Annotated in this window: 53 protein-coding genes, 1 tRNA gene, 3 rRNA genes and 2 riboswitches (2 of these 59 only partly in view); of the genes, 40 read left to right on the top strand and 17 right to left on the bottom strand. The window is 38.4% G+C overall.

Annotated elements, in window-relative coordinates:
• The 11 genes from NST66_RS00890 to NST66_RS00940 all read left to right on the top strand — a co-directional run.
• Positions 1-635: the 3' portion of a C40 family peptidase gene (locus NST66_RS00890; RefSeq protein ID WP_098627526.1), read on the top strand. Its footprint begins 379 nt before the window's first position; the window shows 635 of its 1,014 coding nt (coding positions 380-1,014); the start codon falls outside the window, past its left edge; its stop codon occupies positions 633-635.
• A gap of 373 nt (positions 636-1,008) precedes the next feature.
• Positions 1,009-2,560 (top strand): 16S ribosomal RNA (locus tag NST66_RS00895).
• A gap of 225 nt (positions 2,561-2,785) precedes the next feature.
• Positions 2,786-5,721 (top strand): 23S ribosomal RNA (locus tag NST66_RS00900).
• Between the two features lie 63 nt (positions 5,722-5,784).
• Positions 5,785-5,900 (top strand): 5S ribosomal RNA (rrf, locus tag NST66_RS00905).
• Together the 16S, 23S and 5S rRNA genes with 1 tRNA gene alongside form the textbook arrangement of a ribosomal RNA operon.
• Positions 5,901-5,911: 11 nt before the next feature.
• Positions 5,912-5,988 (top strand) — tRNA-Met (locus NST66_RS00910).
• Positions 5,989-6,126: 138 nt separating this feature from the next.
• A complete protein-coding gene (locus NST66_RS00915; protein ID WP_028412728.1) occupies positions 6,127-6,732 on the top strand; it encodes a hypothetical protein in 606 nt (201 codons plus the stop codon).
• 584 nt (positions 6,733-7,316) lie between these two features.
• Positions 7,317-7,814: a GNAT family N-acetyltransferase gene (locus NST66_RS00920; protein ID WP_098626180.1), complete on the top strand. Its 498-nt coding sequence runs from the start codon at positions 7,317-7,319 to the stop codon at positions 7,812-7,814.
• 248 nt (positions 7,815-8,062) lie between these two features.
• On the top strand, positions 8,063-9,835 hold the full coding sequence (locus NST66_RS00925) for an extracellular catalytic domain type 1 short-chain-length polyhydroxyalkanoate depolymerase (RefSeq protein WP_098113527.1): 1,773 nt from the start codon (positions 8,063-8,065) through the stop codon (positions 9,833-9,835).
• A 280-nt stretch (positions 9,836-10,115) separates the two neighbouring features.
• On the top strand, positions 10,116-11,387 hold the full coding sequence (locus NST66_RS00930) for a 3D domain-containing protein (protein ID WP_340843024.1): 1,272 nt from the start codon (positions 10,116-10,118) through the stop codon (positions 11,385-11,387).
• Positions 11,388-11,595: 208 nt separating this feature from the next.
• Positions 11,596-12,357, top strand: a complete 762-nt coding sequence (locus tag NST66_RS00935) for a M15 family metallopeptidase (protein WP_028414360.1) — start codon at positions 11,596-11,598, stop codon at positions 12,355-12,357.
• Positions 12,358-12,586: 229 nt separating this feature from the next.
• Positions 12,587-12,709 carry a YjcZ family sporulation protein gene (locus NST66_RS00940; RefSeq protein ID WP_074682883.1) on the top strand — a complete coding sequence of 41 codons (123 nt, stop codon included), beginning with the start codon at positions 12,587-12,589 and terminating at the stop codon, positions 12,707-12,709.
• Between the two features lie 53 nt (positions 12,710-12,762).
• Here NST66_RS00940 and NST66_RS00945 read toward each other — a convergent pair whose 3' ends face one another.
• Both NST66_RS00945 and NST66_RS00950 read right to left on the bottom strand, forming a co-directional pair.
• Positions 12,763-13,299 carry an SH3 domain-containing protein gene (locus NST66_RS00945; protein ID WP_033580693.1) on the bottom strand — a complete coding sequence of 179 codons (537 nt, stop codon included), beginning with the start codon at positions 13,297-13,299 and terminating at the stop codon, positions 12,763-12,765.
• Positions 13,300-13,460: 161 nt separating this feature from the next.
• Positions 13,461-13,634: a hypothetical protein gene (locus NST66_RS00950; protein ID WP_340843025.1), complete on the bottom strand. Its 174-nt coding sequence runs from the start codon at positions 13,632-13,634 to the stop codon at positions 13,461-13,463.
• Positions 13,635-13,781: 147 nt separating this feature from the next.
• On the opposite strand from NST66_RS00950, the gene NST66_RS00955 reads away from it, so the two are divergent.
• From NST66_RS00955 to NST66_RS00970, 4 genes are all read left to right on the top strand, one after another.
• Positions 13,782-14,612, top strand: coding sequence for a GNAT family N-acetyltransferase (locus tag NST66_RS00955; protein WP_034268110.1), 831 nt, complete (start codon positions 13,782-13,784; stop codon positions 14,610-14,612).
• A gap of 477 nt (positions 14,613-15,089) precedes the next feature.
• On the top strand, positions 15,090-16,541 hold the full coding sequence (cls, locus tag NST66_RS00960; RefSeq protein ID WP_028414357.1) for a cardiolipin synthase: 1,452 nt from the start codon (positions 15,090-15,092) through the stop codon (positions 16,539-16,541).
• Positions 16,542-16,715: 174 nt separating this feature from the next.
• Positions 16,716-17,207 (top strand): general stress protein, encoded by a 492-nt coding sequence (locus NST66_RS00965; RefSeq protein WP_182029530.1) that lies wholly within the window; start codon positions 16,716-16,718, stop codon positions 17,205-17,207.
• Between the two features lie 75 nt (positions 17,208-17,282).
• Positions 17,283-17,510 (top strand): hypothetical protein, encoded by a 228-nt coding sequence (locus NST66_RS00970; RefSeq protein ID WP_028414355.1) that lies wholly within the window; start codon positions 17,283-17,285, stop codon positions 17,508-17,510.
• 232 nt (positions 17,511-17,742) lie between these two features.
• Here NST66_RS00970 and NST66_RS00975 read toward each other — a convergent pair whose 3' ends face one another.
• Complete coding sequence (locus NST66_RS00975; protein WP_016762907.1) at positions 17,743-17,952, bottom strand: alpha/beta-type small acid-soluble spore protein; 210 nt, start codon at positions 17,950-17,952, stop codon at positions 17,743-17,745.
• Between the two features lie 270 nt (positions 17,953-18,222).
• Here NST66_RS00975 and NST66_RS00980 point away from each other — a divergent pair, with 270 nt between their 5' ends.
• Positions 18,223-19,557: a prolyl oligopeptidase family serine peptidase gene (locus tag NST66_RS00980; protein ID WP_182029528.1), complete on the top strand. Its 1,335-nt coding sequence runs from the start codon at positions 18,223-18,225 to the stop codon at positions 19,555-19,557.
• A gap of 137 nt (positions 19,558-19,694) precedes the next feature.
• Positions 19,695-20,693 (top strand): LacI family DNA-binding transcriptional regulator, encoded by a 999-nt coding sequence (locus NST66_RS00985; protein ID WP_028414353.1) that lies wholly within the window; start codon positions 19,695-19,697, stop codon positions 20,691-20,693.
• Between the two features lie 61 nt (positions 20,694-20,754).
• Here the strand turns inward: NST66_RS00985 and NST66_RS00990 are convergent, their stop codons facing one another.
• On the bottom strand, positions 20,755-22,035 hold the full coding sequence (locus NST66_RS00990) for an MFS transporter (RefSeq protein ID WP_033580688.1): 1,281 nt from the start codon (positions 22,033-22,035) through the stop codon (positions 20,755-20,757).
• A 425-nt stretch (positions 22,036-22,460) separates the two neighbouring features.
• Between NST66_RS00990 and iolG the strand changes: the two genes are divergently transcribed.
• From iolG to NST66_RS01025, 7 genes are all read left to right on the top strand, one after another.
• Positions 22,461-23,483, top strand: a complete 1,023-nt coding sequence (gene iolG / locus NST66_RS00995) for an inositol 2-dehydrogenase (RefSeq protein WP_155008643.1) — start codon at positions 22,461-22,463, stop codon at positions 23,481-23,483.
• Positions 23,484-23,562: 79 nt separating this feature from the next.
• On the top strand, positions 23,563-24,570 hold the full coding sequence (gene iolC / locus NST66_RS01000) for a 5-dehydro-2-deoxygluconokinase (RefSeq protein WP_028414350.1): 1,008 nt from the start codon (positions 23,563-23,565) through the stop codon (positions 24,568-24,570).
• A gap of 73 nt (positions 24,571-24,643) precedes the next feature.
• Entirely contained in the window at positions 24,644-26,101 is a 1,458-nt protein-coding gene (locus tag NST66_RS01005; RefSeq protein WP_028414349.1) for a CoA-acylating methylmalonate-semialdehyde dehydrogenase, read from the top strand.
• A gap of 112 nt (positions 26,102-26,213) precedes the next feature.
• Positions 26,214-28,148: a 3D-(3,5/4)-trihydroxycyclohexane-1,2-dione acylhydrolase (decyclizing) gene (iolD, locus tag NST66_RS01010; protein WP_155008644.1), complete on the top strand. Its 1,935-nt coding sequence runs from the start codon at positions 26,214-26,216 to the stop codon at positions 28,146-28,148.
• Between the two features lie 84 nt (positions 28,149-28,232).
• A complete protein-coding gene (iolE, locus tag NST66_RS01015; protein WP_028414347.1) occupies positions 28,233-29,129 on the top strand; it encodes a myo-inosose-2 dehydratase in 897 nt (298 codons plus the stop codon).
• Between the two features lie 60 nt (positions 29,130-29,189).
• Positions 29,190-30,215 (top strand): LacI family DNA-binding transcriptional regulator, encoded by a 1,026-nt coding sequence (locus tag NST66_RS01020; protein WP_033580685.1) that lies wholly within the window; start codon positions 29,190-29,192, stop codon positions 30,213-30,215.
• 134 nt (positions 30,216-30,349) lie between these two features.
• Positions 30,350-31,138: a 5-deoxy-glucuronate isomerase gene (locus NST66_RS01025; protein ID WP_034268093.1), complete on the top strand. Its 789-nt coding sequence runs from the start codon at positions 30,350-30,352 to the stop codon at positions 31,136-31,138.
• A gap of 244 nt (positions 31,139-31,382) precedes the next feature.
• Here the strand turns inward: NST66_RS01025 and NST66_RS01030 are convergent, their stop codons facing one another.
• The 3 genes from NST66_RS01030 to NST66_RS01040 form a co-directional block, all read right to left on the bottom strand.
• Positions 31,383-31,601 carry a hypothetical protein gene (locus tag NST66_RS01030; RefSeq protein WP_311265351.1) on the bottom strand — a complete coding sequence of 73 codons (219 nt, stop codon included), beginning with the start codon at positions 31,599-31,601 and terminating at the stop codon, positions 31,383-31,385.
• 349 nt (positions 31,602-31,950) lie between these two features.
• The gene (locus tag NST66_RS01035) at positions 31,951-32,817 is read right to left on the bottom strand and encodes a YitT family protein (protein ID WP_028414344.1); all 867 of its coding nucleotides are present in this window, start codon (positions 32,815-32,817) and stop codon (positions 31,951-31,953) included.
• A 383-nt stretch (positions 32,818-33,200) separates the two neighbouring features.
• Complete coding sequence (locus tag NST66_RS01040; RefSeq protein WP_221818394.1) at positions 33,201-33,611, bottom strand: Lrp/AsnC family transcriptional regulator; 411 nt, start codon at positions 33,609-33,611, stop codon at positions 33,201-33,203.
• 195 nt (positions 33,612-33,806) lie between these two features.
• A riboswitch (PreQ1 riboswitch) is annotated at positions 33,807-33,851 on the top strand.
• Between the two features lie 9 nt (positions 33,852-33,860).
• On the opposite strand from NST66_RS01040, the gene NST66_RS01045 reads away from it, so the two are divergent.
• The 4 genes from NST66_RS01045 to NST66_RS01060 all read left to right on the top strand — a co-directional run bounded on the left by NST66_RS01045 (position 33,861) and on the right by NST66_RS01060 (position 35,924).
• A complete protein-coding gene (locus tag NST66_RS01045; RefSeq protein ID WP_028414342.1) occupies positions 33,861-34,349 on the top strand; it encodes a QueT transporter family protein in 489 nt (162 codons plus the stop codon).
• 435 nt (positions 34,350-34,784) lie between these two features.
• Positions 34,785-35,234 carry a hypothetical protein gene (locus NST66_RS01050; RefSeq protein ID WP_028414341.1) on the top strand — a complete coding sequence of 150 codons (450 nt, stop codon included), beginning with the start codon at positions 34,785-34,787 and terminating at the stop codon, positions 35,232-35,234.
• 69 nt (positions 35,235-35,303) lie between these two features.
• On the top strand, positions 35,304-35,549 hold the full coding sequence (locus NST66_RS01055) for a hypothetical protein (protein ID WP_028414340.1): 246 nt from the start codon (positions 35,304-35,306) through the stop codon (positions 35,547-35,549).
• Positions 35,550-35,576: 27 nt separating this feature from the next.
• Positions 35,577-35,924 (top strand): hypothetical protein, encoded by a 348-nt coding sequence (locus NST66_RS01060; protein ID WP_328157918.1) that lies wholly within the window; start codon positions 35,577-35,579, stop codon positions 35,922-35,924.
• Between the two features lie 56 nt (positions 35,925-35,980).
• Here the strand turns inward: NST66_RS01060 and NST66_RS01065 are convergent, their stop codons facing one another.
• Complete coding sequence (locus NST66_RS01065; protein ID WP_328157920.1) at positions 35,981-36,514, bottom strand: MFS transporter; 534 nt, start codon at positions 36,512-36,514, stop codon at positions 35,981-35,983.
• 276 nt (positions 36,515-36,790) lie between these two features.
• On the opposite strand from NST66_RS01065, the gene rluF reads away from it, so the two are divergent.
• Positions 36,791-37,507, top strand: a complete 717-nt coding sequence (gene rluF, locus NST66_RS01070) for a 23S rRNA pseudouridine(2604) synthase RluF (RefSeq protein WP_328157922.1) — start codon at positions 36,791-36,793, stop codon at positions 37,505-37,507.
• A gap of 37 nt (positions 37,508-37,544) precedes the next feature.
• Here rluF and NST66_RS01075 read toward each other — a convergent pair whose 3' ends face one another.
• Complete coding sequence (locus tag NST66_RS01075) at positions 37,545-38,498, bottom strand: TRM11 family SAM-dependent methyltransferase (protein ID WP_033580681.1); 954 nt, start codon at positions 38,496-38,498, stop codon at positions 37,545-37,547.
• 260 nt (positions 38,499-38,758) lie between these two features.
• Here NST66_RS01075 and NST66_RS01080 point away from each other — a divergent pair, with 260 nt between their 5' ends.
• The 5 genes from NST66_RS01080 to NST66_RS01100 all read left to right on the top strand — a co-directional run bounded on the left by NST66_RS01080 (position 38,759) and on the right by NST66_RS01100 (position 43,314).
• The gene (locus NST66_RS01080) at positions 38,759-38,917 is read left to right on the top strand and encodes a hypothetical protein (protein WP_165635927.1); all 159 of its coding nucleotides are present in this window, start codon (positions 38,759-38,761) and stop codon (positions 38,915-38,917) included.
• Positions 38,918-39,084: 167 nt separating this feature from the next.
• Positions 39,085-39,474 (top strand): tautomerase family protein, encoded by a 390-nt coding sequence (locus NST66_RS01085; RefSeq protein ID WP_340843026.1) that lies wholly within the window; start codon positions 39,085-39,087, stop codon positions 39,472-39,474.
• A gap of 359 nt (positions 39,475-39,833) precedes the next feature.
• A complete protein-coding gene (gene ftsZ, locus NST66_RS01090) occupies positions 39,834-40,838 on the top strand; it encodes a cell division protein FtsZ (protein ID WP_014461739.1) in 1,005 nt (334 codons plus the stop codon).
• Between the two features lie 2 nt (positions 40,839-40,840).
• Positions 40,841-41,031, top strand: a riboswitch (cobalamin riboswitch).
• A 144-nt stretch (positions 41,032-41,175) separates the two neighbouring features.
• Positions 41,176-42,717 carry a nickel ABC transporter substrate-binding protein gene (gene nikA, locus NST66_RS01095; RefSeq protein WP_340843027.1) on the top strand — a complete coding sequence of 514 codons (1,542 nt, stop codon included), beginning with the start codon at positions 41,176-41,178 and terminating at the stop codon, positions 42,715-42,717.
• Positions 42,718-42,786: 69 nt separating this feature from the next.
• Complete coding sequence (locus NST66_RS01100; protein ID WP_051137139.1) at positions 42,787-43,314, top strand: GNAT family N-acetyltransferase; 528 nt, start codon at positions 42,787-42,789, stop codon at positions 43,312-43,314.
• A gap of 574 nt (positions 43,315-43,888) precedes the next feature.
• On the opposite strand, the gene NST66_RS01105 is transcribed toward NST66_RS01100, so the two are convergent.
• The gene (locus tag NST66_RS01105; protein WP_028414332.1) at positions 43,889-44,332 is read right to left on the bottom strand and encodes a YfmQ family protein; all 444 of its coding nucleotides are present in this window, start codon (positions 44,330-44,332) and stop codon (positions 43,889-43,891) included.
• Positions 44,333-44,519: 187 nt separating this feature from the next.
• Here NST66_RS01105 and NST66_RS01110 point away from each other — a divergent pair, with 187 nt between their 5' ends.
• Positions 44,520-44,657, top strand: coding sequence for a lmo0937 family membrane protein (locus NST66_RS01110; RefSeq protein ID WP_013055244.1), 138 nt, complete (start codon positions 44,520-44,522; stop codon positions 44,655-44,657).
• A gap of 32 nt (positions 44,658-44,689) precedes the next feature.
• On the opposite strand, the gene NST66_RS01115 is transcribed toward NST66_RS01110, so the two are convergent.
• Positions 44,690-45,460 (bottom strand): TatD family hydrolase, encoded by a 771-nt coding sequence (locus NST66_RS01115; RefSeq protein WP_028414331.1) that lies wholly within the window; start codon positions 45,458-45,460, stop codon positions 44,690-44,692.
• Positions 45,461-45,522: 62 nt separating this feature from the next.
• Positions 45,523-46,443, bottom strand: a complete 921-nt coding sequence (rarD, locus tag NST66_RS01120; protein WP_310877484.1) for an EamA family transporter RarD — start codon at positions 46,441-46,443, stop codon at positions 45,523-45,525.
• A gap of 335 nt (positions 46,444-46,778) precedes the next feature.
• Here rarD and NST66_RS01125 point away from each other — a divergent pair, with 335 nt between their 5' ends.
• Entirely contained in the window at positions 46,779-47,174 is a 396-nt protein-coding gene (locus tag NST66_RS01125) for an SET domain-containing protein (protein WP_028414329.1), read from the top strand.
• Between the two features lie 35 nt (positions 47,175-47,209).
• Here the strand turns inward: NST66_RS01125 and NST66_RS01130 are convergent, their stop codons facing one another.
• Positions 47,210-48,352, bottom strand: coding sequence for an AI-2E family transporter (locus tag NST66_RS01130; RefSeq protein ID WP_013081622.1), 1,143 nt, complete (start codon positions 48,350-48,352; stop codon positions 47,210-47,212).
• Positions 48,353-48,479: 127 nt separating this feature from the next.
• Between NST66_RS01130 and NST66_RS01135 the strand changes: the two genes are divergently transcribed.
• The gene (locus tag NST66_RS01135) at positions 48,480-48,749 is read left to right on the top strand and encodes a hypothetical protein (protein WP_028414328.1); all 270 of its coding nucleotides are present in this window, start codon (positions 48,480-48,482) and stop codon (positions 48,747-48,749) included.
• Between the two features lie 340 nt (positions 48,750-49,089).
• On the opposite strand, the gene NST66_RS01140 is transcribed toward NST66_RS01135, so the two are convergent.
• Entirely contained in the window at positions 49,090-49,620 is a 531-nt protein-coding gene (locus NST66_RS01140) for an IseA DL-endopeptidase inhibitor family protein (RefSeq protein WP_340843028.1), read from the bottom strand.
• Between the two features lie 414 nt (positions 49,621-50,034).
• Here NST66_RS01140 and NST66_RS01145 point away from each other — a divergent pair, with 414 nt between their 5' ends.
• Positions 50,035-51,027, top strand: coding sequence for a zinc-binding dehydrogenase (locus tag NST66_RS01145; protein ID WP_033580674.1), 993 nt, complete (start codon positions 50,035-50,037; stop codon positions 51,025-51,027).
• Positions 51,028-51,124: 97 nt separating this feature from the next.
• On the opposite strand, the gene NST66_RS01150 is transcribed toward NST66_RS01145, so the two are convergent.
• Both NST66_RS01150 and NST66_RS01155 read right to left on the bottom strand, forming a co-directional pair.
• Positions 51,125-52,705: a lactate permease LctP family transporter gene (locus NST66_RS01150; protein WP_033580673.1), complete on the bottom strand. Its 1,581-nt coding sequence runs from the start codon at positions 52,703-52,705 to the stop codon at positions 51,125-51,127.
• Positions 52,706-52,767: 62 nt separating this feature from the next.
• A complete protein-coding gene (locus tag NST66_RS01155) occupies positions 52,768-53,724 on the bottom strand; it encodes an L-lactate dehydrogenase (protein WP_340843029.1) in 957 nt (318 codons plus the stop codon).
• 332 nt (positions 53,725-54,056) lie between these two features.
• Between NST66_RS01155 and NST66_RS01160 the strand changes: the two genes are divergently transcribed.
• Entirely contained in the window at positions 54,057-54,932 is an 876-nt protein-coding gene (locus NST66_RS01160; protein WP_028414323.1) for a cation diffusion facilitator family transporter, read from the top strand.
• A 141-nt stretch (positions 54,933-55,073) separates the two neighbouring features.
• Positions 55,074-57,092: a methyl-accepting chemotaxis protein gene (locus NST66_RS01165; protein WP_311265347.1), complete on the top strand. Its 2,019-nt coding sequence runs from the start codon at positions 55,074-55,076 to the stop codon at positions 57,090-57,092.
• 37 nt (positions 57,093-57,129) lie between these two features.
• Here the strand turns inward: NST66_RS01165 and NST66_RS01170 are convergent, their stop codons facing one another.
• Positions 57,130-57,671: the 3' portion of an RluA family pseudouridine synthase gene (locus NST66_RS01170; protein WP_034268071.1), read on the bottom strand. It continues 370 nt past the right edge of the window; the window shows 542 of its 912 coding nt (coding positions 371-912); its start codon lies beyond the right edge, outside the window; its stop codon occupies positions 57,130-57,132.

Genomic DNA, 57,671 nt, shown 5'->3' on the forward strand with positions numbered 1-57,671 from the left:
CTACTAAACAATTAACCTATAGCAAAAGGTACGAACAGTATGCAAAGAAGCCTTTTGTAATGGTGACGGCTCCGACTACTTATTTATATCATTCGCCTTCTTTGAAAAAGAAAGGTATTGAAGTTAGCTATAATACGCGCTTACCTCTTTTGGTAAAATCAAAGAGTGCATATAAAGTATTAAAACCAAATGGAAAGACAGCATGGGTTTCTGCAAAAGCAGGAAAAATCTACGCTTCTCAAAAAGATATTCCTGTACCAACTGGCACGGAGCTTGTTGAAAGCGGAAAGGCATTTTTAAATCTTCCATATTTATGGGCTGGCATGAGTGGTTTTGGATTTGACTGCTCTGGATTTACGTTTACGATGTACCAGTCCCATGGTATTACAATTCCACGTGACTCAGGCCCACAGTCTAGAGCAGGGAAACCAGTAGAGATGAACAATCTTCAACCCGGAGACTTATTATTCTTTGCCTATAACCAAGGGAAAGGAAGCGTCCACCATGTAGCAATGTATGCGGGAGATGGTATGATGATTCATTCGCCGAACTCCGAGCGGACAGTAGAGATGATTCCTTTGAACACGAAGGGGTATATTGAAGAGTATGCAGGTGCACGTCGTTATTTACCTTAATTAGTAAGATAAGAAAGAAGCTCTTTTTGTGAAGGGCTTCTTTTTTAATATAGGTATAAATAAAAATTAGAAAATTTAGATTATTTACGTTTAACTACTTCTCAGTAGGGGAAGAAGTAAAGTAAGAAAAAAACATTTTTCTTCTCGAAACATATTGACTTTATGTGCAGGGCGTTATATTATTATAAAGCGTCGTTGAGACATAACAGTAACAACGAAGCTGAAAAAAGAATTTTAAAAAGTTGTTGACATTACGTCGGTAACTTGATAAAATAATAAAGTCGCTTAAGAGCGGCGGTTGAACTTTGAAAACTGAACAAAGCGACAAACGTCAACGTTAATTTTTATTTTTTAAATGAGCAAGTCAAACATTTCTTCGGAGAGTTTGATCCTGGCTCAGGATGAACGCTGGCGGCGTGCCTAATACATGCAAGTCGAGCGAACTGATTAGAAGCTTGCTTCTATGACGTTAGCGGCGGACGGGTGAGTAACACGTGGGCAACCTGCCTGTAAGACTGGGATAACTTCGGGAAACCGAAGCTAATACCGGATAGGATCTTCTCCTTCATGGGAGATGATTGAAAGATGGTTTCGGCTATCACTTACAGATGGGCCCGCGGTGCATTAGCTAGTTGGTGAGGTAACGGCTCACCAAGGCAACGATGCATAGCCGACCTGAGAGGGTGATCGGCCACACTGGGACTGAGACACGGCCCAGACTCCTACGGGAGGCAGCAGTAGGGAATCTTCCGCAATGGACGAAAGTCTGACGGAGCAACGCCGCGTGAGTGATGAAGGCTTTCGGGTCGTAAAACTCTGTTGTTAGGGAAGAACAAGTACGAGAGTAACTGCTCGTACCTTGACGGTACCTAACCAGAAAGCCACGGCTAACTACGTGCCAGCAGCCGCGGTAATACGTAGGTGGCAAGCGTTATCCGGAATTATTGGGCGTAAAGCGCGCGCAGGCGGTTTCTTAAGTCTGATGTGAAAGCCCACGGCTCAACCGTGGAGGGTCATTGGAAACTGGGGAACTTGAGTGCAGAAGAGAAAAGCGGAATTCCACGTGTAGCGGTGAAATGCGTAGAGATGTGGAGGAACACCAGTGGCGAAGGCGGCTTTTTGGTCTGTAACTGACGCTGAGGCGCGAAAGCGTGGGGAGCAAACAGGATTAGATACCCTGGTAGTCCACGCCGTAAACGATGAGTGCTAAGTGTTAGAGGGTTTCCGCCCTTTAGTGCTGCAGCTAACGCATTAAGCACTCCGCCTGGGGAGTACGGTCGCAAGACTGAAACTCAAAGGAATTGACGGGGGCCCGCACAAGCGGTGGAGCATGTGGTTTAATTCGAAGCAACGCGAAGAACCTTACCAGGTCTTGACATCCTCTGACAACTCTAGAGATAGAGCGTTCCCCTTCGGGGGACAGAGTGACAGGTGGTGCATGGTTGTCGTCAGCTCGTGTCGTGAGATGTTGGGTTAAGTCCCGCAACGAGCGCAACCCTTGATCTTAGTTGCCAGCATTTAGTTGGGCACTCTAAGGTGACTGCCGGTGACAAACCGGAGGAAGGTGGGGATGACGTCAAATCATCATGCCCCTTATGACCTGGGCTACACACGTGCTACAATGGATGGTACAAAGGGCTGCAAGACCGCGAGGTCAAGCCAATCCCATAAAACCATTCTCAGTTCGGATTGTAGGCTGCAACTCGCCTACATGAAGCTGGAATCGCTAGTAATCGCGGATCAGCATGCCGCGGTGAATACGTTCCCGGGCCTTGTACACACCGCCCGTCACACCACGAGAGTTTGTAACACCCGAAGTCGGTGGAGTAACCGTAAGGAGCTAGCCGCCTAAGGTGGGACAGATGATTGGGGTGAAGTCGTAACAAGGTAGCCGTATCGGAAGGTGCGGCTGGATCACCTCCTTTCTAAGGATTTTTACATGACGTACGTTTTGACACTTTGTTCAGTTTTGAGAGTTCAATCTCTCAATTATAGAAAGCACACTACTTTCTTCTTATTAGATAAGAAGAATTTTGGTTGCGATTGTTCTTTGAAAACTAGATAACAGTAATTGCTGAGGAAAAGTGAAACTTTTCTTTAATCAAACCAATAAATAACACAACTTTATGTTGTACCATTTATTCGCTAATGGTTAAGTTAGAAAGGGCGCACGGTGAATGCCTTGGCACTAGGAGCCGATGAAGGACGGGACTAACACCGATATGCTTCGGGGAGCTGTAAGTGAGCTTTGATCCGGAGATTTCCGAATGGGGAAACCCACTGTTCGTAATGGAACAGTATCTTTATCTGAATACATAGGATATTGAAGGCAGACCCGGGGAACTGAAACATCTAAGTACCCGGAGGAAGAGAAAGCAAATGCGATTTCCTGAGTAGCGGCGAGCGAAACGGAATTAGCCCAAACCAAGAGGCTTGCCTCTTGGGGTTGTAGGACACTCTATACGGAGTTACAAAGGAACGAAGTAAATGAAGCGACCTGGAAAGGTCCGTCGAAGAAGGTAACAACCCTGTAGTTGAAACTTCGTTCCCTCTTGAGTGGATCCTGAGTACGGCGGAACACGTGAAATTCCGTCGGAAGCTGGGAGGACCATCTCCCAAGGCTAAATACTACCTAGTGACCGATAGTGAACCAGTACCGTGAGGGAAAGGTGAAAAGCACCCCGGAAGGGGAGTGAAAGAGATCCTGAAACCGTGTGCCTACAAGTAGTCAGAGCCCGTTAACGGGTGATGGCGTGCCTTTTGTAGAATGAACCGGCGAGTTACGATCCCATGCAAGGTTAAGCTGATAAGGCGGAGCCGTAGCGAAAGCGAGTCTGAATAGGGCGTTTAGTATGTGGTTGTAGACCCGAAACCAGGTGATCTACCCATGTCCAGGGTGAAGTTCAGGTAACACTGAATGGAGGCCCGAACCCACGCACGTTGAAAAGTGCGGGGATGAGGTGTGGGTAGCGGAGAAATTCCAATCGAACCTGGAGATAGCTGGTTCTCTCCGAAATAGCTTTAGGGCTAGCCTCATGTTGTAAGAGTCTTGGAGGTAGAGCACTGATTGGACTAGGGGCCCCCAACGGGTTACCGAATTCAGTCAAACTCCGAATGCCAAAGACTTATCCATGGGAGTCAGACTGCGAGTGATAAGATCCGTAGTCAAAAGGGAAACAGCCCAGACCACCAGCTAAGGTCCCCAAGTATACGTTAAGTGGAAAAGGATGTGGAGTTGCTTAGACAACCAGGATGTTGGCTTAGAAGCAGCCACCATTTAAAGAGTGCGTAATAGCTCACTGGTCGAGTGACTCTGCGCCGAAAATGTACCGGGGCTAAACGTATCACCGAAGCTGTGGATTGACATCTTTGATGTCAGTGGTAGGAGAGCGTTCTAAGTGCAGCGAAGTCAGACCGTAAGGACTGGTGGAGCGCTTAGAAGTGAGAATGCCGGTATGAGTAGCGAAAGACAAGTGAGAATCTTGTCCACCGAATGCCTAAGGTTTCCTGAGGAAGGCTCGTCCGCTCAGGGTTAGTCGGGACCTAAGCCGAGGCTGAAAAGCGTAGGCGATGGCCAACAGGTTGATATTCCTGTACCACCTCCCCGCCGTTTGAGTAATGGGGGGACGCAGTAGGATAGGGTAAGCGCGCTGCTGGATATGCGCGTTCAAGCAGTTAGGCTGATGAGTAGGCAAATCCGCTCATCATAAAGGCTGAGCTGTGATGACGAGGGAATTATAGTACCGAAGTTCCTGATTCCACACTGCCAAGAAAAGCCTCTAGCGAGGCGGGAGGTGCCCGTACCGCAAACCGACACAGGTAGGCGAGGAGAGAATCCTAAGGTGATCGAGAGAACTCTCGTTAAGGAACTCGGCAAAATGACCCCGTAACTTCGGGAGAAGGGGTGCTCTGGTAGGGTGTATAGCCCGAGAGAGCCGCAGTGAATAGGCCCAGGCGACTGTTTAGCAAAAACACAGGTCTCTGCGAAGCCGCAAGGCGAAGTATAGGGGCTGACGCCTGCCCGGTGCTGGAAGGTTAAGAGGAGGGGTTATCCTTTGGGAGAAGCTCTGAATCGAAGCCCCAGTAAACGGCGGCCGTAACTATAACGGTCCTAAGGTAGCGAAATTCCTTGTCGGGTAAGTTCCGACCCGCACGAAAGGCGTAACGATCTGGGCACTGTCTCAACGAGAGACTCGGTGAAATTATAGTACCTGTGAAGATGCAGGTTACCCGCGACAGGACGGAAAGACCCCGTGGAGCTTTACTGTAGCCTGATATTGAATTTTGGTACAGCTTGTACAGGATAGGTAGGAGCCTGAGAAGCCGGAGCGCTAGCTTCGGTGGAGGCGTCGGTGGGATACTACCCTGGCTGTATTGAAATTCTAACCCGCGGCCCTGATCGGGCCGGGAGACAGTGTCAGGTGGGCAGTTTGACTGGGGCGGTCGCCTCCTAAAATGTAACGGAGGCGCCCAAAGGTTCCCTCAGAATGGTTGGAAATCATTCGTAGAGTGTAAAGGCACAAGGGAGCTTGACTGCGAGACCTACAAGTCGAGCAGGGACGAAAGTCGGGCTTAGTGATCCGGTGGTTCCGCATGGAAGGGCCATCGCTCAACGGATAAAAGCTACCCCGGGGATAACAGGCTTATCTCCCCCAAGAGTCCACATCGACGGGGAGGTTTGGCACCTCGATGTCGGCTCATCGCATCCTGGGGCTGTAGTCGGTCCCAAGGGTTGGGCTGTTCGCCCATTAAAGCGGTACGCGAGCTGGGTTCAGAACGTCGTGAGACAGTTCGGTCCCTATCCGTCGTGGGCGTAGGAAATTTGAGAGGAGCTGTCCTTAGTACGAGAGGACCGGGATGGACACACCGCTGGTGTACCAGTTGTCTTGCCAAAGGCATCGCTGGGTAGCTATGTGTGGACGGGATAAGTGCTGAAAGCATCTAAGCATGAAGCCCCCCTCAAGATGAGATTTCCCATAGCGCAAGCTAGTAAGATCCCTGAAAGATGATCAGGTTGATAGGTCAGAGGTGGAAGCGTGGCGACATGTGTAGCTGACTGATACTAATCGATCGAGGACTTAACCAAACTTTTAAAAGCGTAAGCTTTACTCAGCAAACTGTTACCTAGTTTTGAGAGAGCAATCTCTTGTCTGGTGGCGATAGCGAAGAGGTCACACCCGTTCCCATACCGAACACGGAAGTTAAGCTCTTTAGCGCCAATGGTAGTTGGGACTTTGTCCCTGTGAGAGTAGGACGTTGCCAGGCATTTTTATTATCGCGGGGTGGAGCAGTTCGGTAGCTCGTCGGGCTCATAACCCGAAGGTCGCAGGTTCAAATCCTGTCCCCGCAACCAAATTATCTTTTATACATACTTGAATATATTATTACTATCCTTAGGCATAGCCTAAGGATTTTTTGTTTGGCTATATTTATAAACACTTGTTTAGGTTATGATATAAGATAGTGATGCAGATTAATCAGGAGGTTTTTTATGTTACAAAGTAATATTCAAACTTATATTGAAAAAGAAATGAACGTTCAAGGTCAATCTTTATCTCTATATCAAGAAGAAAAGGAATATGCGTTGCAAAAAGAGTTGGTGCCGCAAAACCTGATGATAGAAGAAAAAGAGGCATCTTCACGTTTTAAAGATTCTTATATCGAAAGAGTAGATAAAGAAACGGACGAGCTGATCGCAGAAGAATCTCCTCTTTCGTTTTTAGATACTCCTCTTTCTTACTTGAAAGAACACAGAAGTGAATTTCTATATGTAGAATCAAAATGGTTTGAATTTATTAAGCTTGATGGATGTTCTTTTGAAGTGGATGATGTGTTTGGCACATATAAAGTATTAACGGGGTTACATATGCAAAAAAAATTCGGTTCTGTACTAAAACAATTTTTTGCTAAAGAGCTTAATGAAAGCCCAACAAGCGTCCAGCTTTTATTTAATGATAAAGATGGATTATGGGATGTGAATATTGAGTTAGATGCTATAAAAGAGTTTGATGAAAAAATGTCAATAGGTGAAGCTCTTGTTCTTACATATCGCTTTTTCTTTCATCTAGTGGAGTATGTAGAGAACGAAAAAGCTTAAAAATGATGATTACTTTTACTATAAAGATGCTGGGACAAAAGCAGTTTAGTTAACGTTGAACACGAACTATCTATCAAAAATAGATAGTTCGTGTTTTTTAATGGTCATGGTGAACGTAGGTTTCAGTAGGAGGTGCTTCTAGCTGTTGGTTGGAGGGCAAGGCTCCATCGCCCGCTCGCGGAAAGCGAAGCCTTGCACGTAAAGCAACAGCGGCGGAACAAGCATCCCAGATTATTTATCCGGGTTGTTCGTCTTTAGATTGCATTCATTTCGTTATGGCCCAATCTCTTTTTTGATAGGTGATACATAATGAATGTTAAGTGAAGCTGGAAATATATTTACATCTCTATGTTTTTATGGAATGATAAAGAGTATCTTTACATATATGACTGATATGGGTGAAGAACAACTATCAGGAATCTTTCTAGTTTTTTGAGAAAGCAGCCTGCATATTAGCTGTTAATAGGACTCCGAGCAAGAAAGCTTCCGTAGGATGAAGTATAATATATACATACAGGAACTATTTTTAACTCTATAAAAAATGTCTGCTGACGTATGGGATTATAAATAAAGAGGGGATGTTCATGTTATTAAGAAAAATAAAGTCTGAAGAATTGGCAGAAGTCTATCAAATGGGATATGCGGCATGGCCTAAAGGCAGGACGTACAAAGAGTATGTTAGAGATAATCAAAAAGAAGAAACATATGGAATTCGGTATGTATATGTAAATGAAGAGAATCAAATTATTGGTTCATTTATTTTGCTTCTTTTACAAACTCCTCGATTAAAGTTTGCTTTGCATGGTATTGGGTCCGTTGTTGTTCATCAGCTTTATCAACGAATGGGGTATGGCCGAGATATGCTTGAAGACTTTTTTAAAAAGATGAAGATAGAGAAGCGCAGCGCTATTTTTATGCTTTATAGCGATATTCTTCCTGAATATTATCATCAGTTTGGGTTTAAGGAGCTCCCTTCTCATTTACAGCGTTATCCTCAATCCATTGCTATGGTAAATTGCAGCGAGTCACAATATGAATACTTAAGTAAGCAATCCATAGAAGACATACCGGGCTATTTTTAAAAGGTATGTCTTTTTTATAGTATTTATCGACACAATCGTTTACAATTTTATGTAAGCGTTTTCTTTATTTGGAGATGAATGATTTTATTTGTCCTCATAACTGTAGGCAAATCGTGCAGTCAATATAAATTTTATTACATAAAACCTTGCTATCATCTTACTAGTAACTCTTATTCATTTCCATACCATACCGATATGTACGTTTGCTGCTAAGTATAACCATATCAATATAAGGAGGAAGCAGGAAGATGAAACGATTATTTATAGCAGGGATGATTTTTATGCTTTTTTTATCTTTAGGTGCTGTATCTTCTTCAGCCGCAGGAAGTTTTACCTCTAAAACATATAACGGAAGAACATACAAACTGTACGTACCTAGCAGTTATCAGGGAGGTGCTGCCTTACCTCTAGTAGTTATGCTACATGGCTGTACTCAAGACCCTGATCAATTTGCAGCAGGAACACAAATGAATGCACTGGCAGAAACAGAGAAGTTCTTTGTCCTCTATCCAGAACAGCCCTCTTCTGCTAATTCAAATAAGTGTTGGAACTGGTTTGATACTGCTCATCAATCAAGGGGAAGCGGTGAACCAGCGTTAATTGCTGGAATGGTTAATCAAATAAAAAGCAGTTATTCAATAGATGCCGACCAAGTCTTTGTTGGAGGGCTATCTGCTGGTGCAGCTATGAGTGTTATTATGGGAGCTACTTATCCAGACATATTTGCGGCTATCAGCGTTGGGGCGGGCTTAGAATATAAAGCAGCCACTAGTGTAACAGGTGCTTATACAGCAATGAGCAGTGGAGGTCCTAATCCTATCCAACAAGGAGATTTAGCCTATTCAGCCATGGGAGAGCATAAGCGAGTGGTTCCGGTTATTTTGTTTCATGGGACAGCTGACTACACTGTTGCGCCTATAAATGCGCATCAAATACTATCGCAATGGGCTCAAACAAATGATAGAGCGTCTGATGGACTGGATAATAACAATATTGATGATACGGCAGATCAAACTTTACCAGGTACAGTATCTGGTGGAAGAAGCTATACGCAATATATTTACAAAGATACAGCAGGAAAAACAGTAATGGAAAAGTACATGATAGAAGGAATGGGGCATGCTTGGTCAGGGGGAAGTACATCCGGTTCTTATACAGATCCTAAAGGGCCAAATGCAACTAAATTAAGTTGGAACTTTTTTAAAAATCATCCGAAGAATGGTGACGCTCCTAATCCAGGAGATATATCCCCGCCGGTTACAGCTGCTTCACCAGCGGGAGGAACGTATGGAAGTTCTGTTTCTGTCACATTATCACCCAATGAACCTGCCACCACTTACTATACATTAGATGGAAGTACACCAACTGTTAATTCTCTAAAGTATTCTGAGCCTATTAGCATCAACTCTAGCAAAACAATAAAATTTTTTAGTGTAGACGCTGCGGGTAATCAAGAGGGAGTAAAGACGGAAGTTTATCAAATTTCTGGAACTTCAGAGAAATCCTCAGTATTTTCTTCGCTTGCTGCTGAAGATGGATTTATCGGAAATTTATCAGCTGACGGTATGAGTAGTTCTATTCATAAAATTGGGGATAAGGGAATGTACAATACCGACACATACCGAACCATTTTATCTTTTGATACAAGCTCTTTACCTGATGATGCAAGTATTACGGATGTATCTTTGAAAATTTATCGCAAATCTTCAACTGGTAATATTTCATCTTTGAAAGGCGATATTAAAAGCGGTGTATTTGGAACTAGCAGTGCTTTAGAACAAATAGATTACCAGGCCTCACCATCTATTTCAGCGGCCTTCCAAATGTCAGTGCCTTCACTCGATAATGGATATACAACTATTCAACTTCCTTCCTCACTTTTGGGATATATGAATAGGAACGGCAAAACTCAGTTTCGCTTGTCAAGCTCAGGTTCAGCGGACTTTTTAAGTGACGTAGTTGAAATTTATGGGGGCGACAATCCTGCATATGCTCCAACTTTAACTGTTTCATATAAGTAAAAAAACCTTCTAAAAGCAGTTAGCTTTTAGAAGGTTTTTTTTTGCTGATAAGTTACTTTTATCACCGAATACAACTCCAACTTTTTATAGAGTTTTCTTCAAATTTTGACATGATTTTGATGAAATTTAATCATTATTCAAAAATGAATTGTCAGAAATATTACAAGAAAATGTTTAAAATTAATTAAATCCGTAATAAAAGTAAAATATTCCTGTAATGGAAGTGAAATGAACAGGTGGTATCATTCAGTCATTGAGTAAATAAGGAGGTATTCGGAAAATGAAGAAATTTGTATTTACTCTAGGGACAACGGCAATTCTTTCAGCAGGATTTGTAGGTGCAGCATCTGCCTCTACAAGCGGAACGTATGAAGTACAAAAAGGTGACACTTTATGGAAAATCGCTCAAAATCATAATGTGAGCGTAGACGAGCTAAAAGATGCTAATAACTTAACATCAACACTAATTTATCCAAATCAGACACTAAACTTATCTAGCATAAAAGAAATCGTACATACTGTAAAACGTGGTGACACTTTGTGGTCAATCGGTCAACATTATGGCGTAACAGTAGAAGAAATTAAAGAATGGAACGGTTTAACATCAGACTTAGTTTTCCCTGGAGAACAATTTAAAATTAAAGCGGCACAAGCAGCTCAATCTCAAACAGCTAGTGCGCCAGTAGCAAAGGCAGCTCCACAAGTGCAGCAGTCTCAAACGGCACAAGCTCAGCAAGAACAAGCAGCCCAAGAACAAACACAAAAAGAACAAGAGCAAGCTCAAGTAGCAGCACAAGAGCAAGCACAAAAAGAACAAGAGCAAGCTCAAGCAGCAGCACAAGAGCAAGCACAAAAAGAACAAGAGCAAGCTCAAGTAGCAGCACAAGAGCAAGCACAAAAAGAACAGGAGCAAGCTCAAGTAGCAGCACAAGAGCAAGCACAAAAAGAACAAGAGCAAGCACAAGAACAAGCACAAAAAGAACAAGAGCAAGCTCAAGTAGCAGCACAAGAACAAGCACAAAAAGAACAAGAGCAAGCTCAAGCAGCAGCACAAGCACAGGCAGCCCAAGAACAAGCACAAAAAGAACAAGAGCAAGCTCAAGCAGCAGCACAAGCACAGGCAGCCCAAGAGCAGGCACAAAAAGAACAAGAGCAAGCTCAAGCAGCAGCCCAAGAGCAGGCACAAAAAGAACAAGCAGCTCAACAGCAACAACAACAAGCTCAGCAACAACAGCAACAGCAGTCTCAACAGCAAGCTAGCGGCAAGTCTATGACTGTTGAAGCAACAGCTTATACAGCTAACTGTGCTGGATGCAGTGGTACGACAGCTACTGGAGTAAATTTAAAATCAAATCCAAATCAACGAGTAATTGCGGTTGATCCTAGCGTTATTCCATTAGGTTCAAAAGTATACGTTGAAGGTTATGGTCAAGCTGTAGCGGCAGATACGGGTGGCGCAATTAAAGGAAATCGAATTGACGTATTCGTTTCTTCAGATAGTGCTGCACAAGACTGGGGCAGAAGATCAGTTAAAATTACAGTTATCGACTAATACTAGTCTTATAGAATAGAAGTAAGAAGAGATGTCTTTTAGAAGACATCTCTTTTTTTATGCTTAAAATAAACGTTTGAAAAAAATAGGTCGGGGCATACTGAAATTTATAGTAGGAATTAGTTTGTTATATTAGTAATTATTTCTTAATTTATATACAATGTTTGAGTGTCTTAAAAAGCTTAAATTATGTCAGGAGTATAGAAATATGAAATTTTATAAAAAAATAGCATTACTAATAGTGCTGGGTGTGATCGCAGGATTCTCGTATCTAGGCTATCAGGGATTATTTCGGCACGACGATCATTTGAACACGTCTGATCATAATCCTTTATCTTCTTCTAAACAGAAGCAAAATAGCATAGAAGTTGTTGGGAACCCCGAATCCATTGCCGTGCTAGTAAATAAACAAAATCTTCTTCCTGATCACTATGAACCCGCTGACCTTGTATACCCGGACGTTCGGTTTATATTTAAAGAAAAAATTGAAAAGCGACAAATGCGTACAGAAGCAGCAAAAGCGTTAGAAAGAATGTTTTCAGCTGCTGAACGAGAAGGGATTTACCTAGCCGGTGTTTCCGCTTATCGTTCTCAAATTCGCCAGGAATCTCTTTATCAAGCGTACATAAAGCAAGATGGAGAAGCGGCAGCCAGTCATTATAGCGCCCATCCAGGCAGCAGTGAGCATCAGACTGGTTTAAGTATAGATGTATCAAGCAGCACAGGTAAGTGTGCGGCCCAAGATTGTTTTAAAGATACTCCTGAAGCCAAATGGATTGAAAGAAATTCATATAAATATGGATACATTGTTCGCTATCCAGAGGGAAAGCAGCAGATTACAGGTTATAAATATGAGCCGTGGCATATACGATTTGTCGGAAAAGAACTCGCCTCTAAAGTGTATAAAAAAGGAATTACGTTAGAAGAATATTATAATGACTACATGCAAGTTGATAATCCAGTTCAGTAAAAAAGAAGAGTTATATAAACTCTTCTTTTTTTGTATTGCTGGAATATACCCTTACTTTAAAAGTTGGAGCGAGGGAAAGATGTAGAGATGAACCACGGGATGCTATATCCTATGCCTTACTAGTAAAAGAGTTAACGCTTATAAATTATAATGAATTTTGTGATAAAGAATACTCATGTTCGTTTTCATTTCCCTTCACATATTCTACAAAAAAGGGAGGTGAAAGAAAATGAGTTTTTACGGAGGTTATGGTTATGGATACGGAGCAGGTCACGGAAGTAGCTTTGCGTTAATCGTTGTGCTATTTATTTTACTAATCATCATCGGTGCTTCATGGGCAGGGCACTATTAATAAGGTGTCCATAAATAAACTCCCTTGAAATAATTCAAGGGAGTTATCTATTTTTATCTATAACTAGGTAACTGTAAGTACGAAGTGCTTACATATCCTTTAAAGCCGTTGTATTCTACAAAAGCCCAATCAAATGAAAGCTTGTTATCTTTTGAGTAGCCCCAAGCTAAGAAGCTGACGCTTTTTCCTTTAGGAACAGTTGTTACAACTTTGTTGCTTGTGCTAGGCCCTGTGCGTAAATTAAGGTTAGCAGCTGTATGAACAGTAGTAGGGACTTTCATTAAATAGGAAGTACTGATATATCCGGTGCCGCCAATTATTTTAATGGCAGCCCAGTCTGCATTTACAAACTTGACTACTTCAATTTGATCTTTTTTTCTTAATGTATCAAGAATTTTTCCCTGAGTGCTAGGTTTTGAACGTATATTGAGTACGTTTGCTGTCACTTCATATACGCTGAACGGTGCGTTTATTTTTTCTGCTGCACTTGCTGTTTGCTCGTGAGTGAATGGCAGTGTTCCAGATAGAGATGAAAAAGTAAAGCCAGCTGCTAATGCAAAAACCGATATAGATTTTGTAATTGTCTTCATGCGAATATCCAACTCCTTAGTGAAATAGGTTATATCTTTTTCTATAACACTAAGAATAAAGAATACTTGTTTCTAAATTGTTACCAACATGCATCCTAGTTGTAAATTTACGAAAGGTCTGTAAAAAGGTTTATTTCACAGACCTTTTAATAGCGCTATTGTTACTCACCCTCGCAATCTTCCGTTGATTTATGAAAAGAAAAATATACAAAAATTGATAATACTGTCCCATAAATGCTCCACAAAGCTAAAGCAAAAATAAATTCTTTCTGCAGGCAATAAATAATGGTTAAAGCAACTAGTGCAATAAAACTTATTAAAATGGTCTTTTTCATAAGCACCCCGCCTATTTAGTTTAATTACTCTATACGCTTTTTGATCGTGCTTTACCCTATAATTATTCGGTCATTGCGCTAAAGATGAAAGGAAAAAGTTAAACAAAGCCGAACTTATAATAAAAAGAGAGATGCAGGAGGATACGTATGTTAAAACAACATGTACTAGAAGATATACAAAAGCTACAGTCTATTTGCCAACAAGAAGAAAAAATAGAGCTGAAGCTGAATTTTGACATGTTACGAAGTCGAAAACAAAATGAAGTTAACGATTTTTTTTATTATGAAAATAATCAGCTTGTTGGATTTATTGGTCTTTATGGGTTTGGGAATACAGTAGAAATATGCGGAATGGTCGATCCTAGCTATCGCCGAAAAAAGATTTTTTCAAAGCTGTTTTCTCAAGCTTTACATATGTGTAAGAAGCGTGAGTATACAGAGATTTTATTAAATGCTCCTGGCGATTCGATTTCAGGCAGGGAGTTCTTAAAGAAGATTCCATGTTCATTTACTTTTTCAGAATATCAAATGAAGTGGGTGAAAAAAGAATTAGAAGATGATAATCCCTTTGTTACACTTCGCTCTTCCCTATTAGATACCGATATGAAAATGGAAATGCAAGTTGATATGGAATGCTTTGGTATGTCTTTAACAGAAGCAGCTGCTTATTATGAGCAAATGAAAACGGAAGAACAGCAAAATCATTTTATCGTAGAGTACAATAGTCAGGCGGTTGGAAAGTTAAGGGTATCTTATGATAAAAGCGAAGCATGGATTTATGGATTTGGTATTTTACCTTCCTATCAAAAATTAGGAATAGGAAAGGCTGCTTTAAAACAAGTCGTTTTACAGCAGCATCAGCTAGGATATGATGTATTTCTTGAGGTTGAAGCAAAAAACAAACGCGCTTTGCAACTTTACGAAACATGCGGCTTCGATTCATATCACGTGCAGGATTATTATGTATACAGCTTGTAGATAAAAAACACGGAAATCTTAGATTTTCGTGTTTTTTATTTACATATTAGATGATATGTGCATTTTTGAGTAAATAATGAGAAAGTAGAGAAAAAGTGATATGCCCGTTGATAAAAACAGGGAAGGCCATACAAATAAGATCGGAGCACTGCAAGCAAGGATACACGTAAGAATACCTCCAATAAATGCTTTTCTAAATAATTGATAAGCCGTATACCCCAGGCTAATACTGACAAATACATTGATGAGGCTAAGAAAAATAAACGAAAAAAACAAATTATCTCCCCCCTTGTTTTTAATACACAATAAAAAGAAATATTTCACATGTTTAGTGTAGCAAAAAAGAAAAAACAATAAAATTTGGATCCTAAAGATGAAAAAGAAAGCCATCTGTGTTATGTATAGTAAAGTGAATGAGAACGTTAAAAAAGGGAATGAGTTAATAAAGTGATGTAGTAGAAAGAAAGGAGTAAAAGGATGGAATTTGCCCATATCTTTACACTAAGTGTATCTGTTGTAACAGCTATTAATATTTTATTAGCCGGTATTCTTATTTTCATTGAACGAAGAGATATAGGATCTACATGGGCGTGGCTTCTTATTTTATTTTTTATACCAATTGTCGGTTTTATTGTATATCTTTTCTTTGGAAGACAGCTAAAACAGAAAAACTTTTATAAATTGTCATCTGATGAGCGGGAATATTTAAGATCTTCAGTGGAAGAGCAATTAAAAGAACTTAAAGCGACCCATGAATATCGAAATGATTTATTAATCCAACATAATAAACTGCTGTTCACTAATTTAAATTCTTCTAAGTCACTTGTGCGCATCGACAACGAAATTGATATCTTCAGTGACGGTAATCAAAAATTTGAGGCATTGTTTGAGGATATTCGAAATGCTAAAAAAGAAATTAATATTCAATATTATATTATTCAACGAGATAATCTTGGGAAAAAATTAAGAGATGAGCTAACAAAAAAAGCAAAAGAAGGCATAAAGGTTCGCGTTCTTTATGATGAAGTAGGATCTAGAAAAATGACGCCATCATTCTTTAAGGAGCTTATTTCATATGGCGGCGAAGCACAGGCATTTTTCCCTTCAATTCTTCGCTTAATTAATTTTCGGATTAACAATCGAAATCATCGAAAGCTTTGTATTATCGATGGTGAAGTAGCATACATAGGAGGATTTAACGTAGGAGATGAATATTTAGGGTTAGATCCAAAAATGGGTTATTGGAGAGACACTCATTTTCGCATTAAAGGAGAGTCAGTGAACGATATTCAAGGGCGATTCATTTTAGATTGGCATCAAGCAACAAAGCAGCCAATTGAACTGGAACAATTTTTGCATCGTACAGAAACTCATTCTGGAACAGTTCCTGTACAAATTGTAGCAAGCGGTCCCAATTCGACTACCCAGCACCTGAAAAACATGTATATCTCATTGATTATGTCGGCCAAAGAAAGTGTATACCTTCAAACGCCTTACTTTATTCCTGACGCAAGCTTTATGGATGCTTGTAAAATTGCTTTATTATCTGGAGTAGAGATTCATATTATGATTCCAAACAAACCTGATCATCCTTTTGTTTATTGGGCTACGTGGTCTCATGTAGGGGAACTGCTGGCATACGGTGCGAATATTTATCTCTATGAAAAAGGCTTTTTGCATGCTAAAACGATTGTAGTAGATAATGAAGTGTCTTCTGTAGGAACGACGAATATCGATCCGCGAAGTTTCAGCCTTAATTTTGAAGTGAATGCAGTTGTATATGACCAGCCTATTTCCAAAAAGTTGCAGAACCTGTTTCTTGAAGATGTGCAATGCAGTTCAAAATTAACGTTTGAACGATATAAAGAGCGCTCTCTTCTTATAAAATTTAAAGAAGCGGTATCTCGCTTACTGTCACCAATTTTATAATAAAAATCATTGATATCATGAAACAGACTTGAATTTTTAGATTCAGGTCTGTTGTTTTATTGGTTTCTCCTTGTAAGGAGAGCTAGAGATAAAGTTAAAAAGTTTTACCAAAAAATCCAAGGGTATTAATACTATAACAAGCTAAAAAATGATAATACCTAGGAGGAATAGAAAATGACAAAAAATGTAGTAGGTACGTATGATTCAGAAGAGGCCGTTATTACAGCGATTCGAAATTTAAAAACACAGGGATATCCGGACAGTGCACTTTCTGTTTTGACAAACAGTGGTCCGCATCATGAAAATACAGAAGTGATTGAGCGTTCTGCAGGAATCGATGTGCAAACAGTTGATACAGATCAACACTCAAAGCACCATCAATCCTTTATGGAGAAAATAAAAAATGCTTTTACTTCGTCTGAAGAAAAAATGGATCAAGATGTTAATCGAATCGAAAATCAATTAACCGAATATGGTGTACCTGCTGCGGAAGCTTCCTCGTATGTATCTGATCTTAAAAAAGGAAAAGTTTTGCTGATGGTAGACGCAGTTGAGCATGATAAACACAATTTAGCTCTAGGACAAACCGTGACACCTGCTGAAAAATCAGCTGACCCAATGAATGAAAAAATGTTATACGGCAATCACGAAAATAAAATAAGGTAATGTTGAAGGAACTAAATAAGATAATAAAAGACTGCGTTCTTAAATAAAAGCTAGTTAACGAAAGGAAGGGGACCGATGAGAAATCTAGAAAAAACGGAATATGAACTTGACTATTTAAAACAGCAGCAAGAAGTTAATCAAGAGCTCATCAAAGTTTCACAGTCTCTTGTCGCTACGTTAAAACAGTATGAAGAAGAACCGACCAATACAGAAGTGTTAGCTGTAATCGCTGATTTAGAAGGTCAGCAAGAACAGCTCAAAGCAAAGACCGAAAAGATATCTGAAGAGCTTGCACATTTATAAAGTGAGATAAAAGAAGTTCCTATAAAAGGAACTTCTTTTTATGTTTTATTATACACAGTCTATTGTGAGAGAAAGAGAATCTTATATAACCGGATGTGAACGTTATGGGGGTAGTGATTTTGTTTTAGATACATATAGATGAGAAGGAACGCGATAAGACATTATATAAAAATGGGAAAAAGGAAGAACGGTCATTCGCTCTTCCTCCAGCCGTATTGCTTATGATAGTGATTTAGAAACGTCCGCCGCCAAGTTGCTGTTCAGCCATTTGCACAAGGCGTTTTGTGATTTCTCCGCCTACTGAGCCGTTTGCGCGTGCAGTTGTGTCAGGACCAAGAGTTACGCCAAATTCGCTAGCGATCTCATACTTCATTTGATCGATTGCTTGTTGAGCACCGTGTACTGCTAATTCGTTGCTGCTCTTATTTCTGCTGTTTGCCATCATAATCAACTCCTTTTATAAGGTTAAGATTATGATTTGATTAATAGATAGTTTTTATACATAAAATAAAAAAATTTTTTCAAGGACTTATAGAATATGCTTATTGGAATATAGTTACAAAGTTTTCCACTAGGTAACGGAAAATAATTATGTGTAGAAAGAGAGAGAGGTCACGTAAAATAGAACACAAGTAAGTAAGCGGTTACATATTATTCGAAATAGAATGAGAATGTTAATATTCCTATTCTAATTTAAAAGGAGGAGTCCATCATGTATCAAACATTAAAAAAATATGTACTATTGGCTGTTACATGGAGTCTAGCAATTGGCATTGTACTCTCTTATGAGAAAGAAGCGCTTGCGAAACAGGCGCACGAAAAAGCTACATCTTATCGTACAGTGACAGAGATATATGACTGGGGAGCGGTGATCACAAAAATTATTATTGACTTAGGTGAACCTGTTCCAACCAATTCACTTACAAAAGAAACGTTTAAGGTGCATGTGGCTCGAAGTGATAGTCGATTAAAACCGTCTTTATTGGAACAAGGAGATCGTACAATAAAAAAAGCCTATGTATCCGATAAAGATGGACAACCAGCCGTACATACTGGAAAATATGCAGTTTTAGAAATGGAAGTTGGACCAGCTGTTTCATTAGGAGCACCACTAAATTATGATGAATATGGTACAGGGTTAAATGCATGGATAGACAGTCAATATACCATTACCCAGCAAAAAGATATCGTAACAAAAAAAGGAAAGTTGTCAGGGCTTGTAGTGAAACAGTTTAAGGGAGAGAAAAGAGAGCTCGTAGATGATTTTACCATTCAAAAAGGTATATATTATAATATGGAATTGGCATACGCAAGTTACGCGCCGAAAAAAGATAAGAAAAAGAATCCGTTAATTATTTGGCTGCATGGAGGAGGAGAGGGAGGAACAGATGCAACAATTCCCTTATCTGCCAATAAAGCTGTTAGCTTTGTCACAAATGAAACTCAGGCTTATTTTAAAGGCGCCTACGTTTTAGTACCTCAAGCGCCAACGAAATGGATGGATGGTTATACAGGTGAAGCGGATGGAACTTCGATTTATAAAGAATCACTGATGGCACTAATTCAAGAATATGTTGCTAAAAATCCTGATATTGATCCCAATAGAATCTATATCGGAGGAGCATCTAACGGCGGATATATGACTATGCTTATGATTCGTGATTATCCAAACTATTTTGCAGCAGCATTTCCAGTATGTGAAGGACTAAATGATAGATTAATTACGGATCAAGATCTTGAAAAGATGAAAGAAACGCCTATTTGGTTCGTAGCCGCTAAAAATGATACGGTTCTTCCACCAACGATTAACACTCTTCCAACTTATGAACGTTTGGTGAAAAGCCATGCAAATAATGCTTATTTATCACTATTTGAAGATGTGCATGACACCACGGGTTTATACAAAAATAATGATGGTTCGCCCTATCAGTATAACGGGCATTCATCTTGGATATATCTGTATAATAATGAACCCAACGCTAAAATAAATGGAGCTACAACAACCATAATGAAATGGATGAGCAAGCAATCGTTGAACAACAATTAATCATTTATCAAAAAGCTGTTTCAAGTAGAGCAGCTTTTTTATGTCTCTTTTAAAGCTAAAGCATATATCTAAAATAAACGATTGAATACTTTCGTGATAAAATAAGGAAAGAGATCACGAAGAAAGGAACAGTGAAAGTGAAACCAACCATTTACGATGTTGCGAAAAAAGCAGGGGTATCGATAGCCACTGTATCCAAAGTAATCAATCAGACAGGCCGTATTAGTGAAAAAACGATAAAAAAAGTAAATGAAGTAATGATGGAATTAGATTATCAGCCTAGCAGTGTTGCAGCTGCGTTAACTGGGAAAAAGACATACACAATTGGCGTGCTAGTTCCTGACATCTCTAATCCTTTTTTCGCAGAGGTAGCAAGAGCTTTTGAGAATAGTGCCAGAGCAGCGGGATACACGCTTTTTTTATGCAGTACGGATCATCAAACAGAACGTGAGCATGAATACATAGATCTTTTATTCAAAAAGCAAGTAGATGGAATTATTATCGCAACCGAACTAAATGATACGAAGCTCGTAAAGAAAATTGTGAAGCATGATGTACCACTTGTATTGTTTTCAGTTGATCATCCTTCTATCTCAACGCATGTAGTGACAATTGATAACGTTCGCGGAGGATATATCGCAGGTACGTATTTAATAGAAAAAGGTCATCAATCGGTAACGATTATCACTGAAAAAGATAGAAAAAGCAGTGAGGGGCGATTAGCAGGATTTAAACAAGCGCTCACAGAGGCAAATTTATCACTAGAAAATCAGTCCATTATCAGCTGTTATTCAACAGTAGAAGATAGCAGAAGAGCAAGTAAACAGCTGCTTTCTTTGCCTAATAGGCCGACAGCAGTCTTTGCATGTACGGACTTAATTGGAATATCCCTCATAAATGAGGCAAGAAAGCAGGGGCTTTCAATTCCAGGAGATCTGTCGGTAATTGGATTTGATAATACAATTTATGCCGATATTGCTGAGCCTGGTTTGACAACGATTGAACAACCTATTTCGCAGATGGCAACTAGTACGTTCGAACAGCTGTTAAAGTCTATGAAAAAAGAAGAGCATGCAAAGCAGCGAATAACAATTATTCCAGAACTAGTAGAACGTGCGTCGGTAAAAAAGCTATAAAACAGAGAAAAGAAAAAGCTGCATGTGCCTGGGCACATGCAGCTTTTTTACTTAATAATATTTATAGAGAGACCGGATTTTTGACTTCGTTTATTGTTTCGCCTTTGACTGTTGTTTCTGTTGGAATTGTAAGGAAACCCGTTAAAAAAGCTCCAAAGAAATACAGGCAAGCAAAGATCCAGATTACGCCGCCCGTGCCTAAAAGACCTATGAAAATAGTTACAATTAAAGGGCCTACAAAAGCAGAAAGTCCAGATCCTAAATTCAATACGGACATCGCAGCTCCTTTATTCTCTGGAGCTAAGGAAGGCACTAACGCTGTAAGAGGGACATATCCTGCTAGTGTTGCACCGTAACAGCATGCGACAATCATCATTACCCAATAATTATGTCCTACGAATTGAGGTACATAGTAAAGAGCGAGTGTTACAATTCCGCATCCTACTCCACCAAACCATTTGATTGTATTTACCCAGCCAAATTTATCTCCAACAATACCAAAAATAATATTAAAAGCCATATTCACAAAAAACAGAGTGCCCCAGATTTGAAGCCATTCGCTCATTGTGAAATCGTGTTTCATCATATAGGTTGGCAAGAAGACAACAAATCCAAATTGAGCAGCGGAGTTAATAATCTTTACAACTCCACCGATTCCTACTTTAGGGTTCTCAAATGCAATTGTAATCCCTTTCATTAATTCTTTTGTTTTGTTATCGCTTACTTTTTGAACGGTAAATCTGTCTTTATTCATGATAATTGAAAAGATTCCGCCGATCAAAACAAAAAGTAAACCACTCCACAAGGTAGCAATTTCGCCGATTTTAGGAACCATGTAACTGGAATAAAAAGCTCCGATTACGCTTAAACCAAGCTGGAAGACAAACCAAAACCAGCCTACTGCTTTTGAAAGCATTTCCTGGGGCGTGCGGTAAGACACCCAGACCAAGAATGAGTAAGCAAATAAAGGGTAGCCAAATCCTCTAAGAGCATAACAAATTAATATAATTGTGTAATTCATAATATGAAGTCCTATACCTATAAATCCAATTGAACCAATAATAAAGGATATCAAGCCGAATGCCATTGCTTTTCTAGGACCCCACAGCTGAACCAGTACGCCGGAGAACCAGGAAGAAATAGAGACCGTAATACCGTAAACGGTAAAAAGTAAAGCAGCATGTTCAATGGTTAAACCTCTTTCTACAAGATAAGGAGATAACCATCCTTGTTCTAAGCCATCGCCAATCATAAAAACAATAATACCTATGTATCCCCACGTTAAATGAGAAGGGATCCCAATCCTGTCAAGAGCTGTTTTTCTGGAAATAAATTCATTCATTTTTCCACACCACCAGATCGATTATTTTGTTGAAAACATCAAACTAATTTGGTTAAGCGCTTAATCTATTTGATAAAAAGTATACGCTTACATTTTTTAAACGTCAATTAAAATTTTAAATATATCTAATTTTCAATTAAATGATTTCAACAGTGGAAATAGTAGTAGATAAGATTATAATAACTTGCCCTTATTATAAAAATACTTAAATATAGAGAATTCCCTTAATTTTAAGCATAAATAGATAAAAATAAGGTTTTTCATACTGTACCATCAGATGAATAAAAAACAAATATTCTAAATAATCTATAAAAAAATGTTGCATTTCAAAAAACAGTATGTATAATTGGAAATAGGAAAGCGCTTAACCTAAAAATAGGTTTGAGCGAATATTTTCTTAACTTTTAATTAAAGGGGAAAATAAGATGGGGATTCTTACAATTGGAATAATTGGTGCTGGACGAATAGGTAAATTACATGTTGATAATTTAAAATTAATGCCGCAAATAAAAATTAAAGCGGTTTCAGACGTAGTGGTAGATCATTTGCACGAGTGGGCTGCAAGTAAAGGAATTTCAACGTTAACAACAAATTATCAAGATTTATTAGCAGATTCAGAAATTGATGCCGTTTTCATTTGTTCGCCAACGAATACGCACGCATCGATTATTGAAGAAGCTGCTCGAGCGAAAAAGCATATTTTCTGTGAAAAGCCCGTTAGTTTTTCAGTAGAAGAAACAATCCAAGCGTTAGAAGTAGTAAAAGAACACGGCGTACAGCTTCAAGTTGGCTTTAACCGACGATTTGATCCCAACTTTAAAAAAGTGCATGATCTTGTACAGCAGGGAGAAGTAGGACAGCCGCACATTTTAAAAATCACCTCCAGAGATCCTCAGCCTCCGAGTCCAGAATACGTCCGCGCTTCAGGAGGATTGTTCATGGATATGATGATTCATGATTTTGATATGGCTCGTTATGTAATGGACAGTGAAGTAATTGAAGTATCGGCTTACGGGACGACGCTCATCGATCCTGCTATTGAAGAAGCAGGGGATATAGATACGGCAATTGTGTCATTAAAATTTGCAAACGGAGCTTTAGGCGTGATTGATAACAGTCGTCAAGCTGTCTACGGTTACGACCAGCGCCTTGAAGTTTTTGGTGAAAAAGGTTCCGCTACTGCTGATAATTGCCGTCCAACTACAGTAGAAATATCAACAGGCGAAACTGTAGTGAAAGAGAAGCCGCTATATTTCTTCCTTGAACGCTATACACAAGCATATATAGATGAAGTAACACAGTTTGCAAGAGCAATTATGGAAAATCAAAGCGTAATTTGTACAGGTAACGATGGATTACAGGCAGAACGAATTGCTAAAGCAGCAAAAAAATCTTTACTATCAGGGCAGCCAGTGAAGATTGAACATAAAAAATACGCAGTGAATTAATGATAGAAATGTGGGCTGAAAGAGAATATCTTGCTCTTTTCGCCTTTTTAGGAAAGCGCTTAACTAAGGAGGAGTAAAGATGAATCCGCTTGTTTTTAAAGAAAATCGTGAGTTAGATTTTATCGCTATCGGTCGCTTATGTATTGATTTAAATGCAAATGAAACACAGCGTCCAATGGAAGAGACTAAAACATTCACTAAATATGTAGGAGGCTCTCCAGCTAATATTGCGATTGGAGCAGCAAGGCTAGGCTTAAAAACCGGTTTTATCGGAAAAGTATCAGATGATCAAATGGGCCGCTTCATTACTGGGTATCTTCAAAAAAATAAGATTAATACAGATAGTATTGCTGTCGATAAAACAGGGGCTGTAACGGGGCTTGCTTTTACGGAAATCAAGAGCCCTACAGATTGCAGCATCTTAATGTATCGAGATAACGTAGCGGATTTAAAACTAGATCCTACAGAAGTATCAGAAGAATATATTAAGAAGTCAAAGGCTCTTTTAATATCTGGAACCGCTCTTGCACAAAGTCCTTCTCGTGAAGCTGTATTTCTAGCATTAGAATACGCACGCAAGCATGAAGTTGTAGTGTTTTTTGATATTGACTATCGTCCATATACATGGGAATCGGAAGCTGAAACGGCAGTCTATTTTAATTTAGCTGCTGAAAAATCAGATGTGATTATTGGTACGCGAGAAGAGTTTGACATGATGGAAAAACTTTTAAATTATAAAGAATCTAATGATCAAGTAACAGCAGAGCGCTGGTTTTCTCACCATGCTCAAATCGTCGTGATTAAGCATGGTGGAGAAGGATCTATTGCCTATACAAGAGATGGTAAGTCTCACCGTGGAGGAATATTTAAAACAAAAGTTCTGAAAACGTTTGGTGCTGGTGATTCCTATGCTTCAGCCTTTATTTATGGATTGATGCAAGGACTGGAAATTCCACAGGCAATGCGATTGGGGGGGGCCTCCGCTTCGATTGTCATTTCAAGACACAGTTGTTCAGATGCTATGCCGACAAGCGTTGAGCTCTTCAACTTTATGGAGACAGCAACTGAAGTTTTGCAGGAAGCCTAATAAACCAAGGGAAAATCTTGAGAGATTAAAGGAATAGAAGCTTATTAAAATCAGATAAAGGGAGAGATATTCTATGACGCAAACAGCAGTAAAAACAGTAAAAAACTATATTGGTGGACAATGGATTGAATCAGCTGCATCAAAAACGGAACCTGTGTATAACCCAGCAACAGGTGAATTAATCGCACAGGTACCTCTTTCTACAAAAGAAGACGTAGATCAAGCGGTGCAAGCAGCAAATGAAGCGTTCAAAGGGTGGGCAAAAACAGCTGTGCCTAAACGTGCACGAATTTTATTCAAGTATCAGCAGCTATTAGTAGATAACTGGGATGAATTAGCAAAGTTAGTGACAGTTGAAAACGGAAAAAGCTTTAACGAAGCGCGAGGTGAAGTGCAGCGTGGAATTGAATGCGTAGAATTCGCGGCAGGAGCTCCTACGTTAATGATGGGGAAACAGCTTCCTGATATTGCAACAGATATTGAGTCTGGCATGTACCGCTATCCAATTGGCGTCATTGGAGGAATTACACCGTTCAATTTTCCAATGATGGTTCCTTGCTGGATGTTCCCGCTTGCGATCGCTTGCGGCAATACATTTGTGTTAAAGCCTTCTGAGCGTACGCCGCTGTTAGCTGCAAGATTAGCTGAGCTGTTTGAAGAAGCTGGTTTGCCAAAAGGTGTATTAAATATTGTAAACGGCGCGCATGATGTGGTAAACGGTCTTCTTGAACATAAATTAGTGAAAGCTATTTCGTTTGTAGGTTCCCAGCCTGTAGCTGAGTACGTGTACAAAAAAGGTACGGAAAACTTAAAGCGTGTTCAAGCTTTAGCCGGTGCTAAAAACCATTCAATTGTATTAAATGATGCAGATTTGAACGTAGCAACAAAACAAATTATCGGAGCCGCTTTTGGTTCAGCAGGTGAACGCTGTATGGCAGCATCTGTTGTTACTGTACAAGAAGAAATTGCGGATCAGCTAATTGAAAGATTAGTAGAGGAAGCAAATGATATTGTAATTGGGGACGGCTTAGAAGAAAACGTCTTCTTAGGACCAGTCATTCGTGAAAATCATAAAGAGCGTACGCTCAGCTATATTGAATCAGGCGTGCAAGAAGGAGCGGAGCTTATTCGTGACGGTCGCACAGATGCAGCAGTAAATGGCAAGGGCTACTTTGTCGGACCAACGATTTTTGATCATGTTACGCAAGAAATGAAAATTTGGCAAGATGAAATTTTTGCACCTGTGCTGTCTATTGTACGTGTGAAAACATTAGAAGAAGCTATTGAAGTAGCTAATAACTCTCGATTTGCAAACGGTGCTTGTATTTATACAGATAGCGGCGCAAGCGTACGTGAGTTCCGTGAAAATATTGAATCTGGTATGTTAGGAGTAAATGTAGGGGTACCGGCACCTATGGCATTCTTCCCATTCTCTGGCTGGAAAGATTCTTTTTACGGTGATCTTCATGCAAATGGTACGGACGGCGTGGAGTTTTATACAAGAAAGAAAATGGTAACAACGCGCTGGTAAGTGATTCATTAAAAATCGCATTCCATTTTAAAAGGAGGTATCAGGAATTAAAGATATTCCTTATGCTTCCTTTTTTAAAATCGCAATCTAGTATTAGAAGGGAGAAAGAAGCATGGAAACAGTTAGAATGACGACGGCACAAGCATTAGTGAAGTTTTTAAATCAGCAGTATGTTGAATTTGATGGAAAGCAGCATCAGTTTATTAAAGGGATTTTTACAATTTTCGGGCACGGAAATGTAGTAGGTCTTGGGCAAGCTTTGGAAGAAGACCCAGGAAATCTAGATGTATATCAAGGACGTAATGAACAAGGAATGGCCAATGCAGCGATGGCTTTTGCAAAACAAAAACATCGAAAGCAGATTATGGCTTGCACATCTTCAGTAGGACCAGGTTCGGCAAATATGGTTACAACGGCAGCAACAGCTTCAGCTAATAACATTCCAGTTTTGTTGCTTCCCGGCGATGTATTTGCAACTAGACAGCCTGATCCTGTTTTGCAGCAAATTGAACAGACATATGATTTATCTATTTCTACAAACGATGCTTTCCGTCCAGTGAGTAAGTACTGGGATCGCGTAAGCCGCCCTGAACAATTGATGACAGCTATGATTAATGCGATACGTGTGTTAACGAATCCTGCAGATACGGGAGCTGTAACTATTTGTTTGCCTCAAGATGTGCAGGGAGAAGCATGGGACTTTCCAGCTTATTTCTTCCAAAAGCGCGTTCACCGCATTGAGCGTCGCCTTCCGACTAGGGACAGTCTAGCAGATGCAATTCAAGCAATAAAAACAAAGAAAAAGCCAATCATCATTTGCGGAGGAGGCGTTCGGTATTCAGAAGCTGCAAAAGAGTTAAAACAATTTGCTAGTGAGTTCCATATTCCATTTGGAGAAACTCAAGCTGGGAAAAGTGCCGTTGAAAGCGACTATCGCTATAATCTTGGCGGAATAGGTGTAACAGGAAACTCAGCTGCTAATACAATCGCTAAAGATGCGGATTTAGTAATTGGAGTAGGCACTCGATTTACTGATTTTACAACAGCATCTAAACAGCTTTTTCAACATCCCGACGTGCAATTTCTTACTATTAACACGTCTGAATTTCATGCAAATAAACTGGATGCCGTGAAGCTTGTAGCTGATGCAAAAGAAGGGTTGTTTGCTCTTAGGAAAGAGCTCATGTCAATTGGCTATCAGTCTGGTTACACGACAGAAATTGCAAGTGCAAAAGACGCATGGGAAGCAGAATTAGAGCGTCTACATAGCATACGTTTTACAGGGGCAGATTTTATTCCAGAAATAAAAGGTCATTTAGATGAAAGCTTAGCTGAATATGCAGAATCACTTGGTACTCAATTAACGCAAACAGAAGTAATTGGAGAGGTGAATAAGCTCCTTGATGACAACTCCGTCATTGTTGGTGCAGCTGGAAGTCTTCCAGGTGACTTACAGAGAATGTGGAAGTCTAATAAACCCAATACCTATCATATGGAATATGGATATTCATGTATGGGATATGAAGTATCAGGTGCACTTGGAGTTAAGCTGGCTGAACCAGCTAAAGAAGTGTATGCGATGGTTGGAGATGGAAGCTATCAAATGCTGCATTCAGAGCTCATTACAAGCCTTCAAGAAAGAAAAAAGATAAATATTTTACTGTTTGATAACTCCGGATTTGGATGTATTAATAATCTTCAAATGTCAAATGGAATGGGGAGTTTTGGAACAGAGTTTCGCTATCGAAACGATGAAACAGGAAAATTAAACGGAAACGTGATGAAAATTGATTTTGCAGCCAGCGCCGCAGGCTACGGTGTAAAAACATATCGTGTAAGCTCTCTTGAAGAACTAAAAACGGCAATGGAAGATGCACAAAAACAAGAGACTTCTACATTAATTGATATTAAAGTGCTACCCAAAACTATGACAAACGGTTATGAATCGTGGTGGCATGTAGGAGTAGCAGAGGTATCTGAAAATCACCATGTACAAGAAGCCTATAAGGATAAAGTGAAAAATCTTGAAATGGCCAGAGGTTATTAACAAGCAAGAGAAATGGCCGATGTTGAGGGGAAACATTCGGTGAATATAATAGCGTTTTCAATTTGATATAGGGGAGAGGAAGACATGTTCAAGGAAAACACGGTCAAACTGGGGATTGCTCCAATCGCTTGGACAAATGATGACATGCCTGAACTAGGAGCTGAAAATACATTTGAACAGTGTATCAGTGAGATGGCTTTAACCGGTTTTAAAGGAAGTGAGGTAGGAAACAAATATCCGCGAAATGTTTCGATCTTAAGGAAGGCATTATCACTTCGGAATTTAGAAATTGCAAGCGCATGGTTTAGTACATTTTTAACGACAAAGCCGCTGGAAGAAACGGTGACGCCATTTATTGAACATCGCGATTTTTTATACGAAATGGGAGCAAAAGTAATTGTTGTATCTGAACAAGGACACAGCATTCAAGGGATGATGGATGTACCTTTATTCAAAGAAAAGCCCGTGTTCACGCCAACAGAGTGGAGCAGCCTTATAGAAGGCCTGCACTATCTTGGGAAACTAGCAAGAGAGAAAGATATGCATATTGTCTATCATCATCACATGGGAACAGGCGTCCAAACAACAGAAGAAATTGAGCAGCTAATGGAGCTTACCAATCCAGAGCTTGTTTCGCTCCTATTTGATACCGGTCATCTTGTTTTTTCAGGCGAAGAACCTCTTTATATCTTAAAAAAATATCTTCATCGTATTAAACATGTTCATTTGAAAGATATTCGCCAAGAAGTAGTTGATCGAGTCAAACAACAAGACCTGAGCTTCTTGCAAGCGGTAAAAGAAGGAGCCTTTACTGTTCCAGGCGACGGAGTTATTGAATTTGATGAAGTATTTACTACGCTTGCCGCTTCTGATTATAACGGCTGGTTTGTCGTAGAAGCAGAACAGGATCCAGCGCTTGCTAATCCTTTTGAATATGCGTTAAAAGCAAGAAACTTTATTAAAGAAAAAAGCGGTCTTTAATTTCTATTGTAAAAGGTTTTACGCCTTTTATATGTTTATGAAAGGAAAGGAGGAGATGAAATGAAGCCAACCATCTATAGTGTGGCTGAAGAAGCAGGTGTATCAATTTCCACCGTATCAAAAGTTATCAATCAAACCGGTCACATTAGTGAAAGAACAAGACAAAAAGTAATTGAGGTTATGGGGCAGTTGAATTACCATCCAAGCGTCGTAGCATCTGCTTTAACAGGAAAGCCTACTAAAACGATTGGGCTTCTCGTACCCGACATCTCCAACCCTTTTTTTGCCGATTTGGCAAGAAGCATAGAAGACCGAAGTCATGAGCGAGGTTTCCATGTTGTAATGTGTAATACCGATAACGATGCGGAAAAAGAGAAAAAATATCTATCGCTGTTAATTCGTCAGAGAATCGACGGTTTAATTGTAGCATCTGCTTTTCGCAATGCTAATCTTTTAAAAAATATGCTGAAGCAAGATATACCCATTAGCGTTATTGCTTCAGAAATCCCTCACATATCTGTTAATACAGTGACAGTGGATGACTATAAGGGAAGCTATTTGGCGACTGATTATTTGCTATCTTTGCATCATAAAAAAATTGCGATTATTACAGAAAATGCAAAAAGTAATCACGCCCGTTTAGATGCTTTTCGAGATGCCATGCAAGAAAATGGAATCACTGTGTTACCTCAGCACGTTATTACGACCGAAGCAAGTATTCAAAAAGGATATGAAAGTGCTAAGCAAATTTTTTTAATGAAGGAGAAAGTGACGGCTATTTTTGCTTGTAACGATTTACTGGCTATTGGCGTCATACAAGCGGCAAAAGAATTCAACATTGATGTGCCGAATGACTTATCAGTGATTGGCTTTGATAATACCGTTCTTTCTACTACCATCACGCCCATGTTGACGACGGTAGCACAACCGACAAAAGAAATGGCTGTAAACGTAGTGGATTTGCTGGTTAGAGAAATGGAATACTCAACGATGCATAAAGAACATTTACTTCTTGAGCCGAAATTGATTGTCCGGAAATCGACGGCTCCGTTACGAAGAAACGCCACAGCATCTGCAAATAATTGAATACAATCAAGAGTATTGCTGTTAATAAAAACTCTTCACAGTCACATATTCAAAAGAATGTATAAAGTCTATGAAGAAAAAATGAGTGATTAGTAAATTCTGATTGTGCTACTACATAAAGGAGGAAGTTAAACATGCTAGGTAAATTAGGTGAATTAAATAAAGGATACAACGTACTTACAGAAATGGCCGGTCAGCACAAAGATATGCTGATGGATATTGGGATTTATAATATGTCTCAAGGAAAAGAGGAAACTTTACTAGACAGCAGCAATGAAACGGCTATTCTTTTACTAGAAGGAAAGGTAAAGCTAGAGTGGGAAGGACATTCGAAAGAAATTCAGCGTGAGTCTCTTTTTGAAGAAGAGCCTTGGTGTTTGCACGTTTCGAAAAATGTGGAGGTTAAAATTACCGCGCTTGCCAATAGTGAAGTACTAGTTCAAAAAACGGATAATGAAAAAGAATTTTCATCAAAATTATATACGCCTGAAGACTGTCAAAATACAGTAGCTGGTGAAGGAGTATGGGAAGGTACCGCTCAGCGTGTCATTCGGACAATCTTTGATTATAATAACGCTCCTTATTCTAACCTTGTTATTGGAGAAGTTATTTCTTATCCAGGAAGATGGTCGAGCTATCCGCCTCATCATCATGATCAGCCTGAAGTATATTACTATCGTTTTGACAAGCCGCAAGGATTTGGCTGTGCAATGGTTGGAGAAGATGCATACCGTGTAGTTGATAATAGTTTTATTACAATTCCAGGTGAATTAGATCATCCTCAAGCAACGGCTCCCGGCTATGCGATGTACTTCTGCTGGATGATTCGCCATCTTGACAATAATCCATGGACAGACCGTATTATGGAAGAAGAGCATAAGTGGTTATTAGAGCCGGATGCAAAAATTTGGCCTGAAAAATAAATAAAACTCTTTATACGAAATGGGTTTCAAATGTTGAAAAGCCTCGAATAAAAAAATAATTATGCGTAAAATAATAGTTTATTTTTGTAAAATATGTTTTTATATGTTAAAGTATAGCTTGTATTAATATTCAGGCGATGATATCGCTCTTTTTGGCAGATTCCTTTTTTAGGAGTCTCTTTTTTTTCTAAACAGAAGCAAGAGATCGTATGTCAATCAAAAAAAAGGAGATAAGCGTAGCCGCTTATCTCCTTTTCTTTTTAGCATTATCTAACGCTAAGTTCTTTTTCACTACTTTTTCTAAAGCAACTTCCACGTGAACATTTTTTTCATCGATGTCATTCACAAGCACGACGGTTCCTTTTCGTCCCTTAATCTTTAAATCATCACCCGTAGAAGGAATGTTTCCCCTCAGCTGGCTTAATAGAAGCTTTCTGTTTTCAAAAAAGTGGACAGCCACCATTTTATCTCACCTAATTTCATATGATATGTGTGATACAAAGATGTGTATATGAAATCCTTCCTATACATTATGCCGCCAGGGGTGGTTTTAGAACACATTGAATAGACAATTGTTGCATCGATATATGAAATAAATAGGGTGGCATAGTTATAAATCTTCTATTCTTGGACATACTTATACTACTAATCTAAAAAGGGATGTGGATGAAAATGAAGGTGGCTATCGGATTAAGTGTATTTACGGTCGTTACAGGAGCAATTGCGTTAGGGTCAGTTTACTTTTTAGCAGGGATCTTTTCGTTTTTCTTAACGGTTTTTTCATAAAAAAATCCACCAAGAGGTGGATTTTTTTATTTAGCAGCGGCTTTTGTTTCATGAGGCGAATTGCCGATAAATCCAAATTTTCCGCCGACAACTTCTTTTACTTCGTGGATGACAATAAAAGAATTCGGGTCAATTTGCTGGATTTTCTTTTTAATTTTTAATAACTCGTTCTTTTTAATAACAACGTAGATAATGCGTTTATCTTTGTTGGCGTAGTAGCCATATCCGTAAAAGATGGTAGCTGCATTTCCAAATTCACTGGTGATAACTTGCGCAATGTCTTTGTACTGATCAGACATAATCGTCATTGCTTTTTTGTTGTGGAAACCTTCGATAACAACATCGACGATTTTAGCACAAAGATAGACGAATATAAAAGTATAGAGGGTATTGTTGACGCCAATAGCAAAAACCGATGCTAAAATAATGACGCTGTCCATGTAGAACATGCTTTTCGAGATATTGTAGCCTTTTGTGTAGTTTAATAAATAAGCTAAAAGAGTTGTGCCGCCGGTAGATCCATCCGCGATAAAAATGAGTGCCAGTCCTGTTCCCATTAGTAAAGCCCCGAATACAATTCCTAAAATCATGTCGTGAACGTGAAAAGGAATATAGCTGACCAGACCTAAGAAAACGGACGTCATGACAGCTCCTAGAATCGTATAGAGAATGGTTTTTTTAGTTAGAAATTTATAAGCTAAGGCAATGAATACAAGGTTCACAAGAAATGTGCTGATACTTGTAGGGATATGAAATAAATAATATAAAACAAGAGCAATACCAACCGTACTTCCGTCACCTAATTTATTTGGAATGACGAAAAAATCAATGGATGCAGCAACTAAAAGCGCTCCGGCAATAATTAAAATGATGTCTTTATAGATTGTTTTCAATATGCAAACCTCCCTGATCATTAGGATATTTTCACGTGGAATCTTGTTTTTACTAGTGTTTCACAAATGATAAAATAAAAAACGTCTTAGAAATTGTCTAGTTATAAAACTGATCAACTTCTAAGACGAAGAATTACGATACGTGTATAATGTCTTGAGTCTGCTTTTCTATGCTTCGATGTCACCGATTATATAAACCTCTGACCGCTATGTCAACGCTATGAGAGATGTTCAACTTTTCAAAAAATAGAAGGCGGTTTCCTACATAAAAAAAGAATCCTTTGCGACGGCGCAAAGGATTTTCAAATTTATTGGAATAGGGGGAATACGTTATTAGGATTACCATTTTCATAAACTAATATACCTTTATTTTTTTAAAAAATTTATTTGTTAATGACGATTGAAAGTTTGTAATTCACATGCTGATTTAGCTCTGTCAAAAAAGCATTTAGTTCTTCATTTGAATGAAATTTGCATTCTAGTAAGTAGCAGCCATCGCCGCTAATTTTAAAGTTGTTGATAACGTACTTCTTCTGACTTTCTACAAATGTAAGGTAGGGGTGGTGATGAATGCTCTGCGTATAGATATTTAAAAATGCATGGACGGTGTAGCCAAGTTTTCGTTCATCAATGTTAATTGTATAGCCTTTGATAATGCCTTCATCTTCTAACTTTAATACTCTAGCAGAAGCGGCTTGTCCGGTTAAATGCACTTTTTCTCCTAATTCTTTCATCTTCATACGTCCATTTTTTGATAGCTCTTCTAGTATGCGCTTATCTGTATTATCTAACATCGCTACAAATCCTTTCGTATTTCAAATCAAAAGGTTTAACTACTTTATGTCACCTATGTATACGGATACGTCTTCTATTTTATACTAAAGAAAAGTAAGAAAAAAGAGCAGTCAATATGGAAGACATGAAAGCAGCAGTAGTTTGCAAACAGCTAGATTGACGAAAGCTTAAGCTTGCTGTATGATTCTTTGAGTGTTTACGTGGTTCGTAACCATCCCACGTTAAAAAACTAAGGAGAGAATAGTAAGATGAATATAAGAACACTTTGCGTCAACGGTCTTTTAGCAGCTATGTATATTGCTGTTAGCATGTTAATTCAGCCGTTTGGCTTCACCAATATCCAATTTCGTATATCAGAAATGTTCAATCATTTGATTGTATTTAATAAAAAGTACGTGTACGGCATTGTACTAGGGGTATTTCTGACGAATTTGTTTTTTTCACCAATGGTCGCTTATGATCTGGTGTTTGGGGTAGGACAATCTGTACTATCATTACTCATTACCATTTTTTCTATGCGCTACATTAAAAATATGTGGGCTCGTATGCTTATTAATACACTTGTGTTTACGTTTACGATGTTTATTATTGCGTTTGAACTGCACCTAGCATTTGATTTACCATTTTTCTTTACGTGGTTAACAACAGCTGTTGGTGAGTTTGTGGTTATGCTTGTTGGAGCACCAATTATGGCGGCCATTAATAAACGTGTACAATTTAATAAGCTAGTTGGATAAAAAGATGCGGCTGTGATAAATCTCACAGCCGCATCTTTTTATCTTTGTTATTCTATAAGTGTAGTGATAAACCCCTTATTATTGAAGAGCTTTTCACGCATGGACAAATTACCCATATCTAGCATGTAAAAAGAGCAGGTCGCTATTGCGTTCTGCTCTTTTTGCGTAACGCAATAGCGAGTATTCAATTAGATTATTTTGAAAGAAGAAGTGACAAATCTCACAGCGCGTTCTTTTTTCTTTTGTTACGATATACATATAGTTGGCAAACTCCTTATCGAAAAGTTTTTCGCACAACAACACATTACCTATGCGTAGCAATTAAAAAAGCAGACCGACAAGGTTTGCTTTTTTAATTGTGTATTTTTACCATTAAATAACTTTTTTGAGTTATAATTGTAAAATAATCTTTGTTACGAGAGAGGGGATTATTTTTTGAATAGAAAGTTAGGAATTCTTGTTTTATTAGTGTTAGCTATCTTATTTGCCGGGTGTTCAAAAGAAGAAGACAACGTTCCTTTAAGAGAACTAGAAAAGATCCATATTAACGTCATCAAAGAACAAAAGATGAAGCAAGGGATTTCGTATGAATTGGAATTCGTAAACAAGAGCGATTTGACCATCAAACAAAACGACGTATTTTTATCGTATCCACTAAAAATAAAAAACGGTTATTCTGAAAATAAATTTAAGGTGTTAGCAGAAGGAAATAAGTTAAATATTAAGCCAAAACAAAAGGTAAAGTTGACTGCATTTCTTCCTTATAAAGGAATTAATAAAGAAGCGTTAGCTATTGATGAGCCTGACGTAAAGTGCATAGGATATTGGAATAAGATCGATGACTACCATCAATTTTCTTTTGGAGGATCTTTGAAGCGAGAATAATACATGGATTTGTTAAATGATGGAACTTATGAAGCGTGAAATCGTATATAAATCAAGGGGGAGATTTTAGTGAAGAGATATGGACTATTTATCATTAGTTTCATCGTTTTCTTGGGTAGCTTTCAACTGCTATCAGGAATGATTCTTACGCTCTTATATGTTCCAGAAAGTTCGACTATGTGGAGCTCAATCGAAGGATTATCAAGTAAAGTAACGTTTGGCAGTTATTCTGGTAGCTTTGCTTTTATGATTCCCGCTGTAGCAGCTACAGCCGCTTTTTTTATCTCTAAAAAATGGGTTAGGAAAAGTGTATAAGAAACTAATAGCGGTGGTGAATAAACAGTGAATGTAGACACGGATAGATTAGTTAGCTTCTTTATTTTATGGGGAACACCCGCTGCTTTTAGTATAATAGAGTACTTTAAACTGAGTAAGACTGAAAAACAAGAAGCTATACGAGACTTAACATCATTAAAATCGATTATAACAACAGGCTTTATATTGATTGGAGGAGTGATGGCGAGTTTAGGTAGAGTATTATCGCTGCTGCCTCTGCACATTATGGGTACTTTTATTTTAGTCATTGGTGGTATCGCGGGCGCTATTGAAGCATGGAAAACAGAAAAAAAGAGAGGTATTATTATTCTTGCTTTCATAGTATCTATGATTGCTTTTACATTTGTAATATAAATTCGGCATGTAACAAGAGCTGCTCATGACTTGAGCAGCTCTTGTTAGTTTCTTATTTATTGCGTCTCCAGCTGCTGGTCTTTTTTCTTTAACGTAAGAGCGAGCAGGAACGAAACGATAGCGAAAGCGATGGCTACATAATAGACGGTATGGACCCCGCTTGTCATACTTTTTATTTGTAACAGCGTTTTATTCGTTTCATTTGATTGTTGAATAAAGTGCTGAGAAGCCATTGTCATAATACTTGTATACAAAGCGGGTCCAATTGCGCCTGAAACTTGGTTAATCGTATTTGAAATGGCTGAACCGTGAGCGTGAAGAGGTTTAGGTACTTGATTTAAAGCAAGCGTCATTACGGGTCCTATGCTTAAATCTACGCCAATTGTAAAGGCAGCGTATAAAATAGCTGCAGTCATCGTAGTTGTTTCTCTTGAAATGGTAGTGAACAAACTTAAAATAAACGTTAAAAGAATTAAACTTGTTAAAAGCAGCGGTTTAAATCCAATTTTATCAAACAAACTTCCTCCGACCATAGCTGTTAGAGCCAGCGTTACTCCTCCTGGAAGCATAAGAAAACCTGATGGTAGCAACTCTATACTGATCAGTCAATCTAGACGTTTAGGTCTTGCATAGAAGTGGAGATTGACGTTAGTTTGACAGGTGTAAGCATTGCTTGAAATGTTAAGAATAAGATTACAAAGTATTTTGGATCTATACTTCTATTGCTGTGAAAAAAATATAGTCAAGTAATGAAATTAAAAGAAGACGAGAAGCGTATAGCATGTTACGATAGGGACGGTATAGAAATTGACACATATCGGTTTCTAATAGAAGAGACAAATTTTAAAATTTTTAAATGTAAGGTTGTGATTCACCTGAGACTGAATAAATTTATTAGCGAATCTGGCAAAGCGTCAAGACGCGGGGCAGATAAGTTAATTAGTGAAGGAAGAGTAACCGTTAATGGAAAGGTTGCAAAAATCGGAGATCAAGTTAAGCCTGGCGATGATATTCGAGTAAGTGGCCAACAGCTTCGGATTGCTCGAAATAATGTATATATTGCACTTAATAAACCAGTCGGCATTACAAGTACGAGTGAGAAAAAAGTAAAGGGAAACATCATTGACTTAGTCAATCACCCTTTGCGTATTCATCATGTCGGACGACTAGATAAGGATTCAGACGGCTTAATTTTACTTACAAATGACGGCGATATTATTAACGAAATTTTACGTGCAGAAAACAAGCATGAAAAAGAATATATTGTTGCAGTAGATAAGCCGATTACACCTGAGTTTATCAAAAACATGTCTGAGGGAGTAAAAATTTTAGGTGCAAAAACGCTTCCTTGTAAAGTGACACAGCTGTCTAAGTACGAGTTTCAAATTATTTTAACACAGGGCTTAAATCGTCAAATTCGCCGTATGTGTGAAGTGCTCGGATATGAAGTATACCGACTTCAGCGTACGCGTATTATGAATATTCACTTAAACAACTTGCCTGTTGGGCAATGGAGAGATTTAACGAAAAAAGAGCGTACGCAGCTATTCAAAGAATTAGACTATGAACCTAAAGAGTGGTAAATCAAAAGACACCAGCCTGTTAGACTGGTGTCTTTTTTTATTCGCATACAACTACTTGTCTAGAAAATACGCTTTTGCGCGCTACGCAGCGATCTGAAATAGAAAAGCCAGCTTCATGAATCATATGGTCAATCGTGTCTACTGTAATCACGACTACTTTATCCGCAAAGCGGCGAGCGTGTTTTAAAATAGAAAGCTGATCTTCAGGCGTCGCGTGGGTGTAGAGATTGTAAGGCATGTCGATGATCGCTACGTCATAGTGAGTGGTAACATCCGAAATCGGTCCGGTTTTGACATCACCCTTTAAGCCGAAATGCGCAATATTTTCACGAGATCCGTCGGTCACAAGTGGGTTGATATCGCGTCCTACAATATCAATGCCCATTGAAAGAGCTTCTACGAGGACTGTACCAATACCACAGCATGGATCAATCGCTTTGATTCCTTCAGGCTTTGGAACGGCAATGTTAGCTACAGCTCTTGCAAGGCGGGTACTGAGTGCCGTAGAGTATTCACGCGGTTTCTTCAAATGATGCAGCCATACAGCTTCGCTTTTTTGATATTTTCCAAAATACCAGCGTCCTTCAAATGGAACAATTCCAAACAAATGGTCAGGGTTATGCAAGTCTGCTTCTGCTACAAAATGCCAACCCACATCACGTTCAATCGCACGCTGACCTTTATAGCTTATTTTTTGATCTTTTTCTAAGTCATTAATTTTCATAAAAATGAGTTTAAATGTTTGATCTCCAAGGTCAATATCTTCTACTTGTTTGCAAATATCTGCAAGGTCATCTGATTCATACATAATATCTAATCGCTCTTTGATAAAAGGGCTTCTGCTTGGATCAAGTTTAACGGCGCTTCTTATGATAGGTTTCTCAGTTTCAATTTCAAAAAGAGAGCGTCTCTCTAATTGACATAGTGAGAGTTCCTCTTCGCTGCATGCGTATGTGTAGATATACTGAGGCAGCTGCGTATGGTTATTCAATATCGTATCATCCTTTATCGTATCTAATTATCCTTCTTCTCAAACAATAGCGAGAAAAGAAGAGAAAAGCAACGAATTTAAATATATTTGGCTGTGAATACTAAATTGAAGCGCTACATAGTCCACTTATTTGACAAAACATGCTAAAATAACTGATGATAACCTGCATGTGCTGCTGTTTATACAAAAGAACTGGATCAAGGTTTCTCAAAAATCATTTATACACTGCTGACATTTTGATGAATAGGAGAGGCTACGTGATGTCTAAAAGTGATCATGAAAAGCAACAGATGAGTCGGGCTGATATGAAAAAACAAGCTAAAACATCCTCGCAAAACCTTGTGATGAACGTACTCATTGCCATTGTATCTGCATGTATTTTAGCTCTTATTATAAATATTTTTGTACTAATGAAATGAGTCGTTATGCTGCTCATTTCTTTTTATTAGGTTCAGCTTTTATTGAAGAGTTTGAGGTCTCTTTCACTAGAGAGCACATTGTGAATAGCATATCTTTTTTTTACAAATGATAGTTGTGATATGATAAAGCAATAATACATTAGACAAAAAGCTGGAGGTTACTTAGTATGCCATTACTTAGATTTGATGTAATAGAAGGAAGAGACGAAAAAGAGTTAAAAGCATTACTAGATGCTACTCATCGAGCGATGCTAGAAGCCTTTGGCGTCCCAGAACGCGATCGTTATCAAATTGTACATCAGCATCCTGCTCATGAAATGATTATTGAAGATACAGGTCTTGGCTTTGAGAGAAGCAAGGATTTGGTTATTATAAGTGTGACGAGCAAACAGCGAACAGAAGAGCAAAAACAAGCTCTTTACAAATTAATTGTAAAAGAGCTGGGACAAAGCTGCGGAATTCAGCCAAGCGACATTATGATTTCAATTGTTGAAAACGGTAATGCTGACTGGAGCTTTGGTATGGGAGAAGCTCAATTCTTAACTGGGAAATTATAAAATGGTTTATTATCTAGAGAAGCCCTTATTTCTAAGGGCTTTTTCTCATTTTGTCTATAAAAATATTATTCTCTTAGTCACATCTTACTCAAAATTAAATACAGACATCTGTCAAATGAATGATACAATAAGCTTATATGCCGTTTTGAGTGGGAAAACCAAAAAAGAGTTCGGCGTACTAACTTCAGAACAACAATAATTTTACATAAAGATGTAAAGATTTAAAGGTTAAAAGAGAAATGTATAAAATCTGTAAAACAAAAGAACAGTTACGCGTTAAACATAGGAGTAAAAGGTTCTTCACGTGTTTTTTCGGATAATAAGAGAAAGTAATTTTGATCATTGAGGAGGAACTTAGAATGTTTGGATTTGATGCAGATGTATCGCCATTAGTGCGAATTAAAGTAATTGGAGTCGGCGGTGGAGGAAATAACACCGTTAACCGTATGATTGAACATGGTGTACAAGGGGTAGAATTTATCGCCGTTAATACGGATGCTCAGGCGCTTAATTTATCTAAAGCAGATGTGAAAATGCAGATTGGTGCGGCATTAACGCGAGGATTAGGTGCAGGAGCTAATCCAGAAGTAGGAAGAGAAGCTGCAGAAGAAAGCAGAGAGCAAATTCAAGAAGTACTGCAAGGCGCAGATATGGTATTCGTAACAGCTGGCATGGGGGGAGGCACTGGTACTGGAGCAGCTCCGGTTATTGCCCAAATTGCCCGTGAACTAAATGCTTTAACAATTGGAGTAGTTACTCGCCCTTTCAAGTTTGAAGGAAATAAACGTACCAAGCAAGCAGTAGGCGGTATTACTGCGATGAATGAATCGGTAGATACCCTTATTGTCATTCCAAACGACCGCTTGCTTGAAATCGTTGATAAAAAGACACCTATGCTTGAAGCATTCCGTGAAGCAGATAATGTTCTTCGCCAAGGTATTCAAGGTATTTCAGATTTAATCGCTGTTCCGGGGCTGATTAACCTTGACTTTGCTGATGTAAAAACAATTATGTCTAATCAAGGATTTGCGCTTATGGGTATCGGACGAGCTTCGGGATCAGATCGAGCAATTGAAGCAGCGAAAAAAGCGATTTCTAGTCCGCTGCTAGATGCATCGATTGATGGAGCAAGAGGCGTGCTGCTGAACATTACGAGCGGCAGCAGCCTGAGTCTTTACGAAGTACAGGAAGCAGCAGATATTGTCACGTCCGCTTCTGATCAGGACTTAAATATGATTTTTGGATCTGTGATTAATGAAGATTTAAAGGACGAAATGATGGTAACCGTCATTGCCACTGGATTTGATGATGAAGATATTTCACCATCAGCTTCCACTTCTAGAGTTTCAAGAGCACGCTACTAAATTAAATAACCAGCTTTTATGGTGGCAATTGTTTTTCAATTGCCTTAAAAGGGAATCCGGTGAAAATCCGGAGCGGTCCCGCCACTGTAACAAGGAGCCTTATGTCAAAAAGCCACTGTCTATTTAGAGACGGGAAGGCGGTATAAGGCAATGACTTGAAGCCAGGAGACCTGCCATAAATCGCAGCACGCAATAACCTACGAGGATAGGGAGGTGTTTTGGCAGAATCAAAAATACGATAAACAAGGGATACGTTTATCTGAATTTGTTGTGAAGGCAAGCACTTCTTTTTAGAAGTGCTTTTTTTTGTGTATTAAAATAGAAGGTGGAAAAATGAATGATAAATAATAAAAAACTTGTATCTATGATATTTCTCGTGTTACTTTGCCTCACTGCTTGCGCTCCTAATGAAGAGAGTGTAAGTATAAAAGAAAGAAAGAAAACGGATAAAAGTGTGACGTTTTTATTTAATTTTACATCTGCAACGCTTGATCCTCATACGGACGATAATTATACAGCAGTTCGTGGGGGAGTAGGGGAGACGCTTGTTAAAATCAACGACGATTTAAAAATAAAGCCTTGGCTTGCTGAAAAGTGGGAAACGAAAGATAACGGCCTTACATGGACATTTATGATAAGAAAGAACATCATGTTTCAAAACGGAAAAGCGCTGGATGCAAATGCCGTTAAGTCTTCTCTTCAAAGAACGATAGACCAAAGTTATGCGATGAAAAACGCTTTAAATATTAAAGAAATGAAAGCGAACAGTCATGCGCTGACAATTACATTAAAAGAAACAATGCCTAAATTTCCTTCTGAATTAGTGCATCCAAATACAGCTATTATAGATGTTGATGCTTCTAATATAGCTAAGAAGCCCATTGGTACGGGTCCATTTCGCGTCTTGTCTTTTGATCAAGGAAATCAAGTAAAATTAGAAAGATATGAAAATTATTGGGGTGGAAAAGTGAAATTGAAAAGTGCGATCTTTGGATTTAACGAAGATGCTAATGCGCGAGTTGCTGCTCTTCAATCTGGAACAGCCGATATTATTTATCGCCCGCCTTTAGAAAGCTTGGGCACTTTACAAACAGATCCGTCTTTTAAAGTAAGTGGAGTACCTAGTGTGCGCACCCATTTATTGCTTTACAATCAAACTAATGACGCATTAAAAGACGAAAATGTAAGAAAAGCTATCGATACCTTATTGAACCGAAAAGAAATTGTTAGCAGCATCATGAACAATCAAGCGGCAGCGGCTCGAGGTCCGTTTTTACCCCAATTTCCTTTTGCTGATAGTACTGCTAATGAGCAAAGAGGTATGACATCTGCTAAAAAATATTTAGAGAAAGCAGGCTATCAAATCAAAAATGACAAAGCAATTAAAAATGGAAAGCCACTATCGCTCTCTCTTGTCACATACAGTTCTTTGCCAGAACTGCCTTTAATTGCTCAGCTTATACAGTCTAATGCCAAAGAGTTAGGAATTACTATTAAGATTCACCTAGTTGAAGATAGCGATGAATATGTAATGGCAAAAGATGATTGGGATTTAGCATTGTACAGCCTTATCACAGCACCTAGAGGAGATGCCAGCTATTATTTAAGTACGAACTATTTGCCCGGCGGTGGTTTAAATGCCAGCCGGATTAATGATGATACGCTAACAAAAATGATAGAACAGTTAAATTCAACAGTAGATGACGCAAAACGAGATCAGTTAGCCAAACAAGCAACCGCTTTGATTAATAGAAAAATGCTGACGTCATCAATTGTACATCCAAACATTGTTGTTGCTTATAATCAAAAAGTGAAAAACTGGACAACAAATCCAAGCGAGTATTATATGCTGACTCAGCATTTAGACGTAACGCCGTAGTTAACAGTGCAGCATAAGCAGAGAAAAGAAAAAGTATACAATGATCGTTAAAAGGATGTGACAGTAAACGTGCAAGAAGTACAAATGTATCAAATTAAAGAAGTAAAAGAAAAGGATGCTGAAGTGATTCAGTTTGTCATGAATATGCGGAATGAGCTATTTCCTATGCTGGAAAAAAATCAGCTTCCTGTGGATTTGCTTCATTTTAATGAACATTACGTTCAAGCGAAAGACGCTGCTTTTTTTGCAGCTGTTACGGAAAATCAACAAGTAATTGGAACCATTGGTTTATACGCTTACGATGGACGGTTTCATGCATTAAAAGAGCGATATGAACATAGAACTGCAGCTGAGATTGTAAAATGCTATGTCGATCCAGCGTACCGGCGTCTAGGCATTGGACAGCAGCTGTTAAAAGCAGTTGAACAATTTGCCCAAAGTCATTTTTATGACACGCTGTATCTGCATACTCATCCTTTCTTACCTGGCGCTATTCCTTTTTGGGCTTCACAAGGCTTTATCAAAAGGCTAGCTGAACAGGACGAACCATGGAATACGCTGCACATGGACAGAAAAATACAACGAGTCGTAACGTAACGAGATCATACAGTAATTACCATGGAATCTGTATATGGGCTCATGCTATAATGAACGTAACTTACATTTATAGCCTGTAGGGCAAGTCCTTACAGAAAAGAACCACGTTTCGAATTGGCTGAAACGTGGTTTTTTTCTATAAAAAACAAGTAACAAAATATTTTTAAAAATATATATGAAATCGCTTTCAAAATAATGAAATATATTATATAATTACTAGTGTTGTGTTGTACTTTGTTAGTGTTAAATCAATATCCTACATGTGTGAGCCGATTGCCTTATGGTAGTCGGCTTCCTTTTTTTATAGTAGAAGTCAAAAGGGAAACAGCGTTCGTTAAAATGGCTGTAATTGTCATGATAATAGTTGTCCCAAAGGCCCACTTGAAAAGAAAGAAAAGTAGCAATCATTCCAAACCCTAACAAAGAAAGCATTATCCATCACCTCTTAAAAATTTAGAAAATTCTATTAATTTATGTTATAGCATTAGAATTAATGTTAAAGTTTAGTATTTTTAAATAAGGTAACTTCAAACTAAAACTAAAAACTAAAAAAGCCGCCTTGTAGGCGACTGGTTTAAGCTAGGTCAGCTGTTATGGACTGCTTTTGAAGGTGATCAGACAGCAGGCTGTAGGCGATAATCTTCTTTTTGTATTGTTTCACGACGTCGACATGATCATGATAGCTGTATACGCATAGTCGAACATCGTTTTTCCCTTTTTTCGTATCGATAACAAGTGGAGTTTCACTGTCTTCTAGGTGTTTATAATAGTCCTTATTTCCTTCATGGACATAATATTGTTTTAAAAATGTTGCTTTATTAAAATAATCAATCACTTGCATTTTGTCTTTGCCTTCTAAATGTTTCCCATCAACTGTGACAGTAGCGTTTTGATCATCAAGTGTTGGGTGTAACTGAAATTTAGTCATAAGCCATTTGACCACTGGAGTTGGAAGACACGTTATTAATATTTTGAGTGCACTTACAAGAATGATGGAAAGTAATACAATCCATGTCATAGTTAATCATCTCCGCTTAAATTAAATAAGATTACATACTTATTTTACCACAGAGAACATGATTGCTTTTTGTACATTATGTGAACCTTCTTTAGTGAAAAGATGTATATGAAATGCGTTTATTTATGCACATTTAGGGAAATATAAAATTATAACAAATACTACATATAAAAAAGGAGAAAAAATTATGTTGTGGACGATTATTGGACTTTTATTTATTTTTTGGTTATTAGGATTAGTTTTTCATATTGGCGGCGGCATCATTCACATTCTTCTTGTCATTGCAGTGATTGTGCTGATCGTAAAACTTGTGAAACGAATTTAGATATAAAAAGCCTTTCCTTAGGGAAAGGCTTTTTATGTGGAGAGATTATAAAAATGAGCTGTATTTCGATATAAAAAATCATATGTCTCCGTTACAGAAACCCTTTTGAGACGTGCTATTTCCTGAACGGACTGATGCATCATTGATGGAACCGTTGTCTGGTTTTGAAAAGGTCCTTCAAATGGCCACGGACCATCTGTTTCGACCATCAAGTAGTCAAGAGGGTAATCTGTGGCAAGCGCTTGGATTTTAGGTTTATATACAATATCAGGTGTAACGGAAATATAGTAGCCGTTGTTTTTCATTCGTTCAACGGTTTTTTTAGCTCCTTTGAACCAGTGGAAGTGAGCTTTAGGCACAGAATGTTTTTCTAGTAAGTCGCACACGATCTCAGCATCTTCATATACAGCGTGAAGAATTAACGGTTTCCCCCATTTTTTTGAATGAATAATAAAAGCTTCAAGCAGCTCCAAATAGGGCTCTAGAGAAAGAGTATAGGTCTGACTTAAGTAATAAGGTAGGCCAACCTCCCCAACAGCGATCATTTCTTCATTGTTTTGATCAATCCAAGCAAACAGCTCCGCTAATTCATTTGAAGAAGGCAGCATTTGTTCAGGGTGAAATCCGTAGGCAGGTTTCACGCAGGAATATAACTTGCTGATTTTTTGATTAAGTTGGCAAGAGTGTAATGTAGAAGATACAGAAATAAGCGCTTGTAACGAAGGATCCTGCTCAACTATGTCTTTCCAGCTTTTCTGTTCATATTGATCTAGATGAATATGCGAGTCAATAATGCGTTTCATAAATAATGCTCCTCTCAGCCTATTTTGTTTAAAAATAATACGTAAGAGAGTGTATGATGCTGTTAAGCCTCCACTTCATTTCTTATTTGTTTTCTGTTCCCCCATTTAGTAATAGATGAGAACGTATAAACAATAAGAGCTAACCAAATAAAACTAAAAGCAATAACATGAGCTTTTGTTAGCGATTCATGGTATAGAATGACTCCTGCTAGCAAAGACAAGGTTGGTGAAATATATTGAAGAATACCAAGCATTGATAATGATACTTTTTTAGCACTTTTTGTGAATAATAGGAGTGGTAAAGCTGTAACTACTCCACTGCCCATTAATAAAAGACTTGTTGAAAAAGAATCAAAAAACTGCAAGTGTGATTGAAACGTAAGGTAGCCTATGTATGCTAATGCAATAGGGGAGATGACCATCGTTTCAAGAGTTAATCCAATCGTTGAATCAGCTTTAATCTTTTTCTTTGCCAAACCATATAATCCGAAGGTAACAGCTAAGCTAAGCGAAATCCAAGGAACCACACCATAATGAAGACTAAGCGTTAAGACGCCGATTCCTGCTAGTATAAATGCAAAAATTTGAGCCCCGCTTAATCTCTCTTTTAAGAAAATAACACCTAATAAAACACTTGTTAGGGGATTAATATATTGTCCAAGGCTCGCTTCTACTATTTTTCCATTAATGACAGCCCACATAAAAATGCCCCAATTTGCACTAATAAGTACAGACGCAGTAAAAAGGGACCAGAATAAGGATGGTTTTTTCACTATTTCTTTTATAAACGTAATGTATGTACGCCATTTCTTTGTCATTAATAAAAGAATAAGCATAAAAATAAAAGACCAAAAAACGCGCTGAGCTAAAATCTCACCTGGTGCTACGTGGTGAACCAGCTTCCAATAAATTGGCGTGAGCCCCCACATAAGATAAGAAAGGACCGCATATATCACACCATCTCTGTCGTGATTTAAGTTCATGTGAAACCTTCTTTCTAACATAAGATAAAATCAGTAATAAAAGTCATAGATTAACATAAAAAAGCAGCATAAACGATTATATCACAGAGAAAAACGATTCTTCACATGTTGAATGGCTCAAAAAAGCGCTATGCGCCAGGTCATTGCTTTTCTATGTCTAAAATAAAATCAAATTGCGTGTTTCTAACAAGGTAAGTGCTTACACAAGTGCGTATGATAAGCGTTCCTTCAGCTTATATTCAAGTGGTTATGAAAAACAGTTGATTTCCCCATTATAAACTGTCAAGCTTAGGGAAGAAGAAAATCTTAGAGGAAAGAATATATAGGTGACGAATATGATCGAAATAAAAATGTCTACGATAAGCGACGGAGAATTTAACAGAGGTGTATTTGCTAAGCAAGATATTAAAAAAGGAACGCTTATTCACGAAGCTCCTGTTATCGCTTATCCTAATAAAGAGCATGATTTTATTGAGAAAACAACACTAGCGGATTATGCTTTTGAATATGGAGTGAATCATACGGCTATTCTTTTGGGATACGGTATGCTGTTTAATCACTCGTATACACCCAATGCTACGTATGAAATTAATTTTGACAATCATACCTTTGATTTTTATGCATATACGGATATCCAAGCAGGAGAAGAAATTCTCATCAACTATAATGGAGATGAAGATGATCAAGAGCTCCTTTGGTTTGATCGTGAAGATGAAGAAGAACAAAAGTAAAAAGGTAAGCCCATCGAAAATCGATGGGCTTTTTATTATGCTTTTTTATCTGGATACATAGTAGAGTTCAAACGGATGAATTGGTAAATATGCGTAATAATAACTTTTAAAACGGCATATCCAGGAACGGCTAAAATAATACCGATGATTCCGAATAAGTTTCCGGCGGTTAGAATGACAAAAATGACCGTAATCGGGTGAATATCCAGGCTTCTTCCCATAATTTGCGGAGAGATTACTTTGCCTTCAAGCAATTGAACAACTGCCCAGACAATGGCCAGTTTTACAAGCATGAAAGGAGACGTAATAAACGCAATAATAATGGCTGGAATAATGGCGATAATAGGACCAAGGTAAGGGACAACATTGGTTACCATGGCGATAATCGCTAGAAGTAATGCATAATCTAACCCAATAATCAGATAGCCAATGAAAAGCAGTACACCTATACAAATCGCAACAAAAATTTGCCCGCGAATATATGCGCTTAATGCGTGGTTCATGTCGGCTAAAATGAATTTAGCTTCAGAACGAGAGCGGTTTGGAAGCAGTTTTACAATGTAATTAGGTAAGTTTTTCCCATCTTTTAATAAGTAGAAAAGAATAAAGGGTAAAACGGCAACCGATAATATAATTTCTGTAATGGTGCCGACAAAGTTCACAATACCGCTTGAAAATCCAGAAACATATTTACTCAAGTGTTTTGATGCATCTTTTGAAATCTTATCTAGGTCCGTGTTAGCCGACTGAAGGCCTTGTTCGACATATCGGTTATTCGAAAGGTTCGTCACCGCATGCTGAACGTCATGCGTCAGCTCTGGGATATTATCAATAAGACGGTCAACTTGATTTTTTAGAGGCGGAATAACCGATGAAATAATAATGGCTAATGCGCCGATAATCACTATGTATAAAACAAGAATGGAAATAATTCGTTTTACACCTTTTCGTTCTAAAAAGTCAACAAGCGGATTAAATAAATAAAAGCAAATTCCTGCTAAGATAATCGGCAGTGCGATTGTTTTAATAAAAATAGAGATAGGAATTAAAATAAATCCGATTTTTGATAACGAAAAAATAGTCATGCTGAGAATAAAAATAATAATTGTATATACAACAAATTTATTATTTAAGATTTTTTCTCGGAAAAAAGTTCCTTTCTGAGGTCTAGGTTCCAAGCTGTTCAACTCCTTTAAAAAGTAAATGTATAGTTATCATACCCTGATTTAGACTAATTTAAGAGGGTTTTTTACAAAGAAGTGTGCATACTAGTAGAAAATCTTCTAGAAAGAAGGGGTGAAATCATTGAAAGAAGACAAACAGCCCTCGTATCGTGATTTCTCTACAGTAGAAAAAAGCCACGAGTATATAACCGCTGAAGAATTTCCAGACGGTCCCTTCGGCTCTCCGGTTAATCAAAAACTGGGGAAATCTACTTCATGGGAAGAAGGGCAGCGAACGTATAGCGCATTTAATTATGAAAACAAAAACCTTCATGAAAAAGCTCAAAGGTTATTCCCAGGGGCGCACCCTGTACATGATAACCCAAAGGAACATGAACAAAATCCAAGCTAATGTTTTTATTTTTAATAGGAAATGAAGAGCGCTTCTTTCTTGCTTGCATTGATATATGTATAGAATAATGTCTGCCAACTGCGATATCAAAAAGTCTTTGATATGTTTAGTATATGTCGATTTATCTTTTTGTTAAATCATGTTGACAACAAGCGGTTTAGCCTGTAATATAAAACGTAACTTATCAATGTTTCTACAGGATTCGACAAAATTTGATTTACTTAAACTTGTGATCTCAACTTCTATTTACAGCTATTAGAGCGCTGTAAGTAGAAGTTTTATTTATGTTATCGATCAAAAAGAAAAAAGCAGGTCTGCTCAAGCAGGCCTGCTTTTTTTATTATTGAACAGCGTCAAATTTATTTACTTTCCACTGAGAATTAGATTTATAGAATGTGACAGTTCGTTTTACACTGCCGCCATCTACAGTTGGAACTGTGAATTCATAAGAGCGAACTGTTGCTGTTTGACACACAAGCTTTGTTTTTGCTTTTGACCACTCTAACATGCTGAATCCGTCGCCGATTGGATGTGCAAGTTTGCCGTTATATGTGATATAGCCGTAATTTGTTAATCCTTTTTCTACTGCACTATTTGTAAATGTCTCAGATAAGTAGCTTGATAGCTCAGCTTTTGTATCAAATTCAGGGCAAAGGTACACGTACTCAGTTCCTTTATATTCAAATGTACGTTCTGTACATGGTTTGTTTTTATAACCGTGCAGAGCACTCCAGAAATGATTGCTGGCACTAGCTGCAATTTTGACAGCATTTGCATCCGTTAGTGTTGAAGATGTTGTTTGTGCTGTAACTCCAGTGCTTAGTGTAAAGAAAATAGCGATTGATGATAAAACTAGTCCAATTTTTTTCATTTCTAACTCACTCCTAATTAATTAACCTTATTTATGTAACAATTATGTGTTTTATATTTCTTTTGTTACATTTATATTACAATAAATCTGTAATAAAAGAAAGTGTTTTGTCTTTTTTTCTTAAATTTTTTTAGATTTTTACTAGTTTCTGAAGTAGATATAGTAAATAAATTGCGGATAAATGTTGATTTATCAGGATTTTTAAACCGATTTTTCTATTTTATATTCGTTTTGTTACAAATAATCTTTTTTGTAACAAAAATGTAATAAAAGAAGCTGAATACTTTTAGGATACAGAAAAATAAAGATAAAACGGTGAAAAAGCGATTTTAAAAGTTTATTTTCCTTTTTTTGGGCATATTTCTTTTTCGGTTTTGAGCTTTTTAGTAGAGTAGATTAAGAGGAGGCGAAATCATGAAAGTCATTATACATAGTGAGAAAAGCGGTATAGCAGGCATGAATTACAGAGATCTTCAGGAGATGCCCCCTGAAAGAGGAGAAGTAAAAGTAAGGTTAAAAACAGCAGGTTTAAACCGGAGAGATTTATTTGTTATGAATAATCGAGGCAAAGGAGATAAGCCGTTTATTCCCGGTTCAGACGGTGCAGGTATTATAGAAGAAGTGGGAGAAGGCGTAAAAGGTTTAAAAATTGGAATAGAAGTGATCATTAATCCAAGTCTGGAGTGGGATCGTATAGAGGACATTCCGTTTACGCCTAAAATTTTAGGTGGTCCATCGAATGGAACGTTTGCAGAGTATGTAATCATAAAAGCGGATAATGTTGTGCAAAAGCCGCCTTATCTATCTTGGAAACAAGCGGGAGTTCTTTCATTATCAGCTTTAACTGCGTATAGAGCTCTCTTTACAAAAGGGCAGTTAAAAAAAGGAGAACATCTACTTATTCCTGGTATAGGGAGCGGAGTCGCGACTTATGGCTTGTTATTCGCAAAAGCTATCGGAGCTGACGTAACGGTTACTTCTAGAAGTGATGAAAAAAGAAAGCAAGCCCTAGAGTACGGAGCTGATTATGCATTAGACAGTGGAAGTAACCTAAAAGAAGAAATCAACGATAGAAAAGTAGATATCATACTTGATAGTGTGGGGGCAGCTTTATTTCCGACGTATTTTGAAATACTAAAGCCAAATGGAAGAATTGTTAATTTTGGTGCGAGTTCTGGAAATGAAGTTGAATTGCCTCTAAGAACTATTTTTTATCCTCAATTCAATATACTTGGCACATCTATGGGAAGTCAGGAAGAATTTGTGGACATGATGAATTTTATAGAGAAACATCAAATTAAACCAATCGTCGATAGATTCTATCCGCTGTCAGAGGCAGCTGCAGCTTGCGAACGATTAGATAAAGGAAAACAATTTGGCAATATAGGTTTACTTATTTCAGAATAAAAAAATCCCCGGCGCTAACTGGGGACTTTTTTATATAATCAAACGTTTGTTTAAATGAAAGAAACAAGGTAATAACAGGATTTTTAGCAGTTTTTTATCATAACCACCAAGCCAATAAAAAGGTAACAAATCCTCCTAGTATCAAAAATCCCATGCTGTATTTGAGCGTGTATTTAAACAGTTCACCCTCTTTTCCGGCTAAACCTACTGCTCCAGCAGCGACAGCAATTGATTGAGGAGAAAGCATTTTAGCCATCACGCCGCCGGCAGTATTAGCGGCTACGAGAATAATTGGCAAGACATTAATTTGCTGAGCAGTAGTTAGCTGCAAGTTGCCGAACAGCGCATTATTCGATACGACAGACCCCGTTAGAAATACGCCAATCCAGCCAAGAAATGGAGATAAAAATGGAAAATAAGCAGCTGATGTAGCGAGTGCCAATCCAAGTGTAGAGGACTGTCCTGAATAATTTGAAATAAAAGCAAAAGCAATGACCATCATAATCGTCATAATAGGTCTTGATAGTTCTTTTACGGTTTCCAAAAGAGTGGTCCATGCCACTTTTGCCGATACGTTAAGCAAGAAAACTGAAAGGATACAAGCGATAAGAATTGCCGTACCTGTTGCTGCAAATAAGTCTATTTTTAAGACAGCAGCGTAAGGCGTAGGATCTTTTACTAAAGGCGCTGCTTTAATTACGTGATTGTGTAAAAATGGGACGTTAATAAGCAGGTTCAGATGTTCAAGCGCCGTTTTGACAAAAGAAATGCTCCAAGCCGTAACGAGTATCGTTAATAGAATAAAAGGAGACCAAGCCTTTAAAATTTGTTTTGGTGACAGGCTGAAACTTTTAGCTGCTGCCGGGCTTGTTCTTTTAATATAAAAAGCAAGAGCAAGCAAACTCACAATAGAAGATGTGATATTTGGAAGTTCAGGGCCGATGTATGTAACAGTTAAATACTGCGTCAGTGCATAGGAAATGGCTGTGATGCTCGTTGCTTTCCATACGTCTTTTAATCCTTTTATCCCATCCATAATAAAGACAAGTAAAAAAGGGATAAGAAAAGAAATAATCGGAAGCTGCGTGCCAAGAAAATGAGCAATTTCTTTTGGATCAATGCCAGATACTTGTCCTGCGACAATGACAGGAATCCCCATGGCGCCAAAAGCTCCTGAAGCTGTATTAGCAATTAAGCATAGCGCCGCTGCTTTTAACGGTTTGAATCCAAGTCCAACTAGAAGCGCTGCTGTAATGGCAATTGGAGCTCCAAATCCTGCTGCTCCTTCTAAAAAAGCATTAAAGGAAAAAGCAACAAGCAGCATTTGCAAGCGGGGGTCATCGGTTATTGAAATAATAGATTGCCTAATGGTAGTAAACTGTCCGCTTTTGACAGTTAGCTTGTATAAGAACACCGCGCCGATAATAATATAGCTGATGGGCCAAAGTGCATACAAAAACCCATAGCCTGTGGCTCCTAAGACCATTGAGGCAGGCATATCATAAAAATAAATAGCAATAATCATAGAAAGAAGTACCGTAATACCAGCAGCAATGTGTCCTTTTAATTTCAAAAGAGTTAAAGCAATAAAGAAAAAGATGATGGGGATGAGTGCAATTAGTGCAGAAAGCCAAATATTATTTAACGGATTATATACTTGAGTCCACGTCATATTCATACACCTCTACTACATATTTAAAACAAGGGAGCGGGGGAGTCCCCCGCAAAAATCTTTTGATGTTACACAAAAGCTCTGTCGCGAGTTTGCTTAAGAATGCTAGCAGAGTGCTCGAGCTGCTGCTGTTCGTGAGGAGTTAAATTCAATTCAATAATTTGGCGCACGCCGTTTTTATTAATGATAGCCGGCACGCCGATATACACATCAGAAATACCGTATTGTCCTTCTAATAAAGCAGATACCGTTAAAATAGAATTTTCATCATCTAAAATAGCCTTGGTTATGCGTACAAGTCCCATCGCAATTCCGTAATAAGTCGCTCCTTTTCGATTAATAATATGGTAAGCCGCATCGCGTGTTTGTTCGAATAGATGCTGCATATCCGGCTCTTTTTCAATAGCAGCAGTATTGATAAAATGTTCGAGCTTCACACCGCCAATTTGCGCGTGGCTCCAAACAGGAAATTCCGTATCTCCATGTTCCCCCATAATATAAGCGTGGACGTTGCGAGAATCTACTTCGAAATAGTCGCTTAACAAGTAGCGGAAGCGAGCTGTGTCAAGAATCGTTCCTGAACCAATTACTCGTTCGTTTGGTAATCCTGATACTTTTTGTGTAACGTGTGCGAGAATATCAACTGGATTTGTTGCCACTAAAATGATGCCGTCAAATCCGCTGTTCATAATATCTTTTACAATGCATTCAAAAATTTTAACGTTTTTTTCAACTAGATCTAAGCGCGTTTCCCCTGGAGCTTGATTAGCGCCCGCTGTAATAACTACTAAATCAGCATCAGCGCAGTCTTTATAATCTCCAGTCCAGATTTTCATCGGTGTGGCAAATGGCATTCCATGATTGATATCGCGTGCTTCGCCTTCTGCTTTTTCTTTGTTCATATCGATTAACACTAATTCATTGGCAATACCTTGATTGACCATTGAAAAAGCGTAGCTTGAGCCAACAAAACCAGTTCCGATAACGGCAACTTTTCGTGTCTTTGGTGTAAATTGTGTTTTCATTTGTATCATCCTTTGAATTTTATTTTGTGATGTTTTTCACAATGTTAGTGTAACAAGAATAAATACCCTCGGCTGTGATAAAAATCACACCCTTAAAAAAATAGTAAACAATTTTACAGGGCGATTTAAAAAAGGGTTCTTCTACATGAAGTGCCACATTTAGAAAGATCTTAAACGTTTAAAGTGTTGAGTAAAGGCAACTTGTTTTGCAGAAAGCTAAAGAGTTTAACATTCTCTATTTGTATGTTAACAGCCAATAATGTTTCTATAGACCCACACGAAATCCATTTGTTACACTAAGTTTGCTTATTTTGAATAAAGGAGTGGAAGGGATGGAGAACTACTATGAGCAAGCCCAAAAAGGCGCTTGGGTTAGTATCTTATCATATATCTTTTTATCAGCATGTAAACTTATTATTGCGGGTGTCACCGCTTCCTCTGCTTTAAAAGCCGACGGTCTTAATAATGTTACAGATATTATTGCATCAATTGCCGTCTTAGTCGGCTTAAAAATCTCTAAAAAACCTCGCGATAATGATCATCCCTATGGACATTCCAGAGCGGAACATATCTCTTCACTTATTGCTTCTTTTATCATGATGGTCATCGGACTAGAAGTATTGGTCGACGCGGGTCAGTCATTATTTATGGACAAATCTGAAGCGCCTAATTTACTGGCTGCTTGGGTAGGTCTTGGAGCGGCTGCTGTTATGGGTGGTGTCTACCGGTATAATATTAAGCTTGCTAAAAAACTTGATAGCCAGTCTTTATATGCGGTTGCTAAAGATAATTTGTCTGATGCACTTGTGAGTATAGGGGCTGTTGTGGGAATTTTCGGCTCACAATTCGGCCTGCCCTGGCTGGACGTGGTAGCTGCTTTTGCTGTGGGAATTATTATTTGTAAAACAGCCATCGAGATTTTTAAAGAAGCGGCTCACTCCTTAACGGACGGATTTGATGAAGAAAAGTTAGGGCACTACAAAGAAAGCATTGGGCTTGTAGAAGGTGTAAAAGAAGTAGAAGATGTGAAAGCGCGCAAGCTTGGTAATCAAGTCGTGATTGATGTAACTGTTAAAGTAGATCCCCATTTAAATGTTATTAAAAGCCATGAAATTGCTGATCAAATTGAACATATGATGAACGATGAGCATCAGATTAAAGATACGCTTGTTCATATTGAACCTGATGCATACGAAAAGCAAAAATAAAACCAGCACGTTCTTTCGTTATGAAAGGATGGGCTGGTTTTATTTTTGGAGAAATTTGAAATAAATCACAAAAACTTCTTCAAAAATGAAAATGAAAAGCCGTTATTAGTAATATAAAGATTTTTGTAGAAGGGTGAGGGAATGAAGAGGTTAAGTGCAAAGCTCGTAGTATTTTTTAGTATTTTTATAGCTATTTTATTATTAGTTGTTTCAGGGGCTGTTTATCAATTTACCAAAACACAAATAGAAAAAGATGTAGAGATTCAGTCTCAAAGTCAAGTGAAAGAGTTAAAAGAAACGATTCATACGTACTTAGACATGTATAGTCGTTCTTTGCTGACGTATAGTGAAAATGATGTAATCGTTAATTTTGTTAAGCAGGAAGGAAATCAAACAAACCAAGAGAAAAATCCGTATTTTACATGGAATACGGTTCAAAAAGAGTTTACGCAGTTTAAAGAAAAATATCCAAACCTGGCACTTGAATACATAGGCACTAAAAATAAGGGAATGTATTCTGTTCCCAAGCAAGAGTTTGGTTCAAACTATGATCCGACTTCCAGGGTGTGGTACAAACAAGCAGTAGAATCACCTGAAGAGGTTGTTTACACGGATCCATATGAAGATGCAGCAACGAAAAAGACGGTTGTGACGATTGCAAAGGCTATTTTAGATCCAGATACTAAAAATGTGCTGGGCGTTATAGCTACTGATTTAGACTTAGATGCATTAAAAAACATTGTAGGTAAAGCAGAAGTAAATCACGGTGGATATGCATTTTTATTTGATCAAAATGGCACAGCGCTCGTTCATCCAACAGAAGCTGGAAAAAATTTAATGAATCAGCCATTTATGAAAAAAATGTACGAAGCAGACCGGAATAAAGATTTCATGAAGTATACCTTTCAAGGTGAAGAGAGAGTGATGGCATATGATACTCTCGAAGGAACAAATTGGAAGATAGGAAACGCCTTTATTTATAATGAAATGCTCTCAAGCGCTCATCATTTACTGAATGTGATTGTCTGGATTGCGTTAATTGGCATCTTATTATCAGTGGTGTTAACCATCTTTTTCTCAAGAATCATTACGAATCCGATTCGCCGCTTGAAAAACGAAGTAGCCAAAGTAACAGCTGGCGATTTAACAGTTCAGGTTCAGACGAAGTCAAAAGATGAAATTGGTGAACTTACTCATTTATTTAACGATATGGTAGCTAAAATGAAAACATTGATTGGCACGGTTCAGACGTCTGTTGAGACAGTAAAAACGTCTGTTGAAGACTTGAGTGCTGTATCTGAAGAAGCAACTGCATCCAGTGAAGAAATTGGCCGGGCTATCCATGAGATTGCCAGCGGCGCCACGCAGCAGGCTTCTGACGCTGACTCTACTAATCACAAAACGATGAGTTTATCTTCACAAATTGAAGAAGTCATTGAACAAAACGCCGAGATTAATAAAATGACGATTGAAGCTGTAACCATCAATGAAAAAGGCTTAAAACAAATGCAGCTGCTTCGCAACCAAACTACCGAATCATCTCAGACGATTCACGGTGTTCAAACGGTAATGGAAGAGTTAACAAGTAAGATGAAAGAAATTGAATCTATTATTTTTACAATTAATAGCATTTCAGATCAGACAAATTTACTTGCACTAAATGCTAGTATTGAAGCAGCTCGTGCAGGAGAACATGGCAAAGGATTTGCGGTAGTAGCTGAAGAGGTACGAAAACTTGCTGAACAGTCCTCTCAGGCCACTGAACAAGTTCGCCACACGATTGCAGCGATTCAAGGGGAAGTCGCGGCTGCTCGTGAAGAATGCAACCGGACAGAAGAACTTTCAAAATCTCAAGACTTTGTGGTAGGAGACACAGAACAAGCTTTTCGTGAAATTGCTACTACCATTGAGCAGGTGGCAGCGGCTGTCGAACATGTAACAAGCAGCATGGACAGCATTGATGAGCATAAGGAAGACGTGGTAGCGGCCATTCAAAGTATAGCAGCTATTGCACAGCAATCAGCAGCAGGAACGGAAGAAATTACGGCTTCTACAGAAGAACAAATTAGAGCTATTTCTACTGTTTCTCAATCGGCTGAACATTTGCAAGAGATTAGTGAAGAATTGGCGAACTTGATTCGTCAATTTAAAATTAAATAAAAAAGAGCGCCAATAACATATTGGCGCTCTTTTTTATTTAATAGGAAAACAAGTTGCTGTACGGTAAAAAAACCTGCTGATCAGGAGGTGCAACAGCTGACACGCGCTGATGTGTAAACGGGTGTATAAAAGAAAGCTTAATGGCATGTAAAGCTTGCTGCTGATCTTTTAATCTCTTTCCGCCATAAAGCGTATCACCAAGTAATGGATGGCCGATGTGACTCATATGAACACGTATTTGGTGAGTGCGTCCGGTCTCGAGCGAAAGTTCAATAAGCGTTTCATTTTTTGCCATATTGCGCTTTAACACGCGATAAGATGTTTTGGCAGCTTGTCCCGTTCTAGATACTCTTCTTCTCGTAGCGTGATGGCGATCGCGTCCAATAGGTTCATTAACGATTCCTTGCTCTTGTTTCATGAGTCCTTGGACAAGAGCAACATAAGTCCGGTTAATTTTACGTTCAGCCAGCAGCTGGTCAAACACAGAGCTTGCTACAAAATGCTTCGTGAATAAGATAGCACCTGATGTATCGCTGTCCAAACGGTGAACGTGTCTAGGCTTTGTTTTGAGGCCTATTT

It is taken from the genome of Priestia sp. FSL W8-0524 (assembly GCF_038005965.1).
In the GTDB taxonomy this organism is placed as follows: domain Bacteria; phylum Bacillota; class Bacilli; order Bacillales; family Bacillaceae_H; genus Priestia; species Priestia zanthoxyli.

What these genes read in the sequence shown, in the direction of transcription:
- NST66_RS01165 (WP_311265347.1), top strand. Translation starts at nt 55,074, where the DNA reads ATGAAGAGGTTAAGTGCAAAGCTCGTAGTATTTTTTAGTATTTTTATA.
- NST66_RS00955 (WP_034268110.1), top strand. Translation starts at nt 13,782, where the DNA reads ATGTTAAAACAACATGTACTAGAAGATATACAAAAGCTACAGTCTATT.
- NST66_RS00980 (WP_182029528.1), top strand. Translation starts at nt 18,223, where the DNA reads ATGTATCAAACATTAAAAAAATATGTACTATTGGCTGTTACATGGAGT.
- ftsZ (WP_014461739.1), top strand. Translation starts at nt 39,834, where the DNA reads ATGTTTGGATTTGATGCAGATGTATCGCCATTAGTGCGAATTAAAGTA.
- NST66_RS01085 (WP_340843026.1), top strand. Translation starts at nt 39,085, where the DNA reads ATGCCATTACTTAGATTTGATGTAATAGAAGGAAGAGACGAAAAAGAG.
- NST66_RS00965 (WP_182029530.1), top strand. Translation starts at nt 16,716, where the DNA reads ATGACAAAAAATGTAGTAGGTACGTATGATTCAGAAGAGGCCGTTATT.
- NST66_RS00920 (WP_098626180.1), top strand. Translation starts at nt 7,317, where the DNA reads ATGTTATTAAGAAAAATAAAGTCTGAAGAATTGGCAGAAGTCTATCAA.
- iolE (WP_028414347.1), top strand. Translation starts at nt 28,233, where the DNA reads ATGTTCAAGGAAAACACGGTCAAACTGGGGATTGCTCCAATCGCTTGG.
- NST66_RS01005 (WP_028414349.1), top strand. Translation starts at nt 24,644, where the DNA reads ATGACGCAAACAGCAGTAAAAACAGTAAAAAACTATATTGGTGGACAA.
- NST66_RS01145 (WP_033580674.1), top strand. Translation starts at nt 50,035, where the DNA reads ATGAAAGTCATTATACATAGTGAGAAAAGCGGTATAGCAGGCATGAAT.
- NST66_RS01030 (WP_311265351.1), bottom strand. Translation starts at nt 31,601, where the DNA reads ATGGTGGCTGTCCACTTTTTTGAAAACAGAAAGCTTCTATTAAGCCAG.
- NST66_RS01140 (WP_340843028.1), bottom strand. Translation starts at nt 49,620, where the DNA reads ATGAAAAAAATTGGACTAGTTTTATCATCAATCGCTATTTTCTTTACA.
- NST66_RS01155 (WP_340843029.1), bottom strand. Translation starts at nt 53,724, where the DNA reads ATGAAAACACAATTTACACCAAAGACACGAAAAGTTGCCGTTATCGGA.
- NST66_RS00970 (WP_028414355.1), top strand. Translation starts at nt 17,283, where the DNA reads ATGAGAAATCTAGAAAAAACGGAATATGAACTTGACTATTTAAAACAG.
- NST66_RS01110 (WP_013055244.1), top strand. Translation starts at nt 44,520, where the DNA reads ATGTTGTGGACGATTATTGGACTTTTATTTATTTTTTGGTTATTAGGA.
- NST66_RS01125 (WP_028414329.1), top strand. Translation starts at nt 46,779, where the DNA reads ATGATCGAAATAAAAATGTCTACGATAAGCGACGGAGAATTTAACAGA.
- NST66_RS01115 (WP_028414331.1), bottom strand. Translation starts at nt 45,460, where the DNA reads ATGAAACGCATTATTGACTCGCATATTCATCTAGATCAATATGAACAG.
- NST66_RS00925 (WP_098113527.1), top strand. Translation starts at nt 8,063, where the DNA reads ATGAAACGATTATTTATAGCAGGGATGATTTTTATGCTTTTTTTATCT.
- NST66_RS01150 (WP_033580673.1), bottom strand. Translation starts at nt 52,705, where the DNA reads ATGAATATGACGTGGACTCAAGTATATAATCCGTTAAATAATATTTGG.
- NST66_RS00915 (WP_028412728.1), top strand. Translation starts at nt 6,127, where the DNA reads ATGTTACAAAGTAATATTCAAACTTATATTGAAAAAGAAATGAACGTT.
- iolD (WP_155008644.1), top strand. Translation starts at nt 26,214, where the DNA reads ATGGAAACAGTTAGAATGACGACGGCACAAGCATTAGTGAAGTTTTTA.
- NST66_RS01040 (WP_221818394.1), bottom strand. Translation starts at nt 33,611, where the DNA reads ATGTTAGATAATACAGATAAGCGCATACTAGAAGAGCTATCAAAAAAT.
- iolC (WP_028414350.1), top strand. Translation starts at nt 23,563, where the DNA reads ATGAATCCGCTTGTTTTTAAAGAAAATCGTGAGTTAGATTTTATCGCT.
- rarD (WP_310877484.1), bottom strand. Translation starts at nt 46,443, where the DNA reads ATGAACTTAAATCACGACAGAGATGGTGTGATATATGCGGTCCTTTCT.
- iolG (WP_155008643.1), top strand. Translation starts at nt 22,461, where the DNA reads ATGGGGATTCTTACAATTGGAATAATTGGTGCTGGACGAATAGGTAAA.
- NST66_RS00945 (WP_033580693.1), bottom strand. Translation starts at nt 13,299, where the DNA reads ATGAAGACAATTACAAAATCTATATCGGTTTTTGCATTAGCAGCTGGC.
- NST66_RS01045 (WP_028414342.1), top strand. Translation starts at nt 33,861, where the DNA reads ATGAATATAAGAACACTTTGCGTCAACGGTCTTTTAGCAGCTATGTAT.
- NST66_RS00975 (WP_016762907.1), bottom strand. Translation starts at nt 17,952, where the DNA reads ATGGCAAACAGCAGAAATAAGAGCAGCAACGAATTAGCAGTACACGGT.
- NST66_RS00935 (WP_028414360.1), top strand. Translation starts at nt 11,596, where the DNA reads ATGAAATTTTATAAAAAAATAGCATTACTAATAGTGCTGGGTGTGATC.
- NST66_RS01020 (WP_033580685.1), top strand. Translation starts at nt 29,190, where the DNA reads ATGAAGCCAACCATCTATAGTGTGGCTGAAGAAGCAGGTGTATCAATT.
- NST66_RS01025 (WP_034268093.1), top strand. Translation starts at nt 30,350, where the DNA reads ATGCTAGGTAAATTAGGTGAATTAAATAAAGGATACAACGTACTTACA.
- cls (WP_028414357.1), top strand. Translation starts at nt 15,090, where the DNA reads ATGGAATTTGCCCATATCTTTACACTAAGTGTATCTGTTGTAACAGCT.
- NST66_RS00950 (WP_340843025.1), bottom strand. Translation starts at nt 13,634, where the DNA reads ATGAAAAAGACCATTTTAATAAGTTTTATTGCACTAGTTGCTTTAACC.
- NST66_RS01160 (WP_028414323.1), top strand. Translation starts at nt 54,057, where the DNA reads ATGGAGAACTACTATGAGCAAGCCCAAAAAGGCGCTTGGGTTAGTATC.
- NST66_RS00940 (WP_074682883.1), top strand. Translation starts at nt 12,587, where the DNA reads ATGAGTTTTTACGGAGGTTATGGTTATGGATACGGAGCAGGTCACGGA.
- NST66_RS00930 (WP_340843024.1), top strand. Translation starts at nt 10,116, where the DNA reads ATGAAGAAATTTGTATTTACTCTAGGGACAACGGCAATTCTTTCAGCA.
- nikA (WP_340843027.1), top strand. Translation starts at nt 41,176, where the DNA reads ATGATAAATAATAAAAAACTTGTATCTATGATATTTCTCGTGTTACTT.
- NST66_RS01080 (WP_165635927.1), top strand. Translation starts at nt 38,759, where the DNA reads ATGTCTAAAAGTGATCATGAAAAGCAACAGATGAGTCGGGCTGATATG.
- NST66_RS00990 (WP_033580688.1), bottom strand. Translation starts at nt 22,035, where the DNA reads ATGAATGAATTTATTTCCAGAAAAACAGCTCTTGACAGGATTGGGATC.
- NST66_RS01105 (WP_028414332.1), bottom strand. Translation starts at nt 44,332, where the DNA reads ATGACATGGATTGTATTACTTTCCATCATTCTTGTAAGTGCACTCAAA.